This is a genomic window from Methanosarcina sp. 2.H.A.1B.4 (assembly GCF_000979385.1).
Lineage (GTDB): Archaea > Halobacteriota > Methanosarcinia > Methanosarcinales > Methanosarcinaceae > Methanosarcina.
Genome location: NZ_JJOV01000082.1, coordinates 1 through 57671 on the forward strand (window position 1 = coordinate 1; position 57671 = coordinate 57671).

Consider the following 57671-nt stretch of genomic DNA (forward strand, 5'->3'; position numbering starts at 1 on the left):
GGCTGGAGAAGGAAAAAAGCACTGCAATAAAAAGGACACAGCCCTGGACCATGGAAAAATCCATCGCAAAGATCGAGTCAACAAGAAGTTTTCCAATACCGGGCCAGGAAAAGATGGTTTCTACAACCACGGCTCCTCCAAGAAGGTAGCCAAACTGCATTCCTGCAAATGTGGCAACCGGAAGAAAAGCGTTTTTCAGGGCATGCCGGAAAAGGATGGTACGTTCGTCAAAACCTCTGGCGCGGGCAGCCACAATATATTCCTGCCCCAGTACTTCCAGAAGGCTTGCGCGGGTAAGCCTTGCAGTAACCGCAGACATAGATGTGCCAAGGGTAAGGGCAGGAAGAACAATGTGTTTCAGGCTTCCGTAACCGTAACTGGGGAGCATGTTGAGGGTCAGGGCAAAAAGCCAGATCAGAAGAAGTCCAAGCCAGAAATTCGGGATAGAAACGCCTACCAGAGAAACAAACATGCAGCTTTTGTCAAGCAGGGTGTTTTTCCTGAGTGCGCTCAGGATCCCTGCAGGCAGGGCGATTAAAAGGGAAATCAGCAGGCTGGCAATTGCAAGTTCTGCAGTTGCAGGCAGTTTCTGGCGGATTTCGGTTAGGACATCTTCTGAGGTCACGAGAGATTTCCCAAGGTCCAGACGGAGCAGGTGGCCAAGCCATATGAGGTACTGCACATGCACAGGAGCATCAAGCCCTTCCGTTTCCCTCAGGGTTTCAACCTGGCTGGCGCTCAGGTCTTCCCCATACCTTGCCAGGGCTATAACCTCTGCAGGGTCGCCGGGAGCAAGGTACATCGCAGAAAAAGCTACAAGCGTGACTCCCGCTATTACGACGGAAACCATTGCGAGGCGCTTTGCTATGTACTTCCACATGGGTATCTTCCGGGCTTTAATCTTTACTTCTTTTCCAGTTTCACTTCTTTTCCAGTTTCACTTCTTTTCCAGTTTCACTTCTTTTCCAGTTTCACTTCCTTTCCAGGTAGACTCCTGAAAGGTTCAGCCAGGGGTCTTCAGAGCTTATGGTATAGCCTTTTACCGAAGGGCCGGTTGCAACGACCTTTTCCTCATGCACAAGGTAAAAAGCCGGAACTTCTTCTATCACAAAGTCCTGCAGGGAATGGTAGAGTTCTTCCTGCTTCTGTGTATCAATAGTCATATCGGCTGCATCGACGAGCTTGTCATAGGTCTCATTTTGGTAATGAGAATAAGGGCTTCCGGAACGGTGCACGAAGAAGTGCTTCGGGTAGGGCCCCCAGACGAAATAGCCGCTTCTGAGTATCATACCAAAGTCCCCTGTGCTTTCGAGTTTGCTTATGGCTCCTTCGTCAAGCACCTTGATTTCGACATCCATTCCAACTTCTCGAAGGGTCCCCTGCACAACCTGAGCCATAGGGTTATGCCTGGTTGCCCAGACTCCCTTACTCACTATAAGGGACATATGGAGGGGTTTTCCATCTTTTTCTGCAATCCCGTCCCCATTAGAATCTTTCCATCCGGCTTCCTCAAGGAGAGCCCTCGCCTTATCGAGGTCCTGCGTATATGTCTTAAGGTCAGGGTCGGAGTACATCATTACAGGAGAATAGGGCCTTCCGCCTGCCGGCTCCCCGATGCCTTCAAGCACTTCGTTTACGAGAGTTTCAGTATCGACTGCATAAGCAACACTCTGGCGTATTCTCGTGTCATTGAAGGGGGATTTGTCGCAGTTGAACTGCAGGAAGTCCGTGAAGGTCGTAAGTTTCCTGTGGACCTGGATGCCCTCTTCGGCTTCGAGCCTTTTTACATCGTACTCCGGGACCTTAATGACCATGTCCACCTCGCCGGTCTCAAGGGCAATAACCCTGGTAGCCGCCTCCGGGATTACCTTGAAAGTAACTTCATCAAGCAGCGGCTTTTCTCCCCAGTAGGCTTCATTTCTTGTGAGCACTATTTCCTGGTCCTTTGCCTGCGTTTCAAACTTAAACGGCCCGGTACCTACTGGTTTGACAAAATTCCCTTCGGCGTCAAGACAACCCGGTCCCATTACAGGCCAGGCTACATGGGTCAGGTAGAAAGGTAGAGGCATTGGTTTTTTCAGGACGAATTTGACAGTGTGAGTATCGAGAGCTTCCACGCTCTGAACAGGTTTTAAGACTGCCTGCCTTACATAGGACTGGTTGGAATAAGAGAAAACAACCGAATCCGCATCAAAGGGAGTCCTGTCATGGAAAGTCACATTTTCGCGCAGGTGGAAGATCCAGGTCTTTCCGTCATCAGGGGTTTCCCAGGATTCCGCAAGCCCGGGGATAACGTTCAGGTCTGAATCAAGCCTCACAAGGGTTTCATAGACCTGAGACCAGACAAAACGTGCATCACCCGCTGCAAACATGTCAAGGTACCAGTTGTTGACATCCGTACCTATACCCACGACAAGCTCCTGGGAGTTTTCTCCGGAACCTGCGCCTTTTGCAGTCCCGTCTTTTTCTTCACCTATGCAGGCACTTGCTCCGATTACGGCAAACAGCATACAAATGATCAATATGAACTTGAAATTTCGATTCATAGATAATCCTCAATTTTTGATGGGAGAAAACTTAACGAATGAACTTTTGATAGAATATAGATCGATGAGCGGACAGTTTAGTTGAAGATAGTTAAAATGGGGGACAGTTAGATGGAGAGGTTTTAACGTACAGATTATCTGGAACCTGTTGTCAGCGCCTCAATTTTAAAGGACTTAATGCAGGAGATCAAAATCCGGATAATTTCAAGCCCTTAAAAGAACTCCCGATGCATTTACCCCTAAAATTATTATTTTGCGAATATATTGTAATATTTAATAAGATAAAAGATTTTTCTTATAGCAAGACAAGTAAACGCCGTTAACTGAAGGTGTTACTCTCAGGAAATCATGCGTTCGAAGAGAATTGAACCGGCAGTAAAACAAAAAACCTGAAAATAATCTGAAAAATAACCTGAAAATAATCTGAAAAATAACCTGAAAATAATCTGAAAAATGACCTGATAAATAACCTGAAAAATAACCTGAAAATAAGAACTGAAAAATAACCTGAAAAATGACCTGATAAATGATCTGAAAAATGACCTGAAAATAAAGAACCGAATGCTGAAAATCAAATTCTGGCTTTAATATGCCACAATTACCTGAGTTAGAAGGCAATTGAGGCTTTTACGGCAAGCTGAAAATGGATGAGAAAGAATAAAAGAGTAAAAGAATAACTCTTCCGAATTTTTGATAGAAAGAAAAAAGAGTTTTAGAAGGCTGCATCAACGTAATCAACCGGCCTTTTGAAAACAGCTGTGATCATGCCATTTTCATCGATCTCGTTTGAAAACTTGATCAGTTCCCAGCCTTCAACCCCAAAGTGGTTAAGGTCTTCTTTTGTCTTTGACCACTCACTGAACCTAATCTCTTTAACATCGTATTCCCAGATGGTCACTCACATTCACCTCCAGTAAAATTGGGTAATATTATATCATATATTAACTGGAGGAATCTTCTATATGTATCTTTTTAAAAAATAGATTTGAGGATAAATCAACTAAACTTGATCTTAAAAGGATACTCTTAGTTCACCTGTTTTCTATATTCGAATATGGTCCCTATTTTCTACATTCTGAATATGGTTCCTTTTCTACATTCTGAATATGGTCCCTATTTTCTACATTCTGAATATGGTTCCTGTTTCCGGCATACTCACCCACAATAGGGATCTTCTCCCCACATTTCGGGCAGGCCTTCTCTGAGGTGAGGTTGTATTCCTGTACCTCAAAAAACCCCCTTGTAATCAGCAAGGTCCCGCATTCGGGACAGTAAGTATTCTCATGGGGGTGTCCGGGTACATTGCCCACATATACAAAACGCATCCCTTCCTCAAGTGCAATCGAGCGTGCCCTATCCAACGTTTCCACTGGCGTTGGAGGCAGGTCCTTCATCTCGTAGTAAGGGTGGAAGCGGTTGAAGTGAAGAGGGGTATCCCTCCCTAGATTTTCGTAAACCCAGCGGGAAAGTTCCCTGATTTCTTCAGGAGAATCGTTGTGGGTGGGGATGACCAGGTTTACGACCTCCACATGGATTCCGAGTTTCTTTGCAAGCAGGGTGGCTTCGAGGACAGGAGCCAGTTTTGCACTGGCAACGCCATGGTAGAACTCTTCGGAAAAAGCCTTTATGTCCACGCTGAAGGCATCCAGGTAAGGGGCGATCTGCTCAAGGGCTTCGGGGGTAATGTATCCGTTTGTCACATAGCTTGTCCCGAGTCCCGCCTCCTTTGCAAGTTTTGCCCCGTCGTAAGTATACTCATACCAGACGGTGGGCTCGTTATAGGTCCAGGAGACTGACTGGCACCCTGCCATTTTAGCCTGGTTAATAAGCTGGGAGGGGCTGAGCGTCCCCAGGTCAGCATCTTCCGGAGAAGCCCGGGAAAGCGTCCAGTTCTGGCAGTGCCTGCACCTGAAGTTGCAGCCTATGGTCCCGACGGAATAGGCGACGGAGCCGGGGTAATAGTGATAAAGAGGCTTTTGTTCGATGTGTGCAACTGACTCGCTTGCAACTGCTCCGTAAACCAGGGAAAAGAGCGTTCCCTCACAGTTTTCCCTTACTCCGCAGATCCCCCGCTTTCCGGGGTTGATTTTGCAGCGGTGGGCACAGAGGCTGCAGCGGACTTTGTTTTCGGCAAGCTTTTCGTAAAACATGGCTTCTTGAATCATTATACGGAACCCCCTGTTCCAGACTATGGGATTATGAAAATGGGTGTAACAAAATGGATGTAACAATATTGTGTCCTGTTTGTGCTGTGCAATTGTTTCCTGCAGGGTAATAAGCCTGTGGTCTCATACACAATATTACCTGCCGTCTTCTCTTCCTGCAGAGGCCCTTGTTTCGGTGTCCGGAGCAGATCTTTTTGTTTTGAAAGAGGATTATCATGAAACCAGAGATAAATTCCACAAGGTTCGGTTCGATTACGGTCAAAAGAAAGACCTTCGGGCCCGACATCCTAATTCGCCTGGACGGACAGGTCGAAAAGCGCAGGAAAAAGCTCTCGAAAAAACTCTACGGGACATCCCATAAAATCTCGCTTGCCGAAGCGAAATACATTTACGAAAAGGGGGCAGAGAAGCTCATCATGGGGACTGGACAGACCGGCTATGTAGAGCTTTCGAAAAAAGCAAAGAAATATTTCAGAAAAAAAGACTGCAAGGTCAAACCCCTTCCAACCCCGAAAGCAATCAAACTCTGGAACAAAGACAAAGGCAGGGTAATTGCAATGTTTCATGTGACCTGCTGAACCACGTGACCTGCTAAGTTAATCTCCCTCAAAAGCACAAAAAATTAAACAAATAATGAGAAAGAGTTACTCAAACATCATTTAACTCAAATCTCAACAAGCTCGTAATCCCTGCTTCCAAATCCTATTTTTTCAGCATATTCAAGCTGGTGGGTGCCGTCTACTTTAGGCCAGGCCCCCTTGAACTTGTCAGCTCCAGCTTCGTGGTTGCAGTGAAGAGCAGAGCCCACAAGCCCTTTCTGCCTGTTCACAAGGTCGTAGCTTGCCTGGTCCAGGGCCACGGGATCGGTTGATGCAAGGATTCCAATGTCAGGCACGATTGGGGCGTCGCTCCAGGGCACACAGTCGCAGTCCGGGGTGATTTTGAGCAGGAAATTGATATAGCCTACCCTGCCCTCTTTTCCTTTTACGGCGCCGTATGCGTATTCGGTCAGGCACTCCAGGAATTCGGGGATGTCCTGTTCCCAGTTAAGGTCGATAGCGCTTTCGGGGCAGACTTCCATGCATTGCCCGCAGCTGATACAGACGACGGGGTCGATCCTGGAGACTTCACCTTCAAGGGATGCAGCTCCCACAGGGCAGATTTCCACGCATTTCCCGCAGGCGATGCACTTTGCTTCAACAACGTGGGGGCTTGTGGGGTAGTGCTGGTCCTTTTTGCCTGCTGCAGGCGCACAGCCCATTGCCAGATTCTTGATCGCACCCCCGAACCCTGCTACGATGTGCCCCTTGAAGTGGGACATCACGATCATGGAGTCGGCTGCAACGATGTCGGACCCGATTTTCACGGTCTTGAAGTGCTTCTGCCTTATCTCGACCTCTGCGACGTTCTGGCTCCTTAGCCCATCCGAGATTATGAGAGGAGCCCGGATGACCGAATAATCAAAACCGTGCTCAATGGCTGTCGTCAGGTGGTCGACTGCATTATGCCGGCTCCCGGAATAAAGGGTATTTGTGTCCGTAACAAAAGGTTTTGCCCCGGCTGCCCGGATCTTTTCAACCACCTGCCGGACAAAGACCGGGTTGATATACCCGTCGTTTCCGTATTCCCCAAAATGGATCTTGATTGCTGTCAGGTCGTCTACCCCTAAAAGTTCTACAAAACCTGCAGCATCAAAAAGCCTCTGTATCTTACTTATTTTGTTATCCCGGGGGTTTTGTGCCCTCAGGTCTGCAAAATAGACTTTGCTTGCCGTTTAAATCCCTCCGTATGAAAAAGAATTTGAATTAACATCCCTTTGTCCGTAAATGTATAATTAAGAAAGGGGTTTTACTTTTAGGCATTGCGCTGTCAGGAGAAATAGAAAGGGATGCTCTTTGGCTTAACTTTCCATAGTGGGGGAGGAGATTTTTATTCAGGTTTTTCAAGCTAAAAACATTTTTATTATATTTCAATGTCTATTTTTCAAGCTTTTCTGCCACAACATAAATTTGACTTTTGAAAAAGGTAATTTCCCAAAATTTATTAAAGATCACTTATAACTGATTAAATAGGTGGTTATTTTGGATTATCGCCCCCTCGACCTGCAAATCTCGAAAGGACCTGAAAATTCCCCCATCATTACCATGCTGCAATTTTTGAAGATGGAGTACTTGCAGCAACCCACGAATTTGAACTGAGGCGAGACCTGCTAGCTTGAAGGAATTCTCTCAATGCCGTCAGGCGTCTTCAAGCCCTACGCCGGAGTCTCAACGGCGGTGCTCATTTTCACAAAAGGCGGGAGCACGGAAAAGGTCTGGTTCTACGACATGGAAGCCGAAGGGTATTCCCTGAACGACAAGCGCACGCCCACATACAGGAAAGGAGATATTCCGGATATCATTGAGCGGTTCAGGAAGCGGAGAGAAGAAAACCCGAGCAACCGGAAGGAGAAATGCTTCTACGTGCCTGCGGTGGAGATAAAGACGAACAATTATGACCTGTCCATTTCCCGGTACAAAGAGATCGAGTATGAAGAGGTCAGGTATGAGAAGCCGGAAGTGATCATTGAGAAGATAGAGGAGATCGAAGGGCGGATACTGGAGCATGTTGGAGAGTTGAAGGGGATGTGATATTATGAATTAACCCGTTTTTAAACTGTTTTTTAAGCCTAAACATCTATTTCCAATTCAACATTTGCTTTGAACGCTTTTTTCAGAATGCTTATAGCTATTTTAGATAAGGAAAAGAATTTCCATTGATTAATATCTATGCAAAATATAAATTATGCAATATCATAAGAAGAAGGTGCGGATTTGAAGGTCCAATGAGCAGAGCAGATTGGTATTTGGAAAAGGCCTGTGAATTTTATAAGAATAAAAAATTCGAAGACGCCATAAAGTTCTTTTCGAAGGCAGCGGAAGGTATAGGGGAAGAGAATGTAAAAGTAAAAGCTCTTTGCTTCAAAGCCATCTCTCTTTATGAACTTGGAATACAGTGCGCGAAGAAACAAAGTTTTGAGGAAGCAAAACAAAAATTTGACGAAGCTAGGAAAGTTTTTGATCAAATATAGGAGAAATGTTCATTAGAGCCTGATCTTAAAGGTCGATATTATTATAAAAAGGGCATTTTGTTATATCAAATTAAAGATTATGAAGGCGCTAAAAACGCCTTCAATGATGCGATCAGCTCAGGAACAAATAATCACGAAGTTTTATCTAATTCTCATTATTATAGAGCTTTTGTAAAGACGCTTTGTCTCAAAGATGATAAACAACTATCAAGGAAAGCAATAAATGATTTAAATGAGGCTTTCAGTCAAAATCAACAAAGTTAGAAAAATAATAAAGACGGGTATTACCAATTAAATCGTGCCTATAAGAATTATTTAGAAAAAAACCTCCAAGTGAAGAGTGAGGATCAAATAAAAGAGGTTATAGATGATTTTCAAAAAGCTTTGGAGGAGAGTCAAAATCATTCAGAAAATAAAGGAAAAATTCATTTCCAGTTAGGTAAATCATATTATAATTTATATAAATGCAACGGAAATCCTGAAGAAAAATCTGCATATCTCGATATATCTCTGAAACATTTCGAAGAAGCTGTAGATAGTTCTTATTACGATGTAGAAGATTTGAATGAGGTTTTAAATGAGATCAGAAATTCTTTTAATGGTACCTTTGAGAAAGGATTTCTTTTATACCATCTAAAAAGATATAAAGATGCAATTGCAGCCTTTGAAGATGCCAAAACTGAAGCAGATACTAAATGGGTTATAAAATCATTTGATTCATATAATAAATTTTCTCATAATATCACTGAAAGTAGATTAGACGAAGAAGATGCTGAAAATCTTTATTATAAAGGCCTCTCTTTTTATGAATTTAAAGATTATAATAAATCAGATGATGAATTTCAAAAATTAATCGAAATGTTTGAAAACAAAGATTTAAAGATAACAAAAATTGTTGCCAGCTCATGGTACTTTAAAGGGATTATATATAAGGAACTTCATCAAAATGAATCTAATAAGCAGAAATCAACAGAATTTTTAGGAAAATCACTGGAAAAATATGACTATTGTATCAAAAAATATAACAATTTTGACCAATATTACGAAAAGGCCCTTGTTCTGGATGAGCTCCAAAGATACGAGGAAGCTATTGAATCTCTTGATGAATTCCTTAAAAGCAAGCCTCAAGATGCAAAAGCATGGCTCAAAAAAGGAACTATTCTTTTCAAACTTGCAAAACATGAAGATTCAAACAGTATTTGTGGAAAAACGATAACTAAAGAAGAATCTAAAAATGCTTGTGAAAAGAAGATTACAAAATGTAAAGAAGCAAAGAGCGCTCTGGAAAAATCAATAAAATACTTTGGGATATTAACCGAATGGAGTCCAAATAATCCAGATCACTGGTATAATAAAGGTGTTACTCATTCTAATCTAGCTGAAGTTTTAAAAAAGCTCAAAAAACATCAGGATAGTAATGTGGAATATGCAAAAGCCATAGAAGCTTTTGATAAAGCTACAACTTTAAATTCAGAATTCTTCCTCGCATGGAATAATAAGGGCAATGTATTTTTGAAACTCAAGAAATACAATAAAGCTATTGAAGCTTTTGAAAGAGCATATGAGAAAAATCCAAACTATCATCTTGCACTGCATAACAAAGGTGTTGCATTGCATTCATTTGGGCAGTACAGTGAAGCAGAAGAGATTTATGAGGACGTTTTAAATAAAAATCCAAATTTTTATAGATCTTGGAACAACAAGGGACTCGCTCTTTACAAACTTGAAATATATGATGAGGCTATAGAAGCTTTTGATAAAGCAATCGAAGTAAACCCGACTTTTGCTGATGCCTGGAGCAACAAGGGATTCATCCTTTACAAGCTTGATATGAAATCGGAGGCTAAAAATTCCTTTGAAAAAGCATTTGAAATAGAGCCAAAAAATGCGAGTGCCTCCAACAATTTAGGAGTTGTTTTTTCCTGGTATGGGGAATTAGACAGAGCAAAAAAACTTTTTGAACACACAATTCAAGAAGACTCTGACAATGTTTTAGGACATGCTAACTTAGCGGAACTTTTCTTGAGCAGTGGAAGTGTCGAAAAAGCTTCCACGGAAGTGAAGGAAGCACTTGATCTTATAAAAGGCAGCACCGACGAAGACATAAGTTTAGCTTATGTTCATTGCTTAGATGGTCGAATAAAGATAGAAGGTCAATCAAAGGGCGAAAATGGAAAATATGGCGAAGCAGTAGAATCATTTGAAAAAGCAACTTCCTATGATGTTGAAGATCCGACGTTAATCCTCTGGTCGGTATACGGAAAATATCTCTGCCAAAAATTTGGAACTAATGAAGAAGATAAAAACGGAGACGAATCTAATAAGGATCAAAGTGATGAAAAAGAAGAATCTTCGGAGGAATCAAAAGCAAATTCTGGAAATACTTCATCAGAAACCGGTGAACAAAATCCCAACGAACATTTTCTTTCGATTATATCTGATCTAGAAAGAGTACTGCATTTTTGTAACAGACCTGCAATAAAAAGAAATTCATTATCAGAATCAATTCATCGAAATGCATCGATGCGAAAATACTTATCCATATGCTCAATATTCATTATTTTGTTGACAATATTCTTAATTTTGGAAGTGGGACTTTTTGACTTGATTAACGGATTTTTAGAATGGATATGGGGTCTTATTCAAAACTTAATGTTGATCAAAATTTTGTTCTTATTAATACTTTTTTTGTTAATCTCAGTATTCTTATTGATCTCAGTATTCTTATTGATAGAATTAGTTGTCAAAGACTTCGAAAAAGCAGACTTGAATGTCTTGAAAAAAGAAATTCCTTTATTATTTTACTCACTGGCAATGAAAATATTCCACTTTGAATCGATATTCGAAAGGATTAGATCAGCTCTAAAATCTATGGTTTCAAACACGATAGATGTCGGACCCGAGTCAAGAGATCCTAAAAAATCGGCTACTTCTACTGATTCTGAATTAAAATCTGTGATAAAAATAAATACACAACTTGCTAAATTCAACGACCACAAAGATATCAAGGCATATGCCCTGTATCTCCTGGGCTATTTTTACTACAAACTTCAGGACTACAACACTGCTAAAGAAAAACTTCAAGAATGTATAAAATTGAGGTCAGGCACAAAAACCGAAAAGGCTGCCAAAAATTTACTCACGAATATCTGGAAGCATGAAATAAAGCCACCTTTTTGGACTTACTGGTTTAATTCTCCCGTGAAAACCTGGAAGCGAAGGTCTTTCGGCATTTTAATTTCGCTCGGTATTTTATTGTTATTGTTTGTACATCCGGAAAATTCGGTACCTGCAACTCTGGATGAATACCCCTGGAATATAACTGATGGTGAGCAAAACGCTGGTGGAACAAAACCCATAATTTCTCTAACCAATAATAGCTCTTTAAATATTATAGGTCCTGTCCGGCTGAACATTTATTCGTCCACAATTTTGTATGACTCAAATATCAATAACTCTTCAAATAATACAGTTTTCCTGACCAATAACACCACTTCAAATATTTTAAGCTCTGTTGAGATGAACATTCATTATTCAAATATATCTTATGACAGAAGTATCAAAAAACTTTCAGATGGATCCTTCCTAATTAATAACAGCACCTCGAATATTTTAGGTCCTATCCGGATTAGCATTTATTCGTCCACTATTTTGTGTCACTTAAATATCAATACGTCTTCAAATACTACAGATTCCCCGGCCAACAATACCACCCTGAATATTGTAGTCCCCATCCAGATGGACATTTATCCATCCAAAAGTTCACCTTACCTAGATAGCAATAACTCTTCAAATGCTACAACCTTCTCGATCAACAATACAACCTTGAATATTTTGGGTTATACCCAGATAAACATTCATTCCTCGAAAATATTTTATCCTTTAAATGATACATCCTCCCCTACCAACAATACCACTTTGAATCTTTTAGTCCCCACCAAAGTGAACATCTACCCGCACATACCAGTAGACAATTTTTTTGCCGGAATTTTACTTTTAATTCTCATCCTGATTTTGATATATCCCAGCATTAGAATTAGAGATGATATTAAAGTAATATTAGGTAGAGAAGTTGGCGGTTCAACTATAAGCTTAGAAACAGGTATTGAGGCTCCACCGAAATTCAATTTTGAGCTCTCGCCGTCTCTTATGCAGGATGTAATCAAAAAACTGGATGAAAAACTATAAGGTGCGTTCGGGAAGATGATAGAGTGCACGCAATGCACCAGCACAATCAAAAAATAATAAATAAGACTTGAAACTCGGCTTTTCAGTCCGCTTGAGCTGGCAAAGTGAACGAAACAGCTTTAGTGTTCCCGAAGCGAAACTCTGACTGGAAAAGCTGGACGCCAAAGGCGTCCAGTGAGAGCCCTGGGACCAATTAAACGATCATATAAACATGCTCCCATTTTTCCATAAACATCACAACCAGAGGATGCACTAACTTTTTTTACTTACGCGGGCAATTCGGTTGTTCTGTGAAAGTTCACTTCGCAGCAAGGACTGTATAAAATATCAAAAATAAAATTTGAAAAAAAGCATCCACCTTACGGCTTGCCCGTAAATTTCCGAGATTTTTTGATGTTTACTTCCATTTCCCTGCATTTCTCTTTTTCAAGCCGTTTCAGCCCGATTTCGGATTTTTTCTACTGGAATACGAGTTCCTCAGTTAACCTGTGATAACTGGCAAGCCGTTCCTCAGGAATAAGCCCGTCCTTTACTGCCTGTAGGACAGCGCAGCCCGGCTCTTTTCAGAGGCTGATTAAAAAATAGGATGGGGCAGCGAGTGCCCGCAGATTTCTATGGTTTCGACATCAGATGTCTTCAAGTGGGGAAACCCATTCCGGGTCTTCTTCAGCCATTTTTGCGTCGATCTCTTCAGCTTTTTTACGGTATTCTTTTGCAGTTTCGGAATCCCCCAGTTCTTCAAGGAGATTTGCGTAGTTGCTGAAAAGCATAATATTTCTTTTCAGGGGCTCAAGGTCTTCAGGGTCGGATTTTGCCAGGCTTTCGTTAAGGGCAAGGGCTTTTTCAAAGCACTCTTTTCCTTTTTCCTGCTGATCCGTAACCGAATATCCGATCCCGATATTATTCAGAGCTCCAAGCATATGATGGAGGTGCAGGGGGTTTTCAGGGTCTTTTTCAGACAGGATTTTGAGGCTTCTGTATGCATATTCATATTCCGGGATTGTTTCTTCCAGTTTATCGGCATCCCTGTATATGTCCCCGATTTGTTCGGAAAAACTGGCAAGCATCTCCTGAAGCTTCAGGTTCATCGGGTAGGCTTCATATAATTTTTCAATGGTTCTGAGGGCAAGTTCATAGTATTTTCTGGCAATGCTTGAGTCTTTATTTTCGGACTCCAGTTTTTCAAGGAGGGTCATTCCTAAAAAGAATGCCTTACTTGATGTAAGGATTATGAGTTCCGGGTCCTCAAACTGTTCGGCAATTATCTGGTCAAATCTTTCAAGGGCCTGCCTGTGGTAGTCGCTGGCTTTTTCCTCGTCTCCAATTTCGGAATGCAGAACTCCAAGTTCAAAGTATGTAGTTTCCATATCCAGGTCATGTTCATGTTCATGTTCATGTTCATGTTCATGTTCATGTTCATGTTCATGTTCCATATCATGGCCCATATGGCAGCTTTCCGGAGGCATCAGTTCAAGGAGCTGTTTCTGGACTTCCAGGATCCTTTCATACTCCCGGATTGCTTTTCCGAATTCTCGACTGTTTTTGAACAGTAGTCCCAGACCGGTCAGGGTTTCGAGAAGCCCCTCATGGAAAAACTCGTTCTCAGGATCAGATTCGAAGGCTTCTTCAAATACGGGGAGAGCCCTTTCGTGGTAATGCATTGCAATTTCAGGCTCCTCTTCTGCATAGAGATTCCCGATCTGGTTCCAGGTATCAGCCTTATTAGCTTCTAACATGAGCTTATCGGCGTCCGTGGGGTGAAGGGTTTCGTATATTTCGATTTCCTTCTCATAATAAGCTCTTGCCTTTTCAATCTCGTCATCTTCAGCAAAGATGTCTCCAAGTTCCCTGTATACATCGGAAAGCTTCAGGGAGTATTCAGGGTTTTCAGGTTCTTTTTGCAGCAGGTTTTCATAGACCTGCAGTTCGTCCTTATAGCAGGTTTCTGCATTTTCAAGGTCTCCGATCTCCGAAAACAGCTCTGCAAGTTCATCTAAAGCCCTGGCAAGGTTTTCATCGTCTCCCAGCAGGTCCGGGTATTTATCCATCAGCCCCCGGAAAGTTTCCCTTGCTTTCGTATAGTAGTCCCTGGCTTTTGTGGCATCTTCCGTATCTGAAAATATTAAACCTGTGTCTTTGTACATATCTGCAAGGGCCATAGAAAACGGAATGTTTTTGGAAACTGGAATATTTTCAGAAATTTCAATGATTTCAGGCTCCTCTTCTATCTCACTTTCCAGCAGGCACAATGCTTCTTTATAGCATTCCTCTGCCTTTTCGAGATTTTCCAGGTCCGAATACAAAGCGGCAAGGTAACGGTATGCGTAGCTCAGGTAAACTTTGGTTTCGGAATTTTCAGGGTCTTTATCGAGGACTTTTCCGCAAATCTCTATTGCCCGGTCATAAACGTGCTTTGCCTCTTCTAAATATCCCTCTTCATCGCAGATCCTTCCAAAGTTCATAAGCGAATCATCAAGGCTGCTGAGGTGTTCGGACATTTCCGTTTCACTTTTGAGCAATTTCTCAATGACATCATATCTTTTATCAAAAAGTGGGACTGAGTCTTCGATTAATTCTCCGGCTTCAAAACAGAGCCCTATGTGTTCGAGCGTTCGCAGGAATTCTTCCAGGTACCCTGGATTTTCGGGATCTGATTTCAATAATTTCTCAAAGCCCTGGACCGCTTTTTCAAATATCCCTTTCATCGGATAGATGTATTCTTTTGCTTTTTCGGGATCTTCGAACTTCGAAAGTATATCTCCAATACTTCCAATCGTGTCTCCTATAAAGGACTGGTAATCTTCTTTTTCCGGTTCTTTTGAAAAGAACTCCCAGCTAATTTCCAGCGCCTTTTCGAAAAGTGTAAGCGATTCTTCCAGTTCGTCAATTTTGTATTTTGCAAAACCTTTAAAAAACAGGAGATGGTATGAAATCTCAGGGTCTTTTACCTCTTCTGCGATCTTTTCGACCTCATCAAGGTTTTCAAAGGCTTTTTTATATCGCTCTTTATCGATTTCGTCGGATGCTTTCTTCAATAAGCGAAAAGCAGAATCTTGTAGTTTCCTTGACATAGAAATAGCATAGGTTTTTTCATATAATAATTGTAGGTCCGGAAGTCTTGTCTGCTTCTACTATCTCCCTAATGGAAGATTTGCTCCTTTTCTACGTTACTTTACAGCAGATTTTCATTTGCCCATATATCAAACATCTGCAATTGTTCTTCCGTATGGAAGTAATGCTCTCCATTCTCGAGAACTTTAACTGTTGCTTGATATCTTGCTGCAAATGCTGAAATTTCTTCCCATTCAGATAGATTATCGTCCGAACCGTACAAAATGGCAGTAGGTGCTTTCCATTCAAAACAAACAGGGTTTTCTCTCACATAGGAATAATAGTTCCATTCCAATGTCTGTCCAATCGGCAACCGGATTTCATGCTCTGCTTTTAGTCTCTCTTCACTTACCTGGAAACCTTCCATCATATTGCGTATAATGCGTTCCATATTGACAACAGGCGAGAGAAACAAGCTTTGCTTTATGTCAAAGTCATGATAGGCAAGCAGACTGAAATAGGCCCCCATGCTACATGCAAACAAGTGAATGTCAGGTGCAAGCGACTTTGCATATTCATAAACAGCCGTCAAATCACTTACACAATTTTCGGGAATACAGGCATATTCCTCATCTACACGCTCCCCGTGCATGGGCAGGTCAAAGCTTAACGCCCGGTAACCTTTTGCAACGGCCTTTTGTGCCATCATGGAGATTACGGTGTCCTCTTTATTAGAACAGTTGCCGTGAACTTCAATCAACAGCTTTTCACTCTGCTTTCCCCACAGGATAGCAGGAATACGAGTTTTATTATTTGAGATATAAAAATGTCTTTTCTCCATTTTCTCATTATCTCCTATGAGCAAAACCGGCTGGCGATACGCTGATCATACAGATATCTGAATACATAACTTCAAGAAAAGTAAAGATTAGATTAATGAACTACTGGTCTTTCCATTATGCTTATAATCTACACTTCATCCAGGTATCTCTGCAGCTTATCCGCAAGTTTGCCAATATGAATACCGTCAACAAATGCATGATGAACCTGGACTGCAAAAGGCATCATTAATTTGCCATCCCTTTCATGATATTTTCCCCAATCAAATATGGGTTGTGCTTTTTCCCTATTTCCGAAATCCGTGTGCGAAATATGCGTAAATGTTATCCAAGGCAGGGCAGAGAATTGATAAACATCGTTTTCTACAGGGCCTGTAAAAGGTTCTTTTTGATTTTTTTGCCTTTACACTTGCCAGTTGTACAAATTTTTCTTTATAATGGACCCACTCCAAAAGTAATGCGGTTAATTAAAGTTTTGGGATAAGCTTATTCGTTAATTATACAGTTTTCCATCCTGCAGTGTTTCCGAGAAAAAAAGACCCTGAATTAAGTTCCCAAAAAGTCGACATGAATCATTCACACCAACATACTGCTTGCCATTCTTAAAAATGGTATCATTGTTTGCTCCGATTTCTATTTTGGAACCATCTCTCTGATAAAATGTGCATGTCGTATCTGCAGGTCCGCCATTAGCTTCTCCAAATCGAAAACTTAATACTTTTACAACATTGACAGCTTTCTCAAGATCTTCATCGCCAGTAAGATTAATGGTTTCGTTTCCCTGCACAATTTGCACAGATACGATATTCGTTTTTTCCAGTTCTTGAGCGACAGGCAAACCATGTGCAAGATAAAAATATACCAATAAAATAATAGTTGTAATAACAAATGATATTATAAAATTTGCAACCTTTTTGATCATTTGATTTTAACTCCACACTATTTAGCAAAGAGTTTTCTCTACTTTTTTGCCGCTGGGCCTGCTCCGGGCCTGCTCCGGGCCTGCTCCGGGCCTGCCATAAGTTTCTCAAAAAATTAATTCATACTGTTTCTTCTTTATTTATAGTTTTAATTGAGTGTCCGTAACATGCTTCTCTTTGTAGGGAAATTGCTTTTCAAAATCCTCCAGCTCTTCATTTTCTATTTTAAAAACCTCGTCCTCATAGAATTTTCCTGAAATGCCCCTCAAGCTACCGTCGTAGAGTTCTAATGCCATAAATGGATCTAAATTATCGCCCCAGGATGTCCGGATATTATATTCTTTAGCATTGACAAAACCAAAACGATGATAATAGTCGGGATTTCCAAAAATAATAATACCCTTGTATCCCAGCTGCCTCGCCTTTTCGATAGAATGATTCATTAATAAAGAACCGATCCCCTGCTTTTGATATGATGGCAATACTGTTAATGGGCCCATACATAAAACTTCGAATTCTTTATTTTCCTCATTCAGGACCTTAGCTCTTGAATAGATAATATTGCCGACGATCGTATCCTTATCACATGCAACAAAATCCAATTCTTTTACAAAAGCAGGTACTTTTCTTATTTTATGCAGTACAAGATGTTCGTCACATCCGGGTTTGTATAAATCCCAGAATGCTTCTCTTGTCATGAATTCTACACTTTTGAAGTCCTTTTCTTCTTCTAATCTGATAGAAATGTCCATTGACGTTTTCTCCTCCCTTCCAAAATAAGTCCGTCTCTGCAATGACTGAAAATATAAATTACTCCACTTTGACATCAAAATTAAAATCTTTTTCTATATTTGTTTGCATCTGGCTTTTTGAGATAATCCTATAGTGCAACTTAAGAAGATCCTCCCATATCTCAGCCTGTCAATCCCCAACAGCCTCTGGAAATAGGTTAGTTAAATGTTCAATTCCACACGGTTTAATAGGTGGATTCATTTAGAAATTCTTTCACAAGCACCCTCGTCTCGTTCATTTGAGATAACATTCCATGCCCTCCGGTATCATATAATACCAGTTGCGACTGGTTTATCTTACTGTGAGCATTTTCCGCATGTTTGTAACTTACCAGCGCATCATCTTTAGCGTGGATAATTAATGTTGGTGCACGAAGATTATCTGTAGGTACGGTATAAAATTCAATCATTTTTTCATCGTTTACAGTGCCTTTATACCTTTGAGACATTGGATGCATTATATCAAGCATTTCCTGTGCCAATTCTTTCTGTTCCGGATTAAATGCTTCGTACACCTGTGTTGGAATTCCCATCAGGTCCAGAATTGCAGGTTGAAAAAATCTTGTGAGGAGCCAGTATGCATAATCAGATTGCTGGATAGTGTGAATAATACCAACATAAAAAGGATCCTGGTCGCCTGGTGCCGGGCCCATACTTACAGCGGAAATCAATATCAACGCTGAGCATCTGTCAGGATAGTCGTTTGCAAACTGAGTGGCTGACGGACCTCCGGCTGATACGCCAACAACAGTTATTTTATCTATGTTTAAATTGTCCAGAAGAACTTTATACGCAGCGGCTTGCGCTTCAATTGAAGCATTATCCGGAATGGATGATCGAAGATAGCCATATCGTGAAACCGAGATGAATTTATACTCATCCCCGAAAAATACTTTGCCCAACCAGAGTCCCTGATCATAGCCGCCTCCTGCACCATGTAGCAATAAGACAGGCGTCCCTTCTCCCTCTACAGCATACTCAATATCCCCAAATTCTGTTTTCAAAATAGTACTGTTCGCAAGCAATTGCTTTTGTGCTTCCGTCATCGTCTCGTGGTAATTCGGATAAGTTAGAGCAATTAGCAAAACAGTTGAACAAATTAAACATGCCAGTATAATTAGTAAAATATTCCTGCTAAGTCCAGGCATGTTTGTAACCCCCAATCTTCTCAATTATGAATACTGTTCAGCAATTTATTTCTCAACAACATTCTAACCATTTAATTGAAAATTCCCGATATAATATCCCATAACTCGCACTCTTATTAATCATTCCGACTTTCTATACAAAACTCAAAAATGTAAGTTTTGATTGAAAATTTTCGTACGACATTATCTGGTTGGCATGACACTGGTGAGTAAGTCCTACATATTATAATCATTTGGAAACATCAATATCCAGAGATGGAAGCATGTTGGAAAGCAGAATTATAGCCGCACAATCTGATGACAATTATATCGAAAATATATCCTTTGAAGGCGAGATGCTTTCGGATGTCGATATCGCAAGGATTGAATTTGAATCGGTACAGTTTATACAATGCCAGTTCAGCAAATGTAATTTCTCAAAAACCAGCTTTTACAATTCGGTGTTTGATAACTGCAATTTTGCTAATTGCATTTTTACGGAAAGCTACTGGAAAGGCTCCAAAATATTAACGTGCAAGGGCGATGGCAGTAACTTCAGCAAGAGCAACATGAAAGAAACCTCTTTGGCGGACGGTTCCTTTCGATATGCAGATTTTTCAAGTTCCGTATTGGAGAACTGCACCATTCGTGACTGCAATTTTACGGAAGCTTTCTTATCCGAGATTCGGTTAAAAAAGCCCACGTTGAAAGCGGTTAATTTCACTGGAGCGGATTTCTTTAAAGCCTTACTCAACGGCATCGACTTATCGGATTGTATCATTGATGGGATCACAGTATCCGATACACGCAATGAACTCAGAGGGGCTATAGTCAATGCCGGGCAAGCAATAGAACTTTCTGCGCGGGTTCTGGGAATCAAAATTGTGTACTGATAAAATGAGAAAAGAAATATAATCCATCTTCCGGAGGAAGCACAGAAGAAGCACAAAAGGAGACAGCTTGAAAGAACTATTCATCCTTTGCCTTCCATGTTCAATTATTTGCTTAAAGACTTCTGGCAGGCCCGCAAACCTCCCTTAGAAAGTACCTGGAATAAGAACCTTCAGAGATGGGCTATATCTGCAGGCATAAACCCTTACGGTCTTTCTGTAAAGTCAAGTAGAAAAACATTGGAGTCCTGGTTAATTGCTTCCGGGGTTGTTGAGTCAACTGTATGTTTACGGCAGGGTCATGATTCATTAACCAGTATGAGACATTATCAGGGCCTGGCTTTCTCAGATGATGAATTAAGGGATATTAAATAGCAATTAATAGCGTGGGGCTTTTCTTTATAACATTATAAAGAGACAGAATGATTCATAATTTACAGAAGCTTCTGTGTACTATCGGTTTTTTCCTGAAACTTCTGAATCAGAGAGTATGAGATCTAATTTCATATTTTTTTTGGAAAGAAAGTTCCGTGATTTCGATTGAGTTCATGCGATACGCCGGAACTGCAAAAATGTAAAGACTGCAAAAATATAAAAAATGAGATTTGGGAGAATTTCCAGCCAGACAGTTACCCCCGCTTCAAACTCTTTTTATATTAAAGTGATAAATTTAGAATGATGAGTAATCCAGCTGCTTTCTCAATAATTGTAATTTTAGCCATCACATTTGTAGCTTTTTTCATTATCTCCTACCGGCTGGGAAAAAAAGTAAATAAGACCGGAAAATACACAAAAAACTACGGAAAAGAGGACGGAAAGGAGAATGGAAAAGAGAATGCAATGGGGTCTGGACTTGCCCTTGGCATGTCATTGGGTTTGATAATAGGCATTATGACGGATAATATAGCCCTGGGAGTTGCTCTTGGACCTGCCCTGGGGATGGCCCTGGGAGCTGTATTAGGAGAAAACGATGAGATGAAACGTTAGACGGACCACTGAGTCCTAAAAAAGGTTGCAGTCGAAAAGTTTCAGTCGAATGAATCGGATTCAAGTAAAAAACTTCTCAAACCAGACTCACACCGAATCAGAAACTTTCCTTATTAGGAAACTTTCCTTATTAGAAACTTTCTTATCAAACAATACAAAAGCTCTTAATAGGCTATTAAACTTCCATACCTTCTTCTTTGAGGTAGTAGTCAATCAGTTTCCTTGAAATGCTGATCTTTCCGGGCAGGACAGGCAGATAATCTGCTGAAAACCACTTTGCGTCCTCGATTTCAAATCCGTCGGGCCGAATGTCCCCTGAATCGTATTCTGCAGTAAAGCCGATCATGAGGGAATTCGGAAAAGGCCATGCCTGCGTCCCGAAGTAAGCAATATTTTTGACTCTTATGCCGACTTCTTCCCAGACTTCTCTGGCAACCGCTGCCTCAGCCGATTCTCCCGGCTCGACAAAGCCGGCTATCAGGCTGTACAGGCCTTTGGGAAAACCAGGGGACCTTGCAAGTAAAACCTCATGCCCTTTCCTGATAAGCACGATGACAGCAGGCGAAATTCTTGGATAGAAAAGCTCTCCGCAGGCAGGGCATTCCTTTCCTCTTTCCCCTGGCTTCCGGTGAGTTTTTGCTCCACATCTGCTGCAGAACTGGTTTGTCCTGTCCCATTCCATTATCTGCACTGCTTTGTTCACAAGCTCAAAGCACCCTTCACTGATCTCCGAATGTGCCTGCCTGAGGTCAACAAATTCCATCCCCTCGGGAGCCGGAGTATCCTTCGGAAGCTCCACAGAATAGCAGTGCATCCCCTCAAGCATGCCAAGGTATTGTTCCCGGACTGAAGGCAGCCCCAGCTCCCCAGGGTCCAGCAGCTTCGGAATAGCTCCGGGATTTTTCTTAATTTTGAGAAGAACATCACGGCCCCGGAAAATAAACCAGAGAGCCTTTTCGGTCCTTCCGGTTGGCGGTTCTATGCCTACGATGAATGTTGGGTAAGTGGGATTTTCCCTGTCTGTGGGGGTCATGGTACTCATACTCTTTGGGTTTTGTTCTATATATGATTGCATGGCTATTTTTATTTCAATAGTATTTTATTTTTACTCTTGAACATACATTTCCCGAATCGTGACTCTCCCTGGTTGAGCCACCCGAATTGCGCCTCGCCCGAATTGCGCTTTGGGATCACAGGAAATCGAAGATTTCCTGAGAGTTGCGATGTAATCGCAACAGTACGCGGTCCGTTTCGCTTCCCGAGTTGCGATTCGGGAGCCCGCAGTCCTTTTCGCTTCGCTCAAGAGGACTAATTTATATTTTTTAGCAGTGATATTCGCTCAAGTGGACTAATTGATGGTTTAGAGTAGTGTTCGTTCGTTCAAGCGGACTGAATTACAAATCCTTCTGACCCGTACAACTTTATTCTTTATACCGGGTCGTTTTTGCCACGCTCGATGCAGGAGAGTGGTCTTACAAAGAAAAAGAGATAAAAAGAAGACAAAACAACAAGTAAAAACGGATTTCTCTTTTCTTATTCTTTCTTTCGATGGGTTGTTCGCCAGTCCGTGGGCACTCCGGCAATATGAAGAGGAAAAATTAGTTTCCGGGGTCAGAAAGAGTATTACAGGAGTTCTCCTCTGACTACCATCAATTCCTCAAATGAAACTTTTTTTCTTCCCACAACATCGACCTCAAACCCCAGTTTCTCCATTTTCTCCTTTACAGCTTCAAGCCCCGTAATCGATGAGATCAGAACCATAATTTTTCCTCCGGGGCTCAGGTAGTTCCTGACCTCATCTAAAAACCGGTCAAGGGTTTCCCGCCCGCTGGCTCCGCCGTCAAAAGCATAATTTAACCAGCCAGGGACTTTTTCTTCTTCGGAAGTGGGAAGGTAGGGCGGGTTGAAGAGGATGAGGTCAAAAGAGGTTTTCCGGTTTTCCGGCTTCAGGCCTCTGAAAAGGTCTGTGCGGATTACCTCAACATCGTTTGCTTTTGCACAGCTGGCGGCGTGGGGGTTGATTTCTGTTGCAAGCACGCGGATGCCCTTAACATTTGTCCTGAGCACGGTAGATACAAAACCCGAGCCTGCTCCGATTTCAAGAATGTGCATGCCTGGCTCTGCCTCTTCAAGGGCAGCATCAGCAAGCAAAAAGGAGTCTTCTGCTGGCTCGTAGACAAGGTCTGTGGCTCCGAGTTTGACCCGGGTGTTTTTGTATTCTATCTCAACCATGGATTATCTGGATTTGAGGTCAAAAATTATATTTGCAATGCTGGCAAGCTCTTCAGGAGTAAGGTTTTCCGCTCTTTTGTTCATGAAATCTTCAGGGAGCTGGTTTACAACCTCTTTTACTTCCGGGATCTTGAGCACATGATTTGTGTTCAGGATCGAATTTCTTAACTTTTTTCGGCGCTGGCTGAAGACTGCAGTAACAAATTCGAGAAAGAAGGCTTCGTCGCGGACCTCGAATGGGGCGGGACGGGGGATCAGTTTGATCACTGCAGATTCAACTTCAGGTGCTGGCTGGAAGACGCCTTTTGGAACTTTCATGAGGATGGAAGCATCGGCAAAGTAATATGTATCGACCGTAAGGCGGGAGTAGTCCTTGCAGCCTGGAGAAGAGACCATGCGGACTGCAAACTCGTACTGGTACATAAGAATTCCAAGTTTGAATTTGTAGCGCAGGAGTTTGAAGGTGATTTCCGAGGAGATGGAATAGGGAAGGTTTGAAACAACCTTGTCAAACTCAGGAAACTCGATTTTCAGGGCGTCGCCTGCGATAATCTCCACATTTTCAACATTATCGAAGCGGTCGTGCAGGACTGAAACAAGGGCAGGGTCAAGCTCGACTGCAATTACCTTTTTTGCTCTCCTTGCAAGCCTTTCGGTTAGGTTTCCAATTCCTGCACCGATCTCAAGAACCGTATCCTGCGGACTTAGCTCAGCAGCAGCAACTATCCGGTCCAGGTAGCCAGTATCAACGAGGAAGTGTTGATCAAAGGTGCCTCCTTTTATATTGTACTTTTTAAGAATAGAACGAACCAGGGCTGAAACCTCCTTAATAATGTAAGTATTTGTAAGCGTTTTGTATCGTTTGTAAATATTTCATTGACAATTTGTAACTATTTCATTGGCAATTTGTAACTATTTCATTGGCAATTTGTAAATATTATGTAAATATTTCGGACGTGTTTTGTAAGTATTTTTTGAAGTAAATTAAAGCAGACAAGTTAAAGTAAATAAATCGATTTAGTTAAAGTTAGTAAACCGTCAAAAGATAAACCCTGTAGATATATCCTCAAAAACCGAACGTGCAGAAGCCAGAGAGGCAGAAACCGTATTGAAAAAAAATAGAATGAAAAGGTTCACCGATCATTCGGGCCCTGATGGCGAGGAGGGACGGTGAACAGCCTGTACTTGATGAAATCATCCTTGAGTTCTTCTTCGATCCTGTGGGAAATGACTTTAGCAGGGTCATGAAGGCTCGGGATTCTCTCACGGATGTCCTGAAAGCTCTTAAACTCCCCTTTCTTGCGTTCATCAATGATAGACCACATGAGTTTTTTCCCTATTCCGGGAAGGAGTTCAAGCATATGCAGGCGGGTTGTGATGGAATGGGCATCGTTGAAGAATTTGACGAACCTTTCTTCTTTGTGCCTGATGCTTGCTTCAAGGATGAAGGGCAATTCGAGGTTTGCTCCGGTAGTAAGGTCAGAATGCCCTATCCTCTGCTTTACGTGATCTATTTCATTTCTGTCTCCAGGCCCGATATAGACTCTTGACTGGATTTCAGGAACTACACCGGCTTTTGGGACCAGTTCCATAAGAGTGAACTTTTTATCCCCAACAGCCTGCACAAGAGGTTTTTTCTGGTACATTGACGTACCGTCAACGGATTTTCCATAGGGAAGATAATCGAGGACCCATACATATTCCTCCCTGTCCTGTGGACTCTCCGTGGCTTTTCCGGATGAGCGCGGAGCTCTTTCTGACTGCCTTTCAGATTGTGGTTTACCTGCCGGCCGCCTGCCGTCAGAAGAAGGTCTTTCGGCAGATGATCTGCCAGTGTACGGTCTACCTGATTGCGACTTCTCTACTTTCATCAGCACCCATCCTATCGATAAATATGAAACCCCATTAAATGTCAGGGTATGCTCACCTAGATATGCCAAGCTTCTTTTAGCTCTTCTATCTGGTTCAGGATCTTCCCCAGCTACCAGACCTGTTGAACTATTCCCCGAAACCAATTGCCTGAAACTAACCTTTATTTCGGCATTCTCAGGTTCGGGGACTTAGAGGTCCAAAGAATCCTCTGCTGCTAAATTCTTCAGGTCAAGGTACTCTAATACTTTAAAGTACTCTAACCAGATTTAGGATACTTCCCTCATGAATAACAAGATAAACTGCTATATAGATTATTCTCTTTACTTTTTAATTATTCCATAGCTGCGAATACATATTCCAGAATTTGATCCAGCTCTTCATTGCTCAGGGTGTACTTTTCTTTCGCGTAGATTGACCTGAGTTCGTCTCTGGATTGAGGCAGGATGTCCGCGATCCTGATCGCGATAACGGGCTTCATTTTTTCAAGTTCAAGTAACTTATTAACAAGTTCCCTCGACTTCTCTCCGCTGATTTTTGAGAACTGTTCCGCATGATGCAGGGCTTTTCTGAAACTGTATGCAACCTCTAACCCCTGTTCTCTGCGCTCGTCAGCGATCCCGGAAAGTATATCCTTGACCTCAGCCAATGTCAATAACTCTTCGTTGATGACTTCCTTAACTATCATTGGAATACACTCTTTTGAATTAAAATTTCAGGTAGTTGTACTTCCTTACAGAGCAAATATGTTTTACTGCTATTATTGTGAGCTCTGATTCCTGCTGCCAGTATTTTCTGCCTTTCAGTACCCAGCATGCGCCCGATAAGCCGGAACTGTTTTGAATGACGTTATCCTGAACTATTTCAGCTATATGTTTTACAAATGATATATAATTATAGATGTTCCTTTACCAGGATAAAAAACTAATTTTTAAAAAGCAGTTATTTCATATCCCCTTTAAACGTGCCCTTTTACAGGTTTTTAAGGGACATTAGTTCTGTTACATTCAATCCTTTAGCGGGCCGTTACTCAGGCTGTATTTACCGGAATTTCTGGCAGGATTTCAAACCTCCGGTTGGAGGTCTGGATTCCTTAAATTCCGAAATAAAAGGGAAAATTAGGTTGAAAAAACCTAACTACCTTGCTCGGAATCAGTACTTCTGAGGTTTCAGGTGCTGGGGAAGAGAAATGACGCTCTTCATTGCGTTTCCGTTGCGGACTGTCAGCACATATGAGCGACCGCGCTGCCCGACAACCTTTCCAGTGGATCCCTGAAACTTTGGATTTGGCATACCTTTCTGGACGCTAGGGTCTATGTCTATGTGGACCATCTGTCCTTCTTTGAATTCCTGAATTGCCCTGCTTACAGGGGAAATTCCTCTTTCGCGAACCGTCTTCTGTAATTTGTATCTTGTGCAGCGTCTTTCACCGTGGGAATTTGACATCGCATGTTCCTCCGTTAGAATGCTCGATTAGTTTTTATTTAATAAATTTTCTTTTTAATTATTGATTTTCCTCTAAATAATATGGATATTATTTAAATGAACCGTTCATTAAGCCACTCTTTCCCTGTGGCCTGACCGGCTAATGAAACTGATTCAGATTGAAATCCAGATTGGTTTAGATTATATCGATTCAAATTGTTTAGATTGATTTAGTTTATTTAAAGCAGATTCAGATGCCTGGGGCTTAAATTTCGACGTTAACTACATCAAGATCTTCCACAAGCGCTGGGACTCCTAAAAGCCCTGTCAGGCTCGGGTTTGTCCTGCCCTCGTCCCCGGAAATCAGCTCTTTGACGTACAGCCCGCCTTCACAGTTTACGGTTATGCTAGCACGACCGTCATCTGTTAGCTCGTCAAGCGTGATGCTGTGCACGTATCTTTTCCGGACAAGATCTGCCCGCCTGTGAACCACCCGCATTGGAGTCTGCTGGGCAATCTCTGTGCCACTCAAAGACTCAAGGCAGGATTTAAGCTTTTCCTCTGAAACAGGCTCTTTAAATGTAACTTTAAGCTTATAAGTTTTATCCGCTTTTGAGCTCTTCAGGATCTCAATCATACTTTTTTCGACAAAACGAAGCTCCCTTACCTCAACTTTTCCTGCAGCATTCTCGTTAATTCTGGCAGCAAGTGCTTCAAGGTCAGCCACGCGTCTTACAGGAGACTTTGCTTCTACCACAAAGGGTCTACCGCTTCCGAGCATCAGGGCATCTATATCTTCCCTGCCAGAACCATGAAAAGCCGTATCAACAGCCTCAAATGCTTCGATAACAGGACCTTTGATAAGCTCGTCTACGGATTCTGGATATTGTTTTCCTGTAAACCCGCACCTTTCGCAGCCCCTGCCCTTACATGCCCTGCAGGGCCAGCGAGTCTGGGGGATTCCGCGGACTTTTTTTAGGTAGCGCCCGTAGATATATGCTGAACGGACCTGAAGCTCGAATTTGTTTGCTGCAAGGTCAAGGGTGATCACAATATCCGGGTTTTCAAAATCCACTTCTTTTCCAACCGTTTCTGCAATCCGCTTGCCTACTTCCCGGTTAAGCTCGGATTTCAACTGCTCGGCATAGGCAGTCCCTGCCTCAGCCCATAGGATCTCTTCGTTTTCACTGAGAAGCCCGCTGACCTTTGTCCCCACGAGAAAGGTGGAGTACTCAAGACCTTCGAGAGCCTTTGCAGCTTTTTCTGCCCACCCATCCAGTTTTTTGAACTGGTCAAGGCAGACCCAGCACTGCTCATCTTCTCCCTCAATTCTGAGAGTTTTCCTTGCACGGGCACTGCAGGAAACAAGTTCCTTTAAGAGAGAGTCGTCATTTTCACTTTTGTAAATGCGGTCCCCTTCAAGGACGAGGGCGAGTTTCATTGCCTGCCCGCGCTCTTTGTTGCTGAGGCCTGTGGACAATTTTGCAAACTGACGGCCCATGCAGTGGTCACAGATAGGGCCTTCGTGCAGAATCTTTTTTGAAATTTCAAGTACATCCATTTGGTTTCACGTTCTCTAAGCTCTTTGTTCGGGAAATATATATGGGGAGTGGAGAATGAAAGATAATATTGAAAGTATTGACAGATAATATTGACAGATAATATTGAAAGTATTGACAGATAATATTGAAAGTATTGACAGATTATATTGAATGATAATATTGACAGATAATATTGACAGATAATATTGAAAGTATTGATAGATTATATTGAAAGTATTGACAGATTATATTGAAAGTATTGACAGAATTATATTGAAAGATAGTATTGACAGATTATATTGAGTGTAGTAGAGATGATGCGCAAATTTAAGGCATGTGCCTGAAAAGGCACATCCGGATAAGTTTCTATCCTGATACAGGGAAATGGGATATAACTTTTTGGATAAAAACCTGATTCAAGAATCGCAGCTCACTCCTCAGTTCCGGAGTTTTCTCCTCCTGGAATTTCCCCTCTTTTTGCTTCAACCCTGTCCAGTTCGTTGTGGATAAGAGTTATGCAGTGGTTGGAGTGAAGGGAAATGGGACCAACCGAGATAATCTGTGCTCCTGCTTCAAGAAGCTGTTTTTCCTCTTCTTCGGTAACACCTGTGTGGTCGCCCAGAATAAAAACCGGGTTTCGGATTTCACCGGCAAGTTCTCTGATATCCTGTCCGTCTTCTCTAAGATAGAGTAAGGTCCTCCCTTCAAACGAAGCCAGCAGGGACTTTAAGTCTCCTTTACGGATCCAGACGCCAGGCGTGGACCGGGTATCCAGCTCAGTTGTATTTTTCAAAAGGGCTTTACTGATAAGCGAACCACTGCTTCTTTCGTCCGGATTCAGATATCTCAGGTGGAGCCCTTCAAACCTGATAATTTTTCCGGGCTCAGGCTCCCCCAGAAGAAGCAGGTGCACGTTTACATCCCTGCGCATTCCAAAAGAGAGGAAAAGGGCAGAGCTTACGCAGCGGCAGAGTATATCCATTCTTCCTGCAGACCCGGGGAGGTCATTTAAAGAAAAATCGCCGCTTGTCATTGCTTTATGCCCTATAATAATGATGTCACGCATGGGGCAGTATATTACGTAAGGGATATAAAAGATGTGTGCATGTCAACAGAATAACACATAACATAAAGTGTAACAGAGATCGTATATAATAATTCAAACTAAAATTAAAAATCATAATTAACAGATCATAGAATTAAACATAGGATTAACAGATCATAGAATTAAACATAGAATTAACAGATCATAGAATTAAACATAGAATTAACAGATCATAAAATTAAAAGATCATGATAAGGACGGGATAAGGATGAAGATACTCGCTATTTCCGACCCCCATGGGGATTATTCGAAGATAAAAAAGATCATAGAACGAGCTGGGGCCTTCGACCTTGCTGTGGTAGTCGGAGACATTACCAATTTCGGGCCCGATGAGAAGGTAGACGAGCTGGCTGAAATGTTTGATAAGCCTGTGCTTGCAATTCCCGGGAACTGCGACCAGAGGAGCATCCTGAAAGCCCTTGAGAATTCAAAAGCCGTAAACCTGCACGAAAAAGCTGAGCAGATTGGAAATATCCGGTTTATCGGGCTTGGAGGCTCAAACCCCACCCCTTTTAATACCCCTTTTGAGCTTTCCGAAGAAGAAATCGAAAATGCCCTTGAAGGAATGGTCTGCTCAGCCGAAAAATCAGGTGAATGCGGGACAATAGTGCTCCTGACTCACGCCCCACCCCACGGAGCAAGAGACGAGCTACCTTTCGGACATGTGGGCAGTAAAGCTATCCAGAAGTTTCTGGACAGGGTTGACCTGATGGTCTGCGGGCACATCCATGAAGCAAAAGGCATTGAACAGGTCGGAAAAACAGTTGTTGTAAACCCCGGGGAAGCCTGCAAAGGTTCCTGCGCCCTTATAACTATTGAAGAAACCGAAAACAAATCCATTGAGGTTGAATTCGTGGAAGTATAAAACAAGTTTTAGTCGGATTTAATCAACCATATTTAATCAACCATATTTAATCAACCATATTTAATCAACCAGATCTCAATTGACCGGATCTCAATTACCCCGGTTCGACCAGGTTTTCGGAGTAATCGGTATATTAGAGAGATTTCCGAGTACTCTGAACCTTTTTCTCCTTTCAGGAGTATATTCATTAACAAGAACATCCTTACTATCTAATTATATTTAGTTTTACATCAATTTAGATAATGTCTTCCCATATAATAGAGTGAACAGGATCTTATAGAACTCACTTTAACGATATATAGAACTCACTTTAATTACATTATTTACTTGCATATGGAATTACAGCCAGAAAAATCTGAGAGGTTGAGCTACGGACGTAATTAGCGAGTTCGGTTTTGATCCGGTTTTTGTGGATTTCCTGACAAAACTTGCCGTTGCCTTTTTGATAGGGATAATGGTAGGGGTGGAAAGGGAGCACAGAGGCCTTGAACACGAGATTTTTGCGGGTGTCAGGAGTTACAGCATAACCTGCATAACAGGTATGCTCGTTGCTCTTGCAAGCGAATCTGCAGGTCCGGGTTTCGTTTACGTAGCCACGCTTTTCTTTGCAGCTATCTGTTCCATAATTGCCTATTCCAAGATATTTCTCTATAAGCGGATAGGGGTTACAAGTCCTATCACTCTCTTCTTTATTTTCGTGATGGGTGTCCTTGTTGGCTATGACTACGGCCTGTTTGCGATTGTCTCTTCAATAGTTGTATCTTTCCTCCTGATCCAGAAGCAGCCTCTTCACCAGTTTGCAGGAAACCTGACAAAAGAAGAGCTTTACAATGCCATACAGTTTCTGGCTGTCGCTTTCATACTTTATCCGGTGATGCCGGAAAAACAGTTCTTCGGGCTTGTAAACCTCAGGTCGGCAATTCTTATTGTGATTCTTGTTTCCCTGATCAGTTTTTCAAGCTATGTTCTCCTGAGAAAGTTCGGGGCAAAACGCGGCCTGTGCTATTCGGGCTTTCTCGGGGGGTTTATTAACAGCGAAGCTACCACAGGAGCACTTGCAGGGCTCTCCAAAAGAACAGAGGGGATGACCGATCCCGTACTTACAGGAATTCTACTCTGCAATATTTCCATGCTCATTCGAAACCTTGTATTAGCCTTTATAGTTGACCCGACAGGCCAGACAACCCTGTTTATGCTTCCTTCCCAGCTTGTACTTATCACTGTTTCCATAGCAATAACTCTCAGGCATAGTAAGAAATTCTGTCCGATGGGTGGGGGGGAACTTAAGATTCAGTCGCCTTTCTCACTTGGTCAGGCATTTAAATTCGGCATTGCTTTTACCCTTATTCTCATCGTAGGAAACTTTGCTTATGACTTTGCAGGGACCGTCGGAATATACATAACTGCCCTTGGAGCTCTTTTCAGCAGTTCTGGAGTGATAGTCTCCGTAACCCTCCTTGCCGTAAGCGGAAATATCTCCTACGAAGTCGCAGCAAATACTGCAGTGCTTGCAAGCCTTGTAAGTACTGTAAATAAAATTCTGCTTTCAAAGATTTCAGGTTCTGCGAGCCTTTTCTCCCTTGCTACAAACGCATTCGGAATCATTGCAGTCACCGGGACCGTGGCTTTGCTTTTATGGAACATCCTGTGAGAGAAAGCAAGATGGGGATGCTTCAGGCATGAAACTGTAGTCTGGAAAAACCTTAACAAGCCAAAACGCTCATTTACGCTGGTAAGTGAAGAGGGCCTTTTCGAGAATTCGGTCATCGGCTATGGAAAAAGTTTTTCATATACCTTTAATGAAGCCGGAGACTACACTTTTAAGCTGGGGGAAATTCCTGGCTCAGAGCTCATTCTAATAGTGAAGTAAGAGAAATAAGATGGAAAAGCAAATACGGATCCCTGGCTGGCAAGCTAGCTCAAACTGAAGCTAATTCAGGTAAAAATGAAGGTCAGCCTTTCCAGAAGGGAATCATTTTTTGATAATTTTATTTTTTTTCATTAACCTGCATTCTAAAAATATCTCTCGAAGGTATTGTGCGGGTTGTTTTGAGCCATAAGGGCCTTTTAAGGTAAGAACTGTTTTATTCTAGATGGAAGTGTTTTTTGATATGTCTAAAATATCTTTATATGCAAGCAAAGCACTTAAATTTCATAAGGAGTTTTGCTTTGAAAAACAGATATATATAAAAGAAATATGCAAAAATATATTTATATGTACCTAAATGGTACAGGCAAAGCTAAAAACTTGAAAAAAGAGAAGTGTCCATTCAAGCAAGAACTTAAGCTTAAATATCATTCGTTATTACGTACACAATACTATATTATTAATATTCGAATGATTTAGTTATCTTAACGTCAATCCATCAAAAATATAACTATGCGGCACTTTGAATTATTTCCGCAGATTTCCTAATTCCATAACCAAACGAGATTGTGGGGAATAAAATGAATACAAAAATAATTGTTCTACTTCTAGTCTTAGGTGTAGTTTTGTTCTCGGGATGTGCTGGAAATGAACAGCCCTCCCCGGAAGAAAACGCGACACCTGAAGAAACAGTAACCCCGGATGAAATTGCAACTCCGGAAGAGACGGAAACACCGACAGAGACTGAAACTGAAACTGAAACTCCGGACGAAGTTGAAACCCCGGTAGTAACAGAAACAGAGGAAGAAGTAACTCCGGTAGAAAATGAGACTGAAGAAGGACCGACAGTTACCACACCAGATATAAGAAAAACTCCCTATACTATAAGGTTGGACAATTTCAGGGCATATCCCTCAAGCCTTGATATCAAAGAAGGAGAAACAGTTGCCTGGATAAACTATCAGGAAAGCCCGAGGAGAGTCTTTACCCTTACCAGTGAAGAAGACCTCTTTGAAGACGCGAGCCTTGTGTACAGGCGTTCCTTTGCGTATACCTTCAATGAAACCGGGACTTATACCTTCACCATTATCGGGCAGCCCAGAATGGATGTCAATATAACTGTGAACGAGCTCTGAATAAGTTTTCTGAATAAGTTTTCTGAAGGAACTAATGGATAAAATATCTCATAAAGCTTATACAGGCTTCATCTGGAAAGGTGGCAAAACTTTCCAGTAAACTTATTTTTTTCAGATTTTAAATCTTTGCCGCTCATTTCCATTTCTGATAACTTTCCCCTTCCTCATCCTGAATAAACAAGGCTTAGAGGTAAAAAGCCAGCTAATATGCCAATTAGCTAATATGCCAATTAATCGTACTTCCGGAAATTAGTTCTTCAGGGTAAAAACCGTAAAATCGATTACAGACAAACTATTTTTTAATATAAAGCTTATTATAAGAAAGTGTTATTATTTAATAGGGCTTATATTGAATTGGGAGTAAAAAAGTAAAGCTTACGCAGGGGGAAGTAATAGTGATAAAAAAGCTCATTCTGCTCCTCATAGTCCTGTCAGTGTTAGTGTTTGTCTACCTGAATTGGGGAGGAAATCAGGGGCAAGAAGAGGACGGCCTGGAGGATTCCGGCGGTTCAGGCGGTTCAGGCGGGACGCAGATTCTTGAAGAAGTGCAGACACCGGCAGAGGCAATAACGTCAGAAGAAATGGAAACGCCGGTGGAAACGGAAACATTAGAGGAAGCGGGGACGCCGCAAGAAACAGAAACAGCCGGAGAGGGAGGAACACCTCTAGAAACGTTAACTCCGGGTATGGGGGATGAAATTCAAGACGAGCAAACCGAAAACGTGACCGATGACGAAGAAGTCGAGATTGTGCAGCCTGCTGGAACCGAGCCAGAAACATACCTCGTAAGGCTCAAGAATTATCTATTTATTCCCTCCGAGCTGGAGGTCAATACAGGGGATATAGTTGTATGGAGAAATTTTGAAGAATCCATTGTCTTTACCCTGAGCAGCAAGGAAGGGCTTTTCGAGGATCAAAGGCTTGGATACGGAAACACCCTGAAATACACATTCAATGAAACCGGAAGCTACAATTTCAACGCACGTGAATATCCTAACATGCAGATGACCATCACTGTAAAATAATATCCCAAAGTATAGCAGCTTTAGATGATATGTAGAACTATAGTGGAAGGGACAACAAAAATTTCGGTTCCGGTCCCGCCTCCGGACGCAAATTTCCCTCCCTCGGCAGCGCCGGTGTTCTATAACCCGGAGATGGAATTGAACCGTGATATCAATGTTGCAGCAACTGCAGCATTTGTGGAGAGGCTTCTTTCGAGAAAAGACATACAGAGAGAGGAGATCCGCTACGTGGATGCCTTTTCAGCATCAGGAATCCGGGGGCTCAGGATCGCAAGGGAAGTCGGAATACATGCGACAATGAATGACTGGAGCCCTGAAGCCTTTGAACTGATAAAGGAAAATATAAAAATTAACGGGCTTGAGGAAAAAGTTCAGGCTACACGCAAGAACGCAAATGTTCTGCTTCATGAGCAGAAATTCCATATAGTGGATGTCGACCCTTTCGGAACTCCTGCGCCTTACCTTGATGCATCCGCAACTTCGGCGCAGAGCATGCTCTCGGTTACTGCAACAGATACTGCTCCTCTCTGTGGAGCCCACCTGAACTCTGGAATCAGAAAATATGCAGCCGTACCCCTTAATACGGAATATCACAGCGAAATGGGCTTAAGGGTCCTGCTCGGAGCCTGTGCCAGAGAACTTGCAAAACACGAAAAAGGGATGTTGCCTCTGCTTTCCCATGTCACGCGCCATTATGTTCGTAGTTACATTGAAGTGCTTCCCGGGACTAAACAGGCTGATAGGACCCTGAAGTTTATGGGATTCAGTATTCATTGCCCTAAATGCGGGTTCAGAGAGTCTGTCCATGGGCTTGCCGTCCATATTGACCGGGAATGCCCTGTCTGCGGAGCACTGACAAAGATTGCAGGACCTTTGTGGCTTGGGCCCTTCAAAGAGCCGGAGTTCTGCGATGAAGTGCTTTCTGAGCTTGAAACGCGCCCTCTGAACACGAAAGATAAAGCAAAAAAAATAATTGCATTCTGCAGGGACGAACTCGACATTCCCATGTTCTATGACCAGCACGTTATCTGCAAGGGGCTTGGGGCTTCTGCAACAGGTATCGAGATTCTGATAGAGGCCCTTAAAGCCAGCGGGTTTGAAGCCTCGAGGACTCATTTCAGCGGGACCTCTTTCAGAACAGATGCTCCCGTGGCTGAAATAAAGAAAATAATCCTGGCGCTTTCAAGATGAAGAGAATATTCCTTTGAAAACCAGAGGTCGAAAACTGTTCAATTATTATATAAACTATTAAAGAATAATAAAGGCCTGAGCTCAGACCCGGAAATAATCCGCTAAAAAACTCAATGTGATATCATGTCCGACGAAGACGCAGAAAAGTTGTTTTTGCAGGAAAAACCCACGCTTGCACTGCTATTTATAGGTTCGATGGGAAAAACCTATGCCTCGGTTATTTCAAAGGAAATAGACTCGACATTTGCCCATACTACGAGAATCCTTTCGAAGATGGAACATTCCGGACTTATAAGATTCACATTTGAAGGACGGATAAAGTTTGTCGAACTTACGGAGTACGGAAAGGAAGTAGAAACTGCCCTTAAAGAGTTCCGGAATATAATTGCAGAGGGATCTCCTTCAAGAGTAGAATGCCTGAAATCAGGAGAAGAGGGGCAAGAGGAAAAAGGCAGAGAAGGCGGAGAAACGACAGGAAAAGAGGTAGAAGAACGGGGAGAAGAAACCGAAAGTGAGAATGCAAAAGAGCTTGATCCTCTAAGTGTTGAAATCCTTGAAAAGGTCAGGAACCTTAAAAATAAAATAGAGAGCATCCACAGGGAAGCAGTTGAGAATGGGCAAAGTAAGGAGATGGTTTCCAGAAAACTTGGTCCTTACAGCCGGGATATCAAAAAACTGCATAGCCAGATTGAGAAGGCGGAAACACCTGTTGACGAAACAGTAGATTCAGCCCTGGAAGAGACCGAAAGGCTCCTAGAATCTTACCTGAAGAGCTCAATACCGGAAAATACTTAATACGGCAGGCACAGGTAGAGAATGAATAAAGTGGCAGGATGAAAATGAAAAAAGTTGTAACCCTCCAGCATATTTATGGAAAAAACCGGGACAGAATGGCTGAACTCCTGAAAAGCCTGGTTGAGAATGAATTGAAAGACCTCGAGGTAAAGGTTGAGGTTTCTATTACCCCGGAAAACTGGGCAGAGTTTTCCCTTGAGGGCGAAGATGACGTGGTGTCAGCAAATATCCTGACATCCAGGTACGGAAGTCCTGTAAAAAAAGCTGAAATTGGAAAGGTGTACCTGGGTTTCCTTCAGGCTTTTCCGGAAGACGCTTTTGTGGTCAACATCGGTGTCCCTCTGCGCGTTGAAGCTGAGGAACTCAAAGCACTGGGCAGCGGAAAACCAAAACAGCTTGCATCGAGATTCGGGCTGGTCCCTCACCTGCCGGTTGAAGTTGAGGTATTTGAGGGGAACAAAAAAGCAAAAGCTCGCCTCACCAAAAAACAGCTTGACATCTGGTGGGGATGGAAAAAAGCAAGCACCGACAGAGTTGTCATTAATGGTGCTACCCGTTCGGAAATAAAAAACGCAATAAAAAGGACAGGGCACGGCAGGGACATTTATGAAATCGAGCGCCTGGGGCTGCTTGAACACGCAGTTGTGTGCCGCGAAAAAACGGACGGGCCCGGAATCGTGGCAGCAATAGGACCTCGCCTTAAATCCGAAATTGGAGTCGTAATAGGAGATTCCAGTTAACTTTCATTACCCTTGAGTCCGCCTGAAAGGAAAACCCAACCTGAATCCGAAAATTAGGTTTTCCAGTATACTTTTTGTGAGACAGTTTGCATTAAAAGAATTGTTTCTTAAAAGGCGGATTTCCGGACAAAAATTATTCTGTAAAACTGTAAGTATAATTAAATAATTCATATTGTAATCTCAAACAGACAGCGCGTGTGCCCGGTTCCATAACACTCGGTTTCCAGGACGCCGCACTCGTTTCCCAGTTTTTCTTTAAGAATTCCTTCAATGATGCCTTCTCTGAGGGCACAGAAGGGTTTTCCTATTGCCGGCATGGACCTGGCTTTGAAGTCATCTTCGACCTGAAGCACAGGAGAGCTCCCCCTGAGCACCGAGACCCGGCAGTCTCCGTGAATTTCCATAAAGCCTGCAATCTCATTAAACAGGTCTTCAGGATTACTTGATTTAAAATTAGCAGAGAGATGCTTGCCAATATCTATTCCAATCATCCTGACAACAGGGGCATTATCAAGCCCGTATGCTTCAAAACCAAATCGCATCACATGAAAAAGGGCTTCCATAAAGCGGAACCTGTCGTTTCCGCTTGCAGCAACTGTTTCCAGCAGGCTGCTGTAATGCCCGATAAATGGTTCCTGGGAGCAGCCCATGTAATGAGAGGTCAGGGAATAAATCTTCTTGCGTCGGTCTTCAGGGTCCGAATTTTCTTCAACAAGCTCGCATGATCTGAGATTATTAAGATGAACTGAAATGGTTGATTTGGCTTTTGCCGTATATTTTACGATTTCGTCAAACGATTTTGGCTCTTTCCTGAGTAAATTCAATATCTGGAGTTTAACAGGGCTGTCTACGGCTATAAGCCCTCTTTCAGTATAAAAAAATTCAGTTTTTGTCTCAGGTTTTACCATAATATCTTTAGATAAGTTGTATTTTGAATATATAAAACGTTCGCGTGACTACGAATAATCAATCAGTATATATAAAAATGCCTGTATAAAAGAACCCGCCGAAAAAAGACCCTGAAGAACGGGAAGAGGAAGGCAAAGTAAAGTGAAATAAAGTAAAGTGCTAAAGTAAAGTGAAATAAAGTAACGTGCTAAAGTAAAGTGCTAAAGTAAAGTGAAATAAAGTAACGTGCTAAAGTAAAGTGAAATAAAGTAACGTGCTAAAGTAAAGTGAAATAAAGTAACGTGCTAAAGTAAAGTGAAACAAGTAAAGTACAGATAAACTAAAAATATAACTCCAGCTAAAAGACATAGGAAGAAAAGGGTACTGCGAAAAAAGTGCCAGGATTTTTCAAAAAAACCAGACTCCATAAAAATAAGGCAAAAAATGCCAGCCTGTTTACAGAACAATTTTTGAAAAAGCAACGGGGAAAACATATGGGATTATTCGCAAGGATGGAAACAGTATTCAAGTCAAAGATGAGCAAAGTGCTTAACAGAATGGAAGACCCTAGAGAAACGCTTGATTATTCCTATGAAAAGCAGCTGGAACTGCTGCAGAACGTAAAGAGAGGCGTTGCAGAAGTGACAACCTCTAAAAAACGCCTCCAGCTCCAGCGGGCAAAACTGATTCAGAGTAATGAGAAGCTTGAAAAGCAGGCAAGAGAAGCAGTTGCCGCTGACCGTGAAGACCTCGCAAGGATGGCTCTTGAGAGAAAAGCAGCCATCCAGCAGCAGGTAGATGGAATTGACAGGGAAATTTTGGAGCTTGAAAAACAGGAAGAAAAGCTCATTGCCTCGGAAAAGCGCCTTTCTACAAAGGTCGAGATCTTCAGGACAAAGAAAGAGTCCATTAAAGCCCAGTACTCCGCAGCTGAAGCTCAGGTGAAGATAAACGAGTCCGTTACCGGGATCAGCGAAGAAATGGCAGATGTGGGACTTGCACTTGATAGGGCTGAAAATAAGACTGAAGAAATGAAAGCCCGCGCCGAGGCAATTGACGAGCTTATGGAAGCCGGCGCACTCGAAGACCTTACAGGTGGCAGGGACGACATCGAGCGCGAACTTGCAAAAATCAGTACCCAGAGCAGTGTCGAATCCGAACTTGCAAAGCTTAAAGCCGAAGCTGGAAAGGGACCTGAAAAAGCGAAAACAGGGGGAGAAAGCAAAGGTCCGGAAGAAGGAAAGGAGGTCTGAATATGATAATCAGGATCATGGGAGAAGGCCAGTACCGGGCGCCTGAAGCCCTCTGCGATGAATTAAACCAGATCGATAACAAAATTGTAGCCCTTGTTGCGGAAGGAAATGCTGAGGAATTCAGAACAGAACTTGTGAAGCTGATTTCTGAGATTAAGGAGAAAGGGGAAGCAATTGGCGCGGAAGAAATTCTGGAATCCGACATCATTGTACCCCCGGAAGACCTGAGCTTTGAGGAAGCAAAAGCCATATTTACAGGGGCAGGGATTATTGAGGATTAAGGAGCTGTGATTCCCCTAAAAATGGGTCAGGAGTCTCTGTTCAATCAGAAACTTCTAAAAAGCAGTTGACTGGATACCATGAGCAGTTTCCAGATTATGCTGGATGCTGCTCTGGAAAGTTGGTAATCCTAACGGTAAAAAATAACTGATAGTTTTTCAGGACCTGTATTACCTGGCAATCACCTGGCAATCACCTGGCAATCACCTGGCAATCACCTGGCAATCACCTGGCAATCACCTGACAATCACCTGACAATCATTACAGGGACTTTTGAGTGCCTGAGAACATTCTCTGCCACACTGCCGATAAGGAATCTCTGGACTCCTGTCAGGCCCTGTGTGCCCATTACTATCAGGTCAATATTACTCTCCTCTGCATATTCAAGGATTTTTTCAGCCGGAACACCTTTCAGATACATCGGCTCCACTTTAACTCCGGCTTCTTTTCCAAGGTTTTCTACATAGCCAGTTGCAACCCCTCCCTGATTTGCAAGATATTCTTCAAATGCCTCAGTCCAGCCCATAACTGTCCTTGCAGTTCCGGCGTGCTCGGTAGAAACAACATACAGAACATATACTTCAGCCCCTGTTGCCCGCGCAATGTCTATTCCATAAGAAGCTGCTTTTTTGGCGTTTTCTGAACCATCCGTTGCAATCAGGATTTTTTTGAAAAGATTTCCACTCATTTAAACTACCCCCTTTAATATTCTAATTAAAAATATGCAGGTATTACTATTAGAATTTCATCCTGAATGGAATAGTCCTGAAGTTTCAGGCCGTTTCCCTGATTCTTTCCCTAAATTTAAGCGTAAATTTCGTACCTTTTTCCCTCTCAAGGTCTATTCTCCCCTCTATCTGGTTCACAAGAGCATTTACAAGCTGCAAACCAAGGGTTTCCGTGTTTCTGAAATCGACATCTTCGGGAAAGCCCTTCCCGTTGTCTGCAAAGATAAGAGTAAATTGTTTATGCATATCCTTACCTTTATCAGGAATCTTCGGAATAGGGGGTTTACCTGAGATTTCCTTTTCGTTTACTGCTTCTCCGGTTCCTTCCCCGAAAAGTTCAACATTTATTTCCCCTCCTTTGCCCTGGGGAAAAGCATATTTGATGGCGTTAGTGAAAAGTTCGTTGATTATAATGCCCAGAGAAACTGCTGTGTCAACACCGAGATAAACTTTTCCTACATTGAGGTTTACCCTTATAGCTGAACTCTCGGTACTGTATGAACGGAGGAGATCAGCTATTAATTTGTGGATATAAGACGAGAAATCAAGAATGTCAAGGTTTCCTGATTCATAAAGTTCTTCGTGTATAAGCGACATTGAGACAATTCGGCTTTCACTTTCCCTAAAAGCCTCAATAACCTTTCTATCACTGAATTTCTCGGCTTGCAGGTCCAGCAGAGAAGAAACTATTTGCAGGTTATTCTTGATCCTGTGGTTGATCTCTTTTTTCCGGAGCTGCTCGGCTCTTTCAAGGGCTTCTTCTGCAACCTTCCTTTCGGTAATGTCAATGACCACCCCCTGAAAATGAGTGGCGCGACCTTCTGCATCCCTCTGGATGAATGTCCTCTCATCGACCCAGCGCAATTCCCCTTCTTTTGTGCAGATCCGATATTCCATCTTGAAACCTTCGCAGTTGTCTTCTACGCAGCTGTCAAGCTGTTCCTGGACATTATTTAGATCCTCCTTATGGACAATATCGCCGTAAAGGATTCTTCCGGAGGTGAAGTCTTCAACCTCATACCCAAACTGTGAAACATTTTCAGACACGAAATCCGCAGGCCATTTTTCCTCGTTTCGCCATAAAAATACGACTGCTGGACTGTTATTGATGACTGTCCAGAACACTTTCTGCACTTCGAGGGCTATTTTCAATGCCTCCTCACTTTCCCTGAACATACTGCAGATGCCCGGCATCATCCCGAACTCCTCTGATACTTCTGAAGCCTCTCCTTTTTTCTTTTTGTAGATCGCGGCAAGCTCCTTTGGAATTACTTCTTCCAGTTCATGCATCGAATACCCTGAAGTTTTTCGATCTTGAGAGTGGGCAGCTTTCCCGGAGAAAAGCTCACTGCGGTCCTGAAAAGTCTGGCTTACATCTCTAAAATAAGCAGGGTTCGGAACTTCCTCGAGTAATGATTCTAAAAAATGTATCCTGTCCTGTAGTTCTGCATCAATCCTTTTACACTTCTGGACTTTACGAACCAGAGACAGGACATACCTTAAAAAACGTACTTCTTCAGGGGCAAACTCATCCGGTCTGGTTCTGTAAAGCGTTACAACAATACCGGGTTTTCCCTGGATTCTTATAAAGACACTGATCCCCCCGGCAAGCTCATCTAACTTATCAGGCTGTCCAATACATCCGATTTCCTGAATCGAAGGCTGATTTTCCGTAAGGTCAACGCCGTCGTGAGAAAACTTGAAAATTCTGCAGAATTCGGCTTTGAGAGCAGAAACTACCATCTCTGAAGCCCGGTCCGCCAGGTTTTCAGAAAATGCGTCTTGCTGCTTTTTCTGCGTAAATAGTGTTTTCTTTCTTGCTGTCATGGAGGCAAGATCCATTCCGTGGATATGTACACATTCGTTTTCCGCCGGATTAAAAGTGAGTAAGTATTCTTTGTTATTCTCTTTTACTTCAATGTTTAAAGCTTCTTTCTTTCTGATCGTTTTCCGGATGAAAGGAAGAATTTCCAACGGAAGTTTTTGTCCAGGTTCGATTCTCCATATTTCCAGTAAAGGAACTGATGCTTCGTTTGCGTAAAGTACAATTCCATCTTTTCCAGCTCTCATTATGGGATAAGGGTTTGTAGAGAGGAGATTACGCATCCATTGAAGCTCATTCCCTCCACTTTTCACTACAGTAATAACTATGCCAAACGCCCCCGTTTGCTACCAAATTATATCTTATTATGCGTATATATTGATAGATCTGCATAAAAATGATCTCAGGTAAGAGATATTTATTAATAATGTGATAATTCAATTCCCTGAAAAGGACAAAATATTTAATTTCATGATGAAAAAACAGGTTAGATGCTGAGAATTTCTATTTTCCCTGCAAATTGCCTACTTTTAAATGGCATAATGGAATAATTTTTATGGGCTGCATCTAATATTAAATGGAAATGAAAACTTGCAGGAGATAAAACTCTGATAAAAAACAAAAAATCGATTTGAATTTAAAGTTTCATCAAATTCAAAACTCTTATCGTTTAGAGTTTTTTATCTTTTAGAATTCTTAGGAAAGTTTTGATCGAAAATAAGGTTTTGATAAACTCAGGTGATAATTCTTGTCAAAAAAACAGGTAATTTGTATATTACTTCTCACAGTTGCCCTTCTCGCTTCAGGTTGTATGGGGGAAGACGGAACAAAACTGTCAATTTCGGGCAATGATACCGAAATAAATGTCAGCCTCCCCGAGCAATCCGAAGGCAACTGGTGCCCTGTAGGTTCTCAGGTCCAGGTTAAAAATCCCACCACCGGAAAAGCCCTTAATATGAAAATTACCGGCACCGAAGAGTTCGATAACAAAACCCTTTGCAAAGCCATGATAGAAACCGGAAGCGAAGAGAACACCACCAGATACGAGTACATGTGGTCACAGGACAAAAATACCACGATATGGACAAAGTACGGCGAGGACGGAAATCTCTCAATAAGATATGTCTACACGGATGGTAAAAAGACAATCATTGATGGAGCGGGAAGAAAACTTGAGTTCGGGGAAAGGGCATAAAGAAATGACATTATCTCCCCTCTTCAATTTATACTTGCAAATAATTTCTTAAAAACTACAGAGTGTCCCATAATTATAAATATAATATATATACACCCATATTAATGTAGTTGGTTTATATAATCTCTAATAAAAACAGAACAAAATAAAATTGCAATAAAAAAAAGTGGGTTGCCTGAATGTTGCCAGAAACGGCCGTTCTCTCTTTTTCCTCCGGTTCCTTCCAGATCCGCCTCTTGATATGGCAGGTAGCCGGATTGCTTTCCTGAAACTGCTGTTTCCTTGTTTGTTTCCGACACCCGCTTGAAACCAGTTCTCAGATTGCAAGAGGGTGGTGCGAATGTTGGCCAGAAGCCTTGCAAGCTCCCTTGTTTGTTTCGACACCGGTGCTGGGCGGCTAGAATGTTAACCAGAAACCCCTGGTGGACTTCCTTGTTGGTTTCTGACACCCATGCCTTCTTTCTTGGGGTTTCAGACTTCGAGGTCTGCCCCAAGGATTCTCGCTTCGACAGATCCTTCTTCAGCGCTCGGCTTTCCGATAGCGGTCCCGAGCAAAACGATCCAGCCCACAGGAAATAGTATCAGCAGAAGGCTATAAGCAGCTATCACTGTCACTATCGATTTTCCGGCAAGCTTTTTCAGAGTATCCATTGGTACTCCACCCCTGGCGTGGTTGTCTTTTTTTGTTTTTGTCGTTTCGATAGGTGGGCAATTTTTACCCAGTCTTACCCAATGTCTTCGATATTGTGCGTAATACACAATAGCATACAATACTATAATAGTCCTGACTTATATAGATTTTCCAAAAATAATATTACTGTATGTATATTTTTTGTACTGATTAACAATGATATATCACCGGGGCAATTTTTCATGTTTTGTAATATTCTTTCATATATCTCCATGCAATTATTATCTTTCCCAAAAATTACGCTATTTAAAGTTTTCTGTCTGTCTCCCCTAAGTTGCCGCAATAGGTTCCTTTTTTCCTGAAAAAAAAATTCTTTTTCCTGAAAACTTTAAACGCCATGTCGCCCTAACCGTTAAGTACACATGACAGGCAATTCTGATGAGATCGAAGCAAAAAATGCATCTGATATTGATATAAAGACTAAAAGAGACAGCGAGAACATGCCAGATACTTTTACTAATAGTATGGATAACCAGGACTCCGGTCCTTCTCGCCAGGGCTTCGAAAGCCAGGCAAATGTTGTTATAGTTAGATATGGGGAGCTTGCTCTTAAAAGCACAGGCGTTCGGAACTGGTATGAGAAAATTCTCATGAAGAACATTGCCGCAATGCTGGACTCAAGAAGCATTCCATATTCCCTGATACGGAGAGAATGGGGCAGGATATTTATTGAGACGACAGATCCGCGGGCAGCTGGAGCGGCAGCAGACGTTTTTGGGATTGTCTCAACTTCTTCTGCATTAATAACAGAACCAGACCTTGAGAGTGCAGCCAGGACCTGTGCTCTTCTTGGAACATGCCTCATTCGGGAAGGAGAATCTTTTGCTATCCGGGCTAGAAGAAGCGGAAACCATTCTTTCACTTCAGCGGATTTAGGGAGAAACTGCGGAGACGCTGTCTGGAACGCACTTGAAAAAGAAGGAAAACATCCCAGGGTTGACCTGAGTTCTCCTGATAAGGAAATTTTTGTAGAGATGCGGCAGAATCTGGCTTATATTTACCTGGAGACGGTTAAAGGAGTTGGAGGACTTCCCCTCGGCACACAGGGCAGTATGGTAGTGCTGATGTCCGGAGGCATCGATTCCCCTGTCGCTGCATGGCTGATGATGAAGCGTGGTGTAATGATTATCCCTGTTTACTGCAATAACTCTCCTTATGCAGAGGATGCGGCAAAGGAACGTGCTTTTGACTGCATCCGCCAGCTACAGGCCTGGGCTCCAGGGCACCAGTTCACAACTTATGAGCTCCTCCACGGTCCAAATCTAGGGGCTTTTATCGAAACATGCGACCGAAAAAACACATGCCTCCTCTGCAAACGTATGATGTACAGAGAAGCCTACGAAGTTATGAAAAAAGAAGGCGCAAGTGGGATTATTACTGGCTCTTCCCTCGGACAGGTAGCCTCCCAGACTGCTGCCAACATGCATGCCGAAATATATCAGCTTGCTATCCCGATTTATCACCCTTTAATTGCCTTTGACAAAAGTGAGATCGTGGATATTGCCCGCAGAATTGGAACTTATGATATATCTACAAGGTCAGCCGGAAGTTGTGCTGCAGTTCCGGAACATCCCGAAGTCAAGGCAAACTATGACCTCATAGTTCTTGAGGAGAAAAAGCTTGATATTGAGACTATGGTTGGCGATGCTTTGAAATCTGCAAAGGTCCTCAAGCTCTAATTGGAACCATGGGCTTTTGAATAGAGAAATTTTAGCATTGAGCATAGCTTTAATTCTCTATTATATTTTTAGTTCAGTTGACTTCTAAGTTATATCTATTTCGGTTTCATACTTTTTAAATTATACAAAACTGTAATGATTTATATAAGATCTCTTACGTTTAATATTCTGGGCGTTATACTTCTAATGGAGTTCATAATCCAACCTCCAGTTCAATCCACAGGTTCAATCCACAATCACAACTTTTATAATGCAGTTAACGCCCCCAATCCACAATCATAACTTTTCTAATGCAGTTAAAGTCCCCAATCCACAATCACAACTTTTCTAATGCAGTTAAAGTCCTTCTCTTTATCAGGTCGCTATTCAAACCACACACATTGAATTTTTATCTACAGATGTATAAATTTCTCTAAAATGAAATTATTTAAAAAATTATTTATTTCTACTCCTGCTAATCTATTCTATGAATGGCTTTTCTCGCTCAGACCCAAAAACTTCCCGAATACGAACAGTTTTACTTTTATTCACTATTACAAGTTTCCTGTTGATGACTGCCGGTTCACTGTATATCGATATGTACCCTGATAATCCCGGACCAGGCGAATTTCTTGTAAACACCGCAGGTCCTGTATTCTGGATCTTCTGCGGCATCTGGTTCTTATTTAATGTAGTCACTATCCTGAACTCCAGACGCTAGAAAATCCCTATTAGAATTTTTTAAGCAGGCTGCTCCAGACAAACTGGCGTGGGTACATTATATTGTTTTGGTTGAAAAGCGGTTTCCAGAGCAGGGAAAATGTTTCTTAGGTCAGGTGCAGGATTTATCTAAAATACAAAGCAAAAAACCGAAAAATGCCTTTTTCAATTATTTTTACTATGTTGAATATATCAACCGACTTATCAGGGTCTGCCAGTGAGGTTTTTGCTCTTAATTATAAAGTGGACTGCTTCCCCTTCCTCCTTTTATCTTTCCCCAAAGTTAAATGGATTTCTCTTACTTTTCTTCATTTACCCTTCTCGACCTGTGTTTATGGAGAGCCATTTCTATATTGCTGAAAAGGTCCTCTTCTTTGAAGGGTTTTGAAATATACCCGGAAGGCTCTGTTAGTTTTGCCCTCTCAAGAGTTTTAATGTCAGTATAGGCTGTAAGGTAGATAACAGGTATTGAAAAGCGTGATTTGATAATCCTGGTTGCCTCAATCCCATCCATGTCTCCCTTCAACATAATATCCATCAAAACAAGATCAGGATTTGTAAGCTCTGTTTTTCTTATTGCCTCTTCCCCCGAAATAGCAGTCACAGGAACGGTATACCCCATGTTTTTTAACCTATTTCTAATGTTCAGAGCCACTATATTCTGATCTTCAACGACCAGAATCTTTGCTTTGTACATTATTTCCCCCCGTTTTTATCTTTTCATCTTCCGGGAGATATTCTGATTTATTAACCAGTTGACCCCCCGTTTTTATCGAGTTTGATATTTATCCCCGTCGCGAATTATCTCAGGTTAATTCTTTTTCTCGCCTACTAAATACATACGACCTGTATTTCCGGAACAAATATCCGCGAAAAATTTTCATCCCATGCAGCATTGGAGCAGCAAAACTCAGATAAAATCTACGTGGCATACCTTTTAATTACAGTAGTATACCATTTAAGAACGGTGGCATACCCTTTTAAGAACGGTAGCATACCATTTAAGAAAGTTTAATCTATTTTTGAGAAACATGTATCCGTTTTAACCGGATACAGGCTTTATTTAAGGTGTATTGAAGAGTTTTATTCGTCATTACTGGAACTCTCAATCTCTTTTTTTTCGGCTCTGTGTTTATGGAGCGCCATCTCAATATTGCTATGCAGGTCCTCTTCTTTGAAAGGCTTAGAAATATATCCTGCCGGTTCTGTCATTTTAGCCCTTTCAAGGGTTTCATCGTCAGTATAAGCTGTCAAATATAGTACAGGAATTCTAAGGCGGGTTTTTATTTCACGGGCAGCTTCAATTCCATCCATGTCTCCTTTCAACATGATATCCATCAAAACAAGATCCGCACTCGTCAGCTCTGCTTTTCTTATTGCTTCCTCTCCTGTGGATGCAGTGCCGGGTACCGTATAACCCAGATTTTTGAGTTTATTTCTGATGTTTAGAGCGACGATGTTCTGGTCTTCAACAACCAGAATTTTTGCCTTTTTCATTGTATCTCCCCTTTGATACTGATACTTTTTCAGATGACTGGCAGGTCTCCTTAAACCAGATTTTGAACTTAGTCCCCGAACATATTTCAAGTTCAATCGTGCCCTCCAGTTGCTCGACAAGTATATTTACCAGTTGGAGACCCAGAGAGCTCGTGTTCCTGAAATCAATATTTTCCGGAAAACCCGACCCATTGTCCGAAACTACCAGTGTGTACTGGATATTTTTTTCAACTGAACTCTTAGCACCAATATTATTGATGCTATTACTTATACTTTTATTCTCACTATTTTCTTCTGTTCTGAAAATTTTAATGCAAACTTCACCTTTCCTGCCTGATGGAAAAGCGTGTTTCAGAGAATTGGATACAAGCTCATTTATAATTATCCCGAGAGGAATTGCAGTATCCATTCCCAGGAAAGTCTCTTCGATATCGAGCTGTATATTTATATCCCCTTTTCTGACTGTGTATGAGTGGAACAGGTCCGCTGTCAGTTTCTGAAGGTAAGCTGAAAAATCCAGGGTCTCGTTATTTTTTGACCTGTACAGCTCCTCATGAATTATTGCCATTGTAGCAACCCGGTTCTGACTCTCACGGAAAGCTTCGAGAACTTCTATATCGTTAAACTTCTCTGCCTGAAGTTCAAGGAGGCTTGAGATTACCTGCAGGTTGTTCTTTATCCTGTGATGTATCTCCTTTTTACGGATTTCTTCCATTTTTGCAAGAGATTCTTCAGCTTCTTTTTGTTTGCTAATATCATAGGCTGTACCCTGTAGAATTCTCTTTTTGCCCGTGGGATCGGAAACATTCTGGATAATCTCACGGATCCACCTTAGCTTTCCATCCCTGTGCTTTATCCGATACTCGTGCTCTATAAGAAGTAAGGGGTCTTTTACCAATCTCTCCCTATTCTCAAAAAGCTTTTCTCTGTCTTTGGGATGAACAATCCGGTACCAGTCAGCTTTTCCGAAGATGAAGTCCCCTCTTCTGTATCCTGTAGTTTCTTCTATATTGCCGTCTACGAGAATCGGGGTGAAGTCAAGTCCCATCTGGAAAGCAATTCCTCTGAAGTTTTTCATGAAGGACCTGTAGCGCGCTTCGCTTTCTTTCAGTTTTTCTGAAGCCAGTTTTATGCCTGTAATATCTTTCATTACACCGAAAGCTTTTCGAATGCTCCCATTTTCATCTCTCAGATAGACTCCGCTGTCTTCCACATGGATGTAGCTCCCATCCTTCTTCCTGAACCTGTACTCAATACGGAACTTATTTTCTTTTTCTTGAAATGTCCTGAGTTCACCAAGTGTTTTTTCCCGATCTTCAGGATGAATATGGTTTGCCCACGAAACATTGTCAAATTTATTAAATTCATCTACCGTATATCCCGTGACATCCCGGATGGCTCCTGCCCACTTGATTATATTTCCCCCGTGGTCATGTTCAAACACTATCTGCCCTGTCTGTTCGGCAGCTATTCTAAACCTCTCTTCACTTTCCAGGAGTTTTTCCTGAGCAGCTCTCTTTTCTGTGATGTCTTTTATCACTCCGGCTGCCATATACACACAGCCTTTTTCATCTTTCAGGTAAACTCCCTCATCCTCTACATAGAAGTAACTTCCATCCTTTCTCCTGAACCTGTAGTTCTGATGGAAATCTCCCCCATGCTGCAGGCAACATTCGTGAGCATACCTTACCTTTTGGAGGTCTTCCGGGTGGATCAGTTCCATCCATCTATCGATCCTGATGTCCTTGAACTCCTCAAAACTATACCCTGTAATCTGCGGAATTGCTCCTGCCCAGTCAATTTTGCCGTCTGTGAAATTATCGTAATATAAAAGCATTTTAGTTTTTTCTGCGATCAAACGGTAGCGGCTCTCACTCTTTACCAGTTCCTCATGGGCAAGTTTTCTATCAGTGATATCTTTTATTACCCCAAGAACCCTGCATATATCTCTGTTATCGGCTTGCAGGTAAATGCCGCTGTCTTCAACGCAGATGTAACTTCCATCTTTTCTTCTGAACCTGTACTCTTCAGAGTACTTTCCCCCATTTTTTATGCACTCGTCGTGGGCTTTTACTGCTTTTTCCCGGTCTTCAGGATGGACGTGCTGAGCCCATACTTCGGGAGTGAAGCCCTGAAATTCTTCACAGCTATATCCTGTAAGTTCTTCAACTGCTCCTGCCCAGGAACTGTGATTATTTTTTACGTTATAATCATAAACGAGTTGCCCTGTCTGTTCGGCTGTTATGCGGAACCTCTCCTCGCTTCGTTCAAGGATTTCGCGGGCAAGTTTTCTTTCTGTAATATCCTTTATCACTCCGACAATCCGGTAAACCTGGGAAAGGTCTTCCTGAATGTACACGCCGCTATCTTCTACATGGAAGTAGCTTCCGTCTTTCCTTCTGAACCTGTATTCTCCAAGGTATTTCCCCCCGTTTTTCATACACTTTTCATGTATTTCCCATGCCTTTTCTCGGTCTTCCGGATGGACGTGTTCTATCCAGCTTTCCAGGTCTACTTGCCTGAACTCTTCAGGGCTGTAGCCTGTAAGTTGTGGGATTGCTCCCGCCCAGTCAATTTGTTTTGATTCCACCTCATAATCATAAACTAGCTGCCCTGTCTGCTCAGCAGCAATCCTGTATCTCTCCTCACTTTTCCTTAAAAATTTTTCAGCTTCTTTGCGCGGGGTAATATCCAGCATTACGCCCACGATTCCGGCAATCTCTCCGGAACTGTCCTCGTAAGTAGCTTTATGGAACAGGAAGTCTCTGCTCACACCGTCAGCGCAGATAACCCTGGTCTCGTAGTAATGGCTTCCCCCATTATCCAGAAGTTCCCTGTCATTTTTGTAATAGATCTCAGCCAGCTTTTTTGGAACCCTCTTCTGAAACTCAGAGAATGATCCCCCTATGCCCATCTCCTTTGGAAGCCCCATGATTTGCCTGGCTAAACTCTCGTTACAGTTTACATAATTCTCATTCAGACCCCTCTGGAATACAGGGCTTGGAATGCTGTCAAGAAGTGTCTCAAGAAACTGGAGATTGTTCCGAAGGGTTTTTTCAATCTTCTTTCTCTCGGTTACTTCCTGTGCAAGTTTTTCGTTTGCTTCTATATACTCAAGGGTCCTTAGCTCAACAAGTTTTTCCAGTCTCTCATGCTGGGACCTGAATTTCTCTTCAGCCCGTACCCTGTAACTTATGTCAAACCCATAGATGTCTGTGTACCCATCTTCCGAATGAGGATAAAGCTTTAGAGCATACGTAGCATTCTCTATATTGATTTCAAGGTTCTCAGGCTTTTTCTGTGAAAGAATCCTTCTTATACCGTGCCTCAGTGATTGAGGAAGCTCTTCTCCTTTTTTTATACCCCAGTGCTCAAGAAGAATGCAGGCTGCTCTATTGGCATAAAGAACCTTTCCATTCTTTTTTATCCTGAGGACAGGGTTAGGGTTCTCCGAAGGAAAGTGCTCTATTATTTTTTCGTGCAGCTCTATTGAGTTTTCAGGTTCTAATTCCCCAGCCTCTTCTTTTTTCTCGGGAAAGCTGTTACTTTTAATAACTTCCAGTCCCCCATTTTTCACTTTTTGCCTTAGTCTCTTAGATCTCAGAGCGAGAATCATATTTTCGCTTAAAAACAGGGTTAAAAATAGCCTTTTGCGGATCTTCCCATTTTTCCGCTATTTCCACCCTTCAATCCGACGTATCGGGGTTTTATTGCAAAAATATATACTCTGGTCTGTTAGGTATCCATTATTTAAAAAGTATATGATGTGTCCCCGGATTTTGTAAAGTTTAGATCCGGATATTCTTAAACCGGATGTTCTTCAGATATCGTTTTTCCGGAAAAAACTTCAATGAGCTTTTCTGAGAATAATTAATTTTCCGTATGTTACTTCTTCTGCCGGAGGATGAGCATCAAGAAAGCAAAAGCACAGAAAATAGGATGAAGAGAAATAGAGGCGTAAAATACCATATAAATAGAGGCGTTTAACTGAAAAGGTCTCCTTTTAAAATTAATCTTTTATTTTATAGTCGGCCAGGGGAGCTTCAATTTTCCCTGGCCAACTGAGGGGGTTATTCTAGCGTGGGATTACCCAACGAATATTTATAAAGAGTTATTTGTATTTAATTCTTTGCATTTTTTAGACTGTATTATACTGAATCTCTTCTATTTTCGGTATCTTGGGGGGTCAACTTTTCTTTAGTATCTAATAACTATTTAAGCAACTTATTAAAAAAATTAACAATATATTCTGGTCATTTAATTGTCATTTTTATCTATTTGAGCTCAACAGCTAGTATCAAATAGTCTGAGATTCTGCCTGCTGAAGACAATATAAGTAATCACCGCACATGGCTGCAGCCTGCCTGCCAACCAGATAAAAAACAACACGTAAACAGCTGCTGCTATTAAGGGAGATCTACTACTATGAAGAAATACCCAACATGGGATGAAAAATACTTCTTTTACCTCGGAAACCTCTTTTTAATATACAGGTCACGGGAAGCCACCGCTAACTTGCCTGGCAGTTTGTAGAAAACGAAGTAAAAGTAGAAGGAGGGACGAATATACTTGAAAAAGGCTATTTTTGAGGTAGAGTAATTCTGCCCTGTTCATCCTTAAGTTTTTTCTGGCTAATTTACTTTTTCTGCTAATTTACTTTTTCTGCTAATTTACTTACAGGTTTTTTCTATCGATTTACTTTCTTAGTGGACTCGGCGGGATTTGAACCCGCGGCCTTTACGTTGCGAACGTAACGATCTACCCCTGATCTACGAGCCCTTTTACGAAAAAGAGAATAGTGAAAAAAGATTTTCCGAACACAGGTGTCCGGTTCTTTTTTCCTTCTCAGATACGGTAGAGTTCCAGAATCTGGACGTTCTCGACACCAGAAACTTTTACAAAGGCTTCTTCTACGGCTTCGGTTCCGCCTTCTTCGTCGTTAACGATCAGCGTAAGAATCAGGGCCTTTAATCCAAAGGCTATTGGCTCTTCGACTATGTCCCCGTGAAGATCGGCTCCTGCCGGAATTGCGGTTTTGAGCTTCTCTTTCAGCTCTACAAGGTCGGTGTCAATGCTTTCTGGCATGATTTTCATTTTTGCTGCAACTTCGCCCATTTCAATCCCTCTTGTAATTTTTGTTAGATGATCCCTATTGACCAATTTCAAGCTGCTTTCACAATGCGCTTCTGGATCTTTCGGCACTCTGCCCAAAATCACGGAGCTTTGAATCCACATTTAGGACAGGTATATACGTTACCCTGCTGCCTGCAGCTTGTACATCTTCCGATCTCTGCTCCGCACTGGGGGCAGGGAAACTTCACATAGCCTTTTTCCACAAGACGGATTCCGCATGAGGTACAGTATTCAATTTTCTGTGACGACATTTTTCTTCTCCTTAATTATTCCTTATTCTTTATAGTGAACTAAAATGAATTAACCGGTGAATCAGGCACTTTTCAAAAGCTTCAGTATCCTGCTTTTATCGGCACCTGTATTAACATCAACAAGTCTGATGAACTGAATGTAATGATGCTTTTTGGACACGGCTTGCTTCTCTCCCTAGTCATATACGATATACAATTTAAATATTCCCCTTTACCGCCGTACAGGGCACAGGCTTCCCGTACACTGCCTGAATTACCCTTTCCGGAAATTTACCGTTTACAATTCTGCACCCCATCCTGTTTTTCTGAAGGAATCCGGGCAGGAAAGGGTCGATACAACTTTCAAAGTTTTCTGAAAAGTCGGAGGTGAAAATTTCCCTGACCAGTTTTCCTTCCCTGATAATCCCGTCAACATCCGTAGCCTTAATGAACAGGGCTCCTGTCTGCTTCGCAACCCAGGCAGCGATTGTGTCCGAAGTTACGCTCCAGGAGTGGGGCAGAGGGTCTTCTGCCTTCAGCAGCCTGTAGGGAAAAAGAATCGAAACGCCGGCAGGGAGTTCTGTTATTGAATCCGTACCCATTGCACTGCTTTTGTCCTGAAGGTAGCAGGCGTATTGCTCCATACCAAGTACAGCCATCCAGTGAGCTGCGTCGTCTCCAAGTCCAAACTTCCCGTCAGCTCTCCTTACGGCATCTGCAAATACCCCTCCTCCTGGTACGACAAGGATGGAATAATTAATCTTTTCGGAAACCTGCTTGTCAGGAGCAGTCCCTGAATGTCCGGAGCCAAATTCTTTTACGAGCCTGTTAATAAGTTCCGGAGCTTCACTGATCAGGCTTCCTCCTACTTTGATAACTACCCTCATAGCTTTCATTGAGATTTCTCATTTGTTAAGGTTTTTCTCCATTTATAGCTTTCAGTTACTGTTAATTTCTTCAGGGAAATAGATGTCCTGGAGCTTCAGTTTCCTGGTTTTTCGGCATCCAGTAAGCGGGCGGCAGCATATGCCGGAAATACCTTTGAGATCTCTTCTCCCCATCGCCCGGAAACAGATACGCATTCAAATCCAAGCCGTTCTGCAGCTTCCTTTATCATAAATTCCCCCAGGCCCGCTGATGCAATCTTCTTAAGTCCATTTCTTTCCGCAACTTCTAAGATAGCTTCAGTCAGGACAGAGATCTGTTTATCTTTTACCTGCTCTGCGATCTCGTATATTTCCCTCTCCCCTACCTCTGAAAGGTCTGCACAGACCAGCCTTGCAATTCTGCGCATGGCATCTGTTTTGCTCCTGCCTGCCCCGTCGGCAGTCTCACATGTGTACGCATCTTCATCGATCTTCCCGAGTATGAGATAAGCATCTGCTGTCGTTGCAAAGAGTTCCGAGGACGTCCTGCACATACCTTTCTCAAGCTTTACCTTTTCAAGAAGTGCGGCGAGGTTTGTTCGGAGGGTACCTGCGTATACAAGTTCGCTCCTGAGCAGGCGTTCAAAGTCTGTAAGCCCTGCCCTGTGTTCCCCTGATCTGATCGGAATAATATCGCTTGTGGTACTACCAATATCAACAAAAATGCAGTCTCCTACCTCTTCCCCTATCAGCCTGGCTGAGGCTGCCCAGTTCGCGGCAGCAAGCTCCCTCAAGTTCTCAGCTTCATTCTGGAACCTTCCCTGGCTGTTTATATACGAGACCCTTTCGGAGCCGAAAGCCGAATCAACTGTTTCTTTTATGAAGCGGATGCCCTGCTCTTTGTCTTCAAAACAGTCCGCGAGCTCTCCTGTCATCACAACAGCAACTCTTTCAGGCCTTAGCCTTTGCGCAATTTCTTTTAAAACTTCCGGAAGCCTGGTATTTTTCCAGAGAGGCAGGTAGTGAAGTTCCACAAGAGTTCCGTCCGAGGAAGCAAGCTTTGTGTTCGCTCCTCCAATGTCAAGCCCTATAATTTTTGAATGCATTTTAATTCCTTTCCGTGTTTTTCCAGGTATGTAATTATTCACATTTTCTTTATTTTCAATTCCTTCCGAAAAGCTCGCCAAGCATATCTTTTGAAAAGTGATATTCCCCTTCGATTTGCACTGAATCAGGGAGTTCTCCGAATCTATTCTTAAGAATAAGTTCGCCTATCTCCTCCCTCATGACTCTGCTAATCCCGAATAATGAGGCTGTAGGCCTTGGATTTACATCCACGACATAAGGACGATCCGAAAGTACGATATCCACACCCATATACCCAAAACAATCCAGACATTTTACTGTCGAGATTGCAGTTTCATAGAGTTCATCTTTTCTGGAAGTCTTATAAGGAGTCAGGCTGCCGTTGTATTTTATGCCCGAAACTCTATTTTTCTCGGGATTTTTTCCTTCCCTGTCCTTTTTCTCTTCAAACTCGATGAACTGGCGGTTTACCGTAAGTGGCAGCGGCTTTTTTCCTGCAATAAGGCTTACGCTCAAATGTTTTCCTTCAATATATTCACTTGCAATGAATTCTTCTGTCTTTTCGAATTCCGTAACAAGATCTGTTGCCTCTGCCCCGCATCCGAATCTTGGTTTTATGACATACTTTTTGCCCTTTTCAGCTTTTTCCGCAATCCCGGGAGCATAAATTCCGGCTTTTTTCAGGGCTTTTGTGCACAGGACTTTATCTGCACAGCAGGCTGCCGATTCCGGCGAGCACCCCAGGTTTACGGTGTTTTCTTCAAGGATCCTGTTCAGTTCTGGAAGCATTCCGTCAGGAGCAATAAGCAGTCCGGCATCACACTTCTTTGCCTCCCTTTCAACTACCTGCCTGAAGCTTTCAGCCGTGGATTTCAATGATGTACCTGTACCTATTTCTGTACCTGCAGATGGGTAGTACACCTCATGCCCCACACGAACAAAACTTTCGGCAAGTGTTTTTAGCATAGCTGCCCCTTCCGGAATCAGGGACTTATCGATATCCGTGCCGACAGCGAATTCTGCAACCAGGATTTTCATCGGAGAAGAAACACCCGGTCATTTTATATTACTTTTTGTCCTGCACGGAAGGAAATATACCCTGAAAAAAGTCACTTCTTATCTCACACCGCTTCGGCCACTCTCACCTTCAAGCTGCCTTTTCCACAAAAAAGGCGAGAAAAAAGCAATAAGTAAAAAAGATCGGGGGAGTCAGCAAGAAACCAACCAGAAACAAACAAATAAAAGCGGTAGAACTAAACGGAAGTCAAACAAAACAAAATTCTATTTTCGGAAACAGGCCCAGTGTGAATGTTTACATTTACCTAACTCTATAACTATGGAAAACACTGATAAACACGGGAACGGGCGATCTAAAGTTAGGTAAATAAATTAATAAGGGAATCTGAATGATAAAGTGGAGCAGAGGAAATTAAGCCGATTACGTAAGTAAAGATTTATATAATTTATATAGTTTATAGCTTAAAAGGTAAACATTATGATAAACATTGTAATACTTGATGGTGGCTGGTAAAATCAACAGCAGAAACCCAAATTCTCAGTCTTTGTTTGAAAATCCTTTTGTCAAAACCCTCTCTATTGCGGTTCTCATGGGCATATTCCTCGTTGACATGGGGCTCGGGCTATTTGATATATTTTCTACTAAATCAAGTCCCCTGCCGTCTGCATTTGTACTCATGATCTTTGCCGTGGTGTTTATAGGGGGAATGGTTTTCTATGAGAGACAGGGCCTGGACACTCTGAGTTCCCTTATAGGTGGAGCGCTTGCAGGTTTTGGGCTTTCATTCGTGTTTGTCTCCCTTGTAGGAGGCGTGCAGTTTGCGTTAGGAGGAGGAATTTCCGTTCTTGGATGGGAACAGGTAATTTCGGCAGTCGCGGCTTGCATGATTGCAGGCGTCATAATGCTCAAAGCACTATCTTATAAACTTCAGAACCACTTTTACTGATTTTTATTTTTTTTGCTTTCTCAGGGAGATCTGCCCCCTGCGACCCCAAAAAGTATTTATAGAATTACAAACAATCACAGATCAAGACGAGTGTAACAGTTGCAATAATTTTAGGGGTATCGATAAATGAAGAAGTCCAGTAAAAAGGAAAATATGCACTCTAAAGAAGATAACCAGAAACAGGCTGGAAATTTCGGAGCTCAGAACTCTGGATCTTCGGCTAAAAAAGCCGATGAAACAACAGTAAGTTCTGAAAATGAACCTGTAAGTTCCGGAACTGAAAAGAGTCCTGAAGCTGTCTGTAAAGAGGAAAACGAACTTCTCAAGGATCAGCTTTTCCGGCTTGCAGCTGATTTTGATAACTTCAGAAAACGAACCGTTCGTCAGATGGAAGAAAACCGAACAGCTGTGCTTGAGCAGGTGCTTCTGGACTTTGTCGAAGTGACCGATAACTTCGAACGTGCCCTGAAATCTGCACGGACTGCAGAAGATATGGGCTCGATTGTAAGTGGAATCGAGCAGCTTTCAAAGCAGTTTTTCTCTATCCTGGAAAAATACGGGCTTGAGAAAATAATCTGCGAAAAGGCAGGCGAGTTTGACCCTCACAAGCATGAGGCTGTCCAGCACATAGAAACCTCCGAAGTTCCGGACAATACTATAGTTGACGTTTACAAACAGGGATATGCACTGAACGAGAAGATTGTCCGACCCGCCATGGTTTCAGTGGCCAAAAGCCCTGAAGAGACAGAGAACTAAAGACTGAATTAATCCTGTTAGTAACAGACCAATTTTATTAAATAACTTTATTAAATAACTTTATTAAATAACTTTCATAAGTAGCTTAAATGAGAAGTAATTTTACTAAATCCCTCTGACTAAATAATTTAGCTAAATAATTAATTGATAATTTACTATGAGGATATAACATGGCAAAAATACTGGGTATTGACCTTGGTACTACTAACTCATGTATGGCAGTGATGGAAGGTGGGGAAGCTGTTGTGATCCCGAATGCCGAAGGCAACAGAACAACTCCTTCAATCGTCGGATTCTCTAAGAAAGGGGAAAAACTTGTGGGTCAGGTCGCAAAGCGGCAGGCTATTTCAAACCCTGAGAACACTGTTTATTCCATTAAAAGGCACATGGGAGAAGCCAGCTACAAAGTCACACTTAATGGGAAGGCATATGCCCCGCAGGAAATCTCTGCAATGATCCTCCAGAAGCTCAAATCCGATGCAGAGGCTTATCTTGGAGAGTCAATACAGCAGGCTGTGATCACAGTTCCCGCTTATTTCA

General features: G+C 42.2%; 54 protein-coding genes, 1 tRNA gene and 1 pseudogene (1 of these 56 running past the window's edge). 22 read left to right on the plus strand and 34 right to left on the minus strand.

Annotated elements, in window-relative coordinates; translation table 11 throughout:
* From EO92_RS13215 to amrS, 4 genes are all read right to left on the minus strand, one after another.
* Positions 1 to 880, minus strand: an 880-nt coding sequence (locus EO92_RS13215; protein ID WP_048172266.1) for an ABC transporter permease, incomplete at its 3' end; no start/stop codon positions are given.
* A gap of 91 nt (positions 881 to 971) precedes the next feature.
* Positions 972 to 2546, minus strand: coding sequence for an ABC transporter substrate-binding protein (locus EO92_RS13220; RefSeq protein ID WP_048172269.1), 1575 nt, complete (start codon positions 2544 to 2546; stop codon positions 972 to 974).
* 712 nt (positions 2547 to 3258) lie between these two features.
* The gene (locus EO92_RS13225; protein WP_048131752.1) at positions 3259 to 3444 is read right to left on the minus strand and encodes a hypothetical protein; all 186 of its coding nucleotides are present in this window, start codon (positions 3442 to 3444) and stop codon (positions 3259 to 3261) included.
* Positions 3445 to 3607: 163 nt separating this feature from the next.
* Entirely contained in the window at positions 3608 to 4711 is a 1104-nt protein-coding gene (gene amrS, locus EO92_RS13230) for an AmmeMemoRadiSam system radical SAM enzyme (RefSeq protein WP_048172271.1), read from the minus strand.
* Positions 4712 to 4926: 215 nt separating this feature from the next.
* Between amrS and EO92_RS13235 the strand changes: the two genes are divergently transcribed.
* Positions 4927 to 5289 (plus strand): MTH938/NDUFAF3 family protein, encoded by a 363-nt coding sequence (locus EO92_RS13235; RefSeq protein ID WP_048172273.1) that lies wholly within the window; start codon positions 4927 to 4929, stop codon positions 5287 to 5289.
* An 86-nt stretch (positions 5290 to 5375) separates the two neighbouring features.
* On the opposite strand, the gene EO92_RS13240 is transcribed toward EO92_RS13235, so the two are convergent.
* Positions 5376 to 6458 carry a DUF362 domain-containing protein gene (locus EO92_RS13240; RefSeq protein WP_048172275.1) on the minus strand — a complete coding sequence of 361 codons (1083 nt, stop codon included), beginning with the start codon at positions 6456 to 6458 and terminating at the stop codon, positions 5376 to 5378.
* Positions 6459 to 6933: 475 nt separating this feature from the next.
* On the opposite strand from EO92_RS13240, the gene EO92_RS13245 reads away from it, so the two are divergent.
* From EO92_RS13245 to EO92_RS18990, 3 genes and pseudogenes are all read left to right on the plus strand, one after another.
* Positions 6934 to 7341, plus strand: coding sequence for an N-6 DNA methylase (locus EO92_RS13245; protein ID WP_255350350.1), 408 nt, complete (start codon positions 6934 to 6936; stop codon positions 7339 to 7341).
* A 194-nt stretch (positions 7342 to 7535) separates the two neighbouring features.
* Positions 7536 to 7781, plus strand: a complete 246-nt coding sequence (locus EO92_RS13250; RefSeq protein ID WP_048172279.1) for a tetratricopeptide repeat protein — start codon at positions 7536 to 7538, stop codon at positions 7779 to 7781.
* A gap of 858 nt (positions 7782 to 8639) precedes the next feature.
* A pseudogene (locus tag EO92_RS18990) lies at positions 8640 to 8951 on the plus strand (hypothetical protein); the annotation flags it as partial.
* 18 nt (positions 8952 to 8969) lie between these two features.
* Here the strand turns inward: EO92_RS18990 and EO92_RS18995 are convergent.
* Positions 8970 to 9017, minus strand: coding sequence for a hypothetical protein (locus EO92_RS18995; protein WP_369793155.1), 48 nt, complete (start codon positions 9015 to 9017; stop codon positions 8970 to 8972).
* 72 nt (positions 9018 to 9089) lie between these two features.
* Here EO92_RS18995 and EO92_RS13255 point away from each other — a divergent pair, with 72 nt between their 5' ends.
* Positions 9090 to 11969 (plus strand): tetratricopeptide repeat protein, encoded by a 2880-nt coding sequence (locus tag EO92_RS13255; protein ID WP_369793156.1) that lies wholly within the window; start codon positions 9090 to 9092, stop codon positions 11967 to 11969.
* A gap of 626 nt (positions 11970 to 12595) precedes the next feature.
* On the opposite strand, the gene EO92_RS13260 is transcribed toward EO92_RS13255, so the two are convergent.
* From EO92_RS13260 to EO92_RS13285, 6 genes are all read right to left on the minus strand, one after another.
* Positions 12596 to 15004: a tetratricopeptide repeat protein gene (locus EO92_RS13260; RefSeq protein WP_048172284.1), complete on the minus strand. Its 2409-nt coding sequence runs from the start codon at positions 15002 to 15004 to the stop codon at positions 12596 to 12598.
* 137 nt (positions 15005 to 15141) lie between these two features.
* Positions 15142 to 15861, minus strand: coding sequence for a carboxylesterase (locus EO92_RS13265; RefSeq protein WP_048172286.1), 720 nt, complete (start codon positions 15859 to 15861; stop codon positions 15142 to 15144).
* Between the two features lie 128 nt (positions 15862 to 15989).
* Positions 15990 to 16196: a CatA-like O-acetyltransferase gene (locus tag EO92_RS18640; RefSeq protein ID WP_369793158.1), complete on the minus strand. Its 207-nt coding sequence runs from the start codon at positions 16194 to 16196 to the stop codon at positions 15990 to 15992.
* A 156-nt stretch (positions 16197 to 16352) separates the two neighbouring features.
* Complete coding sequence (locus tag EO92_RS13275; protein ID WP_048172288.1) at positions 16353 to 16781, minus strand: hypothetical protein; 429 nt, start codon at positions 16779 to 16781, stop codon at positions 16353 to 16355.
* A gap of 138 nt (positions 16782 to 16919) precedes the next feature.
* Positions 16920 to 17531 (minus strand): GNAT family N-acetyltransferase, encoded by a 612-nt coding sequence (locus EO92_RS13280; protein WP_048172290.1) that lies wholly within the window; start codon positions 17529 to 17531, stop codon positions 16920 to 16922.
* A gap of 224 nt (positions 17532 to 17755) precedes the next feature.
* Positions 17756 to 18718: an alpha/beta fold hydrolase gene (locus EO92_RS13285; RefSeq protein ID WP_048172293.1), complete on the minus strand. Its 963-nt coding sequence runs from the start codon at positions 18716 to 18718 to the stop codon at positions 17756 to 17758.
* 263 nt (positions 18719 to 18981) lie between these two features.
* Between EO92_RS13285 and EO92_RS13290 the strand changes: the two genes are divergently transcribed.
* Together EO92_RS13290 and EO92_RS13300 are read left to right on the plus strand one after the other, a co-directional pair.
* Positions 18982 to 19590, plus strand: coding sequence for a pentapeptide repeat-containing protein (locus tag EO92_RS13290; RefSeq protein ID WP_048172296.1), 609 nt, complete (start codon positions 18982 to 18984; stop codon positions 19588 to 19590).
* Between the two features lie 675 nt (positions 19591 to 20265).
* Positions 20266 to 20574 carry a hypothetical protein gene (locus EO92_RS13300; protein WP_156165833.1) on the plus strand — a complete coding sequence of 103 codons (309 nt, stop codon included), beginning with the start codon at positions 20266 to 20268 and terminating at the stop codon, positions 20572 to 20574.
* A gap of 175 nt (positions 20575 to 20749) precedes the next feature.
* Here the strand turns inward: EO92_RS13300 and nudC are convergent, their stop codons facing one another.
* The 8 genes from nudC to trmY form a co-directional block, all read right to left on the minus strand.
* On the minus strand, positions 20750 to 21616 hold the full coding sequence (gene nudC / locus EO92_RS13305) for an NAD(+) diphosphatase (RefSeq protein ID WP_235283333.1): 867 nt from the start codon (positions 21614 to 21616) through the stop codon (positions 20750 to 20752).
* Between the two features lie 581 nt (positions 21617 to 22197).
* The gene (locus tag EO92_RS13310) at positions 22198 to 22806 is read right to left on the minus strand and encodes a HemK2/MTQ2 family protein methyltransferase (protein ID WP_048172303.1); all 609 of its coding nucleotides are present in this window, start codon (positions 22804 to 22806) and stop codon (positions 22198 to 22200) included.
* 3 nt (positions 22807 to 22809) lie between these two features.
* On the minus strand, positions 22810 to 23619 hold the full coding sequence (rsmA, locus tag EO92_RS13315) for a 16S rRNA (adenine(1518)-N(6)/adenine(1519)-N(6))-dimethyltransferase RsmA (protein ID WP_200896782.1): 810 nt from the start codon (positions 23617 to 23619) through the stop codon (positions 22810 to 22812).
* 320 nt (positions 23620 to 23939) lie between these two features.
* Positions 23940 to 24677, minus strand: a complete 738-nt coding sequence (locus EO92_RS13320) for a DUF655 domain-containing protein (RefSeq protein WP_048172307.1) — start codon at positions 24675 to 24677, stop codon at positions 23940 to 23942.
* A gap of 332 nt (positions 24678 to 25009) precedes the next feature.
* On the minus strand, positions 25010 to 25363 hold the full coding sequence (locus EO92_RS13325; RefSeq protein ID WP_048134964.1) for an RNA polymerase Rpb4 family protein: 354 nt from the start codon (positions 25361 to 25363) through the stop codon (positions 25010 to 25012).
* Between the two features lie 464 nt (positions 25364 to 25827).
* A complete protein-coding gene (locus tag EO92_RS13330) occupies positions 25828 to 26121 on the minus strand; it encodes a 50S ribosomal protein L21e (RefSeq protein WP_048172310.1) in 294 nt (97 codons plus the stop codon).
* 244 nt (positions 26122 to 26365) lie between these two features.
* Positions 26366 to 27661 (minus strand): tRNA pseudouridine(54/55) synthase Pus10, encoded by a 1296-nt coding sequence (locus tag EO92_RS13335; RefSeq protein WP_048172313.1) that lies wholly within the window; start codon positions 27659 to 27661, stop codon positions 26366 to 26368.
* A 410-nt stretch (positions 27662 to 28071) separates the two neighbouring features.
* On the minus strand, positions 28072 to 28707 hold the full coding sequence (trmY, locus tag EO92_RS13340; protein ID WP_048172315.1) for a tRNA (pseudouridine(54)-N(1))-methyltransferase TrmY: 636 nt from the start codon (positions 28705 to 28707) through the stop codon (positions 28072 to 28074).
* A gap of 247 nt (positions 28708 to 28954) precedes the next feature.
* On the opposite strand from trmY, the gene EO92_RS13345 reads away from it, so the two are divergent.
* The 7 genes from EO92_RS13345 to EO92_RS13375 all read left to right on the plus strand — a co-directional run bounded on the left by EO92_RS13345 (position 28955) and on the right by EO92_RS13375 (position 36365).
* The gene (locus EO92_RS13345; RefSeq protein WP_048172317.1) at positions 28955 to 29611 is read left to right on the plus strand and encodes a metallophosphoesterase family protein; all 657 of its coding nucleotides are present in this window, start codon (positions 28955 to 28957) and stop codon (positions 29609 to 29611) included.
* Positions 29612 to 30020: 409 nt separating this feature from the next.
* A complete protein-coding gene (locus EO92_RS13350) occupies positions 30021 to 31262 on the plus strand; it encodes an MgtC/SapB family protein (RefSeq protein WP_048172319.1) in 1242 nt (413 codons plus the stop codon).
* Between the two features lie 797 nt (positions 31263 to 32059).
* The gene (locus EO92_RS13355; RefSeq protein ID WP_048172321.1) at positions 32060 to 32614 is read left to right on the plus strand and encodes a hypothetical protein; all 555 of its coding nucleotides are present in this window, start codon (positions 32060 to 32062) and stop codon (positions 32612 to 32614) included.
* Positions 32615 to 33009: 395 nt separating this feature from the next.
* Positions 33010 to 33639, plus strand: a complete 630-nt coding sequence (locus tag EO92_RS13360) for a cell surface lipoprotein (RefSeq protein WP_235283334.1) — start codon at positions 33010 to 33012, stop codon at positions 33637 to 33639.
* A gap of 24 nt (positions 33640 to 33663) precedes the next feature.
* Positions 33664 to 34830, plus strand: a complete 1167-nt coding sequence (locus tag EO92_RS13365; RefSeq protein ID WP_048172325.1) for a tRNA (guanine(10)-N(2))-dimethyltransferase — start codon at positions 33664 to 33666, stop codon at positions 34828 to 34830.
* Positions 34831 to 34953: 123 nt separating this feature from the next.
* Entirely contained in the window at positions 34954 to 35625 is a 672-nt protein-coding gene (locus EO92_RS13370) for a MarR family winged helix-turn-helix transcriptional regulator (protein WP_048172327.1), read from the plus strand.
* Positions 35626 to 35669: 44 nt separating this feature from the next.
* The gene (locus EO92_RS13375; protein ID WP_048133101.1) at positions 35670 to 36365 is read left to right on the plus strand and encodes a DUF2110 family protein; all 696 of its coding nucleotides are present in this window, start codon (positions 35670 to 35672) and stop codon (positions 36363 to 36365) included.
* A 167-nt stretch (positions 36366 to 36532) separates the two neighbouring features.
* Here EO92_RS13375 and EO92_RS13380 read toward each other — a convergent pair whose 3' ends face one another.
* A complete protein-coding gene (locus tag EO92_RS13380) occupies positions 36533 to 37273 on the minus strand; it encodes a V4R domain-containing protein (RefSeq protein ID WP_048172329.1) in 741 nt (246 codons plus the stop codon).
* A 474-nt stretch (positions 37274 to 37747) separates the two neighbouring features.
* Between EO92_RS13380 and EO92_RS13385 the strand changes: the two genes are divergently transcribed.
* Both EO92_RS13385 and EO92_RS13390 read left to right on the plus strand, forming a co-directional pair.
* Positions 37748 to 38506: a PspA/IM30 family protein gene (locus EO92_RS13385; protein WP_048172399.1), complete on the plus strand. Its 759-nt coding sequence runs from the start codon at positions 37748 to 37750 to the stop codon at positions 38504 to 38506.
* A gap of 2 nt (positions 38507 to 38508) precedes the next feature.
* Positions 38509 to 38787 carry a hypothetical protein gene (locus tag EO92_RS13390; protein WP_048172331.1) on the plus strand — a complete coding sequence of 93 codons (279 nt, stop codon included), beginning with the start codon at positions 38509 to 38511 and terminating at the stop codon, positions 38785 to 38787.
* Between the two features lie 245 nt (positions 38788 to 39032).
* Here EO92_RS13390 and EO92_RS13395 read toward each other — a convergent pair whose 3' ends face one another.
* Together EO92_RS13395 and EO92_RS16780 are read right to left on the minus strand one after the other, a co-directional pair.
* On the minus strand, positions 39033 to 39473 hold the full coding sequence (locus EO92_RS13395; RefSeq protein ID WP_048172333.1) for a universal stress protein: 441 nt from the start codon (positions 39471 to 39473) through the stop codon (positions 39033 to 39035).
* Positions 39474 to 39558: 85 nt separating this feature from the next.
* The gene (locus EO92_RS16780) at positions 39559 to 41619 is read right to left on the minus strand and encodes a histidine kinase dimerization/phosphoacceptor domain -containing protein (protein WP_052734364.1); all 2061 of its coding nucleotides are present in this window, start codon (positions 41617 to 41619) and stop codon (positions 39559 to 39561) included.
* Between the two features lie 464 nt (positions 41620 to 42083).
* On the opposite strand from EO92_RS16780, the gene EO92_RS13405 reads away from it, so the two are divergent.
* Positions 42084 to 42530 carry a hypothetical protein gene (locus EO92_RS13405; RefSeq protein WP_048172336.1) on the plus strand — a complete coding sequence of 149 codons (447 nt, stop codon included), beginning with the start codon at positions 42084 to 42086 and terminating at the stop codon, positions 42528 to 42530.
* Positions 42531 to 42631: 101 nt separating this feature from the next.
* Here the strand turns inward: EO92_RS13405 and EO92_RS13410 are convergent, their stop codons facing one another.
* Positions 42632 to 42979, minus strand: coding sequence for a hypothetical protein (locus EO92_RS13410; protein WP_048172338.1), 348 nt, complete (start codon positions 42977 to 42979; stop codon positions 42632 to 42634).
* A 22-nt stretch (positions 42980 to 43001) separates the two neighbouring features.
* Positions 43002 to 43181, minus strand: a complete 180-nt coding sequence (locus EO92_RS13415; RefSeq protein WP_048172340.1) for a hypothetical protein — start codon at positions 43179 to 43181, stop codon at positions 43002 to 43004.
* Positions 43182 to 43661: 480 nt separating this feature from the next.
* Here EO92_RS13415 and thiI point away from each other — a divergent pair, with 480 nt between their 5' ends.
* Together thiI and EO92_RS17910 are read left to right on the plus strand one after the other, a co-directional pair.
* Positions 43662 to 44900: a tRNA uracil 4-sulfurtransferase ThiI gene (thiI, locus tag EO92_RS13420; RefSeq protein WP_048172404.1), complete on the plus strand. Its 1239-nt coding sequence runs from the start codon at positions 43662 to 43664 to the stop codon at positions 44898 to 44900.
* 550 nt (positions 44901 to 45450) lie between these two features.
* Entirely contained in the window at positions 45451 to 45600 is a 150-nt protein-coding gene (locus EO92_RS17910; protein WP_156165834.1) for a hypothetical protein, read from the plus strand.
* 297 nt (positions 45601 to 45897) lie between these two features.
* On the opposite strand, the gene EO92_RS13430 is transcribed toward EO92_RS17910, so the two are convergent.
* The 9 genes from EO92_RS13430 to EO92_RS13475 form a co-directional block, all read right to left on the minus strand.
* Positions 45898 to 46296, minus strand: coding sequence for a response regulator (locus tag EO92_RS13430; RefSeq protein ID WP_048172344.1), 399 nt, complete (start codon positions 46294 to 46296; stop codon positions 45898 to 45900).
* A 386-nt stretch (positions 46297 to 46682) separates the two neighbouring features.
* Complete coding sequence (locus EO92_RS13435) at positions 46683 to 47096, minus strand: response regulator (RefSeq protein ID WP_048133072.1); 414 nt, start codon at positions 47094 to 47096, stop codon at positions 46683 to 46685.
* Positions 47068 to 50673 carry a PAS domain-containing protein gene (locus tag EO92_RS16785; RefSeq protein ID WP_235283335.1) on the minus strand — a complete coding sequence of 1202 codons (3606 nt, stop codon included), beginning with the start codon at positions 50671 to 50673 and terminating at the stop codon, positions 47068 to 47070. The genes EO92_RS13435 and EO92_RS16785 overlap by 29 nt, the downstream gene beginning before the upstream one ends.
* Before the next feature lie 1130 nt (positions 50674 to 51803).
* Positions 51804 to 51875: transfer RNA gene (locus EO92_RS13450), tRNA-Ala, on the minus strand.
* A 66-nt stretch (positions 51876 to 51941) separates the two neighbouring features.
* Positions 51942 to 52211, minus strand: coding sequence for an elongation factor 1-beta (locus EO92_RS13455; protein WP_048172345.1), 270 nt, complete (start codon positions 52209 to 52211; stop codon positions 51942 to 51944).
* Between the two features lie 98 nt (positions 52212 to 52309).
* On the minus strand, positions 52310 to 52480 hold the full coding sequence (locus tag EO92_RS13460) for a zinc finger domain-containing protein (protein WP_048133068.1): 171 nt from the start codon (positions 52478 to 52480) through the stop codon (positions 52310 to 52312).
* A gap of 197 nt (positions 52481 to 52677) precedes the next feature.
* Entirely contained in the window at positions 52678 to 53355 is a 678-nt protein-coding gene (locus EO92_RS13465) for an amino acid kinase (protein WP_082108134.1), read from the minus strand.
* An 86-nt stretch (positions 53356 to 53441) separates the two neighbouring features.
* Positions 53442 to 54431 (minus strand): hydantoinase/oxoprolinase family protein, encoded by a 990-nt coding sequence (locus EO92_RS13470; protein ID WP_048172412.1) that lies wholly within the window; start codon positions 54429 to 54431, stop codon positions 53442 to 53444.
* 55 nt (positions 54432 to 54486) lie between these two features.
* Positions 54487 to 55449 carry an ATP-grasp domain-containing protein gene (locus EO92_RS13475; RefSeq protein ID WP_048172347.1) on the minus strand — a complete coding sequence of 321 codons (963 nt, stop codon included), beginning with the start codon at positions 55447 to 55449 and terminating at the stop codon, positions 54487 to 54489.
* A gap of 479 nt (positions 55450 to 55928) precedes the next feature.
* On the opposite strand from EO92_RS13475, the gene EO92_RS13480 reads away from it, so the two are divergent.
* The 3 genes from EO92_RS13480 to dnaK form a co-directional block, all read left to right on the plus strand.
* Positions 55929 to 56375: a hypothetical protein gene (locus EO92_RS13480; protein WP_048133062.1), complete on the plus strand. Its 447-nt coding sequence runs from the start codon at positions 55929 to 55931 to the stop codon at positions 56373 to 56375.
* 126 nt (positions 56376 to 56501) lie between these two features.
* Complete coding sequence (gene grpE / locus EO92_RS13485; RefSeq protein WP_048172349.1) at positions 56502 to 57131, plus strand: nucleotide exchange factor GrpE; 630 nt, start codon at positions 56502 to 56504, stop codon at positions 57129 to 57131.
* Positions 57132 to 57301: 170 nt separating this feature from the next.
* A protein-coding gene (gene dnaK / locus EO92_RS13490) for a molecular chaperone DnaK (RefSeq protein WP_048172351.1) crosses the window boundary here: on the plus strand, positions 57302 to 57671 show its 5' portion. The gene runs 1481 nt beyond the window's last position; 370 of the gene's 1851 nt are visible here — the first part of the coding sequence; it begins with the start codon at positions 57302 to 57304; its stop codon lies off the right edge, out of view.

Excerpts from the sequence above, each read along its gene's own strand:
- EO92_RS13435 (WP_048133072.1), bottom strand. The coding sequence starts at position 47,096 with ATGAAAAAGGCAAAAATTCTGGTTGTTGAAGACCAGAACATCGTCGCT.
- EO92_RS13370 (WP_048172327.1), top strand. The coding sequence starts at position 34,954 with ATGTCCGACGAAGACGCAGAAAAGTTGTTTTTGCAGGAAAAACCCACG.
- EO92_RS13330 (WP_048172310.1), bottom strand. The coding sequence starts at position 26,121 with ATGTCAAATTCCCACGGTGAAAGACGCTGCACAAGATACAAATTACAG.
- EO92_RS13460 (WP_048133068.1), bottom strand. The coding sequence starts at position 52,480 with ATGTCGTCACAGAAAATTGAATACTGTACCTCATGCGGAATCCGTCTT.
- EO92_RS13365 (WP_048172325.1), top strand. The coding sequence starts at position 33,664 with ATGATATGTAGAACTATAGTGGAAGGGACAACAAAAATTTCGGTTCCG.
- amrS (WP_048172271.1), bottom strand. The coding sequence starts at position 4,711 with ATGATTCAAGAAGCCATGTTTTACGAAAAGCTTGCCGAAAACAAAGTC.
- EO92_RS13250 (WP_048172279.1), top strand. The coding sequence starts at position 7,536 with ATGAGCAGAGCAGATTGGTATTTGGAAAAGGCCTGTGAATTTTATAAG.
- EO92_RS13310 (WP_048172303.1), bottom strand. The coding sequence starts at position 22,806 with ATGGTTGAGATAGAATACAAAAACACCCGGGTCAAACTCGGAGCCACA.
- EO92_RS13385 (WP_048172399.1), top strand. The coding sequence starts at position 37,748 with ATGGGATTATTCGCAAGGATGGAAACAGTATTCAAGTCAAAGATGAGC.
- EO92_RS13345 (WP_048172317.1), top strand. The coding sequence starts at position 28,955 with ATGAAGATACTCGCTATTTCCGACCCCCATGGGGATTATTCGAAGATA.
- EO92_RS13220 (WP_048172269.1), bottom strand. The coding sequence starts at position 2,546 with ATGAATCGAAATTTCAAGTTCATATTGATCATTTGTATGCTGTTTGCC.
- EO92_RS13355 (WP_048172321.1), top strand. The coding sequence starts at position 32,060 with ATGAATACAAAAATAATTGTTCTACTTCTAGTCTTAGGTGTAGTTTTG.
- EO92_RS13395 (WP_048172333.1), bottom strand. The coding sequence starts at position 39,473 with ATGAGTGGAAATCTTTTCAAAAAAATCCTGATTGCAACGGATGGTTCA.
- EO92_RS13380 (WP_048172329.1), bottom strand. The coding sequence starts at position 37,273 with ATGGTAAAACCTGAGACAAAAACTGAATTTTTTTATACTGAAAGAGGG.
- grpE (WP_048172349.1), top strand. The coding sequence starts at position 56,502 with ATGAAGAAGTCCAGTAAAAAGGAAAATATGCACTCTAAAGAAGATAAC.
- EO92_RS13325 (WP_048134964.1), bottom strand. The coding sequence starts at position 25,363 with ATGATAGTTAAGGAAGTCATCAACGAAGAGTTATTGACATTGGCTGAG.
- trmY (WP_048172315.1), bottom strand. The coding sequence starts at position 28,707 with ATGCGTGACATCATTATTATAGGGCATAAAGCAATGACAAGCGGCGAT.
- EO92_RS13455 (WP_048172345.1), bottom strand. The coding sequence starts at position 52,211 with ATGGGCGAAGTTGCAGCAAAAATGAAAATCATGCCAGAAAGCATTGAC.
- EO92_RS13320 (WP_048172307.1), bottom strand. The coding sequence starts at position 24,677 with ATGAAAGTAGAGAAGTCGCAATCAGGTAGACCGTACACTGGCAGATCA.
- EO92_RS13475 (WP_048172347.1), bottom strand. The coding sequence starts at position 55,449 with ATGAAAATCCTGGTTGCAGAATTCGCTGTCGGCACGGATATCGATAAG.
- EO92_RS13275 (WP_048172288.1), bottom strand. The coding sequence starts at position 16,781 with ATGATCAAAAAGGTTGCAAATTTTATAATATCATTTGTTATTACAACT.
- EO92_RS16780 (WP_052734364.1), bottom strand. The coding sequence starts at position 41,619 with ATGCGTAATCTCCTCTCTACAAACCCTTATCCCATAATGAGAGCTGGA.
- EO92_RS13430 (WP_048172344.1), bottom strand. The coding sequence starts at position 46,296 with ATGTACAAAGCAAAGATTCTGGTCGTTGAAGATCAGAATATAGTGGCT.
- EO92_RS17910 (WP_156165834.1), top strand. The coding sequence starts at position 45,451 with ATGACTGCCGGTTCACTGTATATCGATATGTACCCTGATAATCCCGGA.
- EO92_RS13375 (WP_048133101.1), top strand. The coding sequence starts at position 35,670 with ATGAAAAAAGTTGTAACCCTCCAGCATATTTATGGAAAAAACCGGGAC.
- thiI (WP_048172404.1), top strand. The coding sequence starts at position 43,662 with ATGCCAGATACTTTTACTAATAGTATGGATAACCAGGACTCCGGTCCT.
- EO92_RS13300 (WP_156165833.1), top strand. The coding sequence starts at position 20,266 with ATGAGTAATCCAGCTGCTTTCTCAATAATTGTAATTTTAGCCATCACA.
- EO92_RS13470 (WP_048172412.1), bottom strand. The coding sequence starts at position 54,431 with ATGCATTCAAAAATTATAGGGCTTGACATTGGAGGAGCGAACACAAAG.
- EO92_RS13465 (WP_082108134.1), bottom strand. The coding sequence starts at position 53,355 with ATGAAAGCTATGAGGGTAGTTATCAAAGTAGGAGGAAGCCTGATCAGT.
- EO92_RS13285 (WP_048172293.1), bottom strand. The coding sequence starts at position 18,718 with ATGCCTGGACTTAGCAGGAATATTTTACTAATTATACTGGCATGTTTA.
- EO92_RS13390 (WP_048172331.1), top strand. The coding sequence starts at position 38,509 with ATGATAATCAGGATCATGGGAGAAGGCCAGTACCGGGCGCCTGAAGCC.
- EO92_RS13335 (WP_048172313.1), bottom strand. The coding sequence starts at position 27,661 with ATGGATGTACTTGAAATTTCAAAAAAGATTCTGCACGAAGGCCCTATC.
- EO92_RS13235 (WP_048172273.1), top strand. The coding sequence starts at position 4,927 with ATGAAACCAGAGATAAATTCCACAAGGTTCGGTTCGATTACGGTCAAA.
- EO92_RS13415 (WP_048172340.1), bottom strand. The coding sequence starts at position 43,181 with ATGGATACTCTGAAAAAGCTTGCCGGAAAATCGATAGTGACAGTGATA.
- EO92_RS13480 (WP_048133062.1), top strand. The coding sequence starts at position 55,929 with ATGGTGGCTGGTAAAATCAACAGCAGAAACCCAAATTCTCAGTCTTTG.
- EO92_RS13280 (WP_048172290.1), bottom strand. The coding sequence starts at position 17,531 with ATGGACATTTCTATCAGATTAGAAGAAGAAAAGGACTTCAAAAGTGTA.
- EO92_RS13290 (WP_048172296.1), top strand. The coding sequence starts at position 18,982 with ATGTTGGAAAGCAGAATTATAGCCGCACAATCTGATGACAATTATATC.
- nudC (WP_235283333.1), bottom strand. The coding sequence starts at position 21,616 with ATGAGTACCATGACCCCCACAGACAGGGAAAATCCCACTTACCCAACA.
- EO92_RS13265 (WP_048172286.1), bottom strand. The coding sequence starts at position 15,861 with ATGGAGAAAAGACATTTTTATATCTCAAATAATAAAACTCGTATTCCT.